Source organism: Chroococcidiopsis cubana SAG 39.79 (assembly GCF_003991895.1).
GTDB lineage: Bacteria > Cyanobacteriota > Cyanobacteriia > Cyanobacteriales > Chroococcidiopsidaceae > Chroococcidiopsis > Chroococcidiopsis thermalis.
The window spans coordinates 1-44,659 of sequence record NZ_RSCK01000053.1; the positions used below are offsets into that span (position 1 = coordinate 1).

General features: G+C 44.5%; 39 protein-coding genes, 1 tRNA gene and 4 pseudogenes. 18 read left to right on the top strand and 26 right to left on the bottom strand.

What is annotated here, in order from left to right; translation table 11 throughout:
* Nucleotides 1–57 precede the first annotated feature (57 nt).
* From DSM107010_RS24330 to DSM107010_RS24345, 4 genes are all read right to left on the bottom strand, one after another.
* Nucleotides 58–321 carry a hypothetical protein gene (locus tag DSM107010_RS24330; RefSeq protein WP_241994333.1) on the bottom strand — a complete coding sequence of 88 codons (264 nt, stop codon included), beginning with the start codon at nt 319–321 and terminating at the stop codon, nt 58–60.
* Between the two features lie 12 nt (nt 322–333).
* A complete protein-coding gene (locus DSM107010_RS24335) occupies nt 334–1,533 on the bottom strand; it encodes an FAD-dependent monooxygenase (protein WP_106169103.1) in 1,200 nt (399 codons plus the stop codon).
* Between the two features lie 21 nt (nt 1,534–1,554).
* Complete coding sequence (locus DSM107010_RS24340) at nt 1,555–1,926, bottom strand: oligopeptide/dipeptide ABC transporter ATP-binding protein (protein ID WP_106169102.1); 372 nt, start codon at nt 1,924–1,926, stop codon at nt 1,555–1,557.
* Between the two features lie 264 nt (nt 1,927–2,190).
* A complete protein-coding gene (locus DSM107010_RS24345; protein WP_015152494.1) occupies nt 2,191–2,784 on the bottom strand; it encodes a MarC family protein in 594 nt (197 codons plus the stop codon).
* A 456-nt stretch (nt 2,785–3,240) separates the two neighbouring features.
* On the opposite strand from DSM107010_RS24345, the gene DSM107010_RS24350 reads away from it, so the two are divergent.
* The 6 genes from DSM107010_RS24350 to DSM107010_RS24375 all read left to right on the top strand — a co-directional run bounded on the left by DSM107010_RS24350 (nt 3,241) and on the right by DSM107010_RS24375 (nt 12,482).
* Nucleotides 3,241–5,727 carry a phosphoketolase family protein gene (locus tag DSM107010_RS24350; protein ID WP_106169101.1) on the top strand — a complete coding sequence of 829 codons (2,487 nt, stop codon included), beginning with the start codon at nt 3,241–3,243 and terminating at the stop codon, nt 5,725–5,727.
* A 181-nt stretch (nt 5,728–5,908) separates the two neighbouring features.
* Complete coding sequence (locus DSM107010_RS24355; protein WP_127024123.1) at nt 5,909–8,458, top strand: glycogen/starch/alpha-glucan phosphorylase; 2,550 nt, start codon at nt 5,909–5,911, stop codon at nt 8,456–8,458.
* Nucleotides 8,459–8,516: 58 nt separating this feature from the next.
* Nucleotides 8,517–9,584, top strand: coding sequence for a type I glyceraldehyde-3-phosphate dehydrogenase (gene gap / locus DSM107010_RS24360; RefSeq protein ID WP_241994334.1), 1,068 nt, complete (start codon nt 8,517–8,519; stop codon nt 9,582–9,584).
* 68 nt (nt 9,585–9,652) lie between these two features.
* Nucleotides 9,653–10,291 carry a histidine phosphatase family protein gene (locus DSM107010_RS24365; RefSeq protein ID WP_015152498.1) on the top strand — a complete coding sequence of 213 codons (639 nt, stop codon included), beginning with the start codon at nt 9,653–9,655 and terminating at the stop codon, nt 10,289–10,291.
* Between the two features lie 157 nt (nt 10,292–10,448).
* On the top strand, nt 10,449–11,144 hold the full coding sequence (locus tag DSM107010_RS24370; protein ID WP_015152499.1) for a class I SAM-dependent methyltransferase: 696 nt from the start codon (nt 10,449–10,451) through the stop codon (nt 11,142–11,144).
* Nucleotides 11,145–11,261: 117 nt separating this feature from the next.
* A complete protein-coding gene (locus DSM107010_RS24375) occupies nt 11,262–12,482 on the top strand; it encodes an acetate kinase (protein WP_106169520.1) in 1,221 nt (406 codons plus the stop codon).
* Nucleotides 12,483–12,566: 84 nt separating this feature from the next.
* Here DSM107010_RS24375 and DSM107010_RS24380 read toward each other — a convergent pair whose 3' ends face one another.
* Together DSM107010_RS24380 and DSM107010_RS24385 are read right to left on the bottom strand one after the other, a co-directional pair.
* Entirely contained in the window at nt 12,567–12,851 is a 285-nt protein-coding gene (locus DSM107010_RS24380) for a tetratricopeptide repeat protein (protein WP_015152501.1), read from the bottom strand.
* Between the two features lie 326 nt (nt 12,852–13,177).
* The gene (locus DSM107010_RS24385) at nt 13,178–13,687 is read right to left on the bottom strand and encodes a hypothetical protein (RefSeq protein ID WP_015152502.1); all 510 of its coding nucleotides are present in this window, start codon (nt 13,685–13,687) and stop codon (nt 13,178–13,180) included.
* A 411-nt stretch (nt 13,688–14,098) separates the two neighbouring features.
* On the opposite strand from DSM107010_RS24385, the gene DSM107010_RS24390 reads away from it, so the two are divergent.
* Nucleotides 14,099–14,671 carry a DUF2808 domain-containing protein gene (locus tag DSM107010_RS24390; RefSeq protein ID WP_015152503.1) on the top strand — a complete coding sequence of 191 codons (573 nt, stop codon included), beginning with the start codon at nt 14,099–14,101 and terminating at the stop codon, nt 14,669–14,671.
* 121 nt (nt 14,672–14,792) lie between these two features.
* On the opposite strand, the gene DSM107010_RS24395 is transcribed toward DSM107010_RS24390, so the two are convergent.
* Nucleotides 14,793–15,602 (bottom strand): metal ABC transporter ATP-binding protein, encoded by an 810-nt coding sequence (locus DSM107010_RS24395; protein WP_015152504.1) that lies wholly within the window; start codon nt 15,600–15,602, stop codon nt 14,793–14,795.
* Nucleotides 15,603–15,608: 6 nt separating this feature from the next.
* Nucleotides 15,609–16,601, bottom strand: a complete 993-nt coding sequence (locus DSM107010_RS24400; RefSeq protein WP_106169412.1) for a metal ABC transporter substrate-binding protein — start codon at nt 16,599–16,601, stop codon at nt 15,609–15,611.
* Nucleotides 16,602–16,923: 322 nt separating this feature from the next.
* Here DSM107010_RS24400 and DSM107010_RS24405 point away from each other — a divergent pair, with 322 nt between their 5' ends.
* A complete protein-coding gene (locus DSM107010_RS24405) occupies nt 16,924–18,549 on the top strand; it encodes an iron uptake porin (protein ID WP_106169410.1) in 1,626 nt (541 codons plus the stop codon).
* Nucleotides 18,550–18,724: 175 nt separating this feature from the next.
* Here DSM107010_RS24405 and hemB read toward each other — a convergent pair whose 3' ends face one another.
* From hemB to DSM107010_RS24420, 3 genes are all read right to left on the bottom strand, one after another.
* Nucleotides 18,725–19,705 carry a porphobilinogen synthase gene (hemB, locus tag DSM107010_RS24410; protein ID WP_106169409.1) on the bottom strand — a complete coding sequence of 327 codons (981 nt, stop codon included), beginning with the start codon at nt 19,703–19,705 and terminating at the stop codon, nt 18,725–18,727.
* 123 nt (nt 19,706–19,828) lie between these two features.
* Nucleotides 19,829–20,797: a hypothetical protein gene (locus tag DSM107010_RS24415; RefSeq protein ID WP_127024126.1), complete on the bottom strand. Its 969-nt coding sequence runs from the start codon at nt 20,795–20,797 to the stop codon at nt 19,829–19,831.
* 100 nt (nt 20,798–20,897) lie between these two features.
* Nucleotides 20,898–21,239 (bottom strand): DUF4870 domain-containing protein, encoded by a 342-nt coding sequence (locus DSM107010_RS24420; RefSeq protein ID WP_127024129.1) that lies wholly within the window; start codon nt 21,237–21,239, stop codon nt 20,898–20,900.
* A 104-nt stretch (nt 21,240–21,343) separates the two neighbouring features.
* Between DSM107010_RS24420 and prfC the strand changes: the two genes are divergently transcribed.
* Both prfC and DSM107010_RS38710 read left to right on the top strand, forming a co-directional pair.
* Nucleotides 21,344–22,984: a peptide chain release factor 3 gene (gene prfC, locus DSM107010_RS24425; protein ID WP_015152511.1), complete on the top strand. Its 1,641-nt coding sequence runs from the start codon at nt 21,344–21,346 to the stop codon at nt 22,982–22,984.
* A gap of 96 nt (nt 22,985–23,080) precedes the next feature.
* Nucleotides 23,081–23,218 (top strand): hypothetical protein, encoded by a 138-nt coding sequence (locus DSM107010_RS38710; protein WP_015152512.1) that lies wholly within the window; start codon nt 23,081–23,083, stop codon nt 23,216–23,218.
* A gap of 59 nt (nt 23,219–23,277) precedes the next feature.
* On the opposite strand, the gene DSM107010_RS24430 is transcribed toward DSM107010_RS38710, so the two are convergent.
* Nucleotides 23,278–24,270, bottom strand: a complete 993-nt coding sequence (locus DSM107010_RS24430; protein ID WP_106167887.1) for an aldo/keto reductase — start codon at nt 24,268–24,270, stop codon at nt 23,278–23,280.
* Between the two features lie 114 nt (nt 24,271–24,384).
* Here DSM107010_RS24430 and mnmH point away from each other — a divergent pair, with 114 nt between their 5' ends.
* On the top strand, nt 24,385–25,446 hold the full coding sequence (gene mnmH, locus DSM107010_RS24435; RefSeq protein ID WP_106167888.1) for a tRNA 2-selenouridine(34) synthase MnmH: 1,062 nt from the start codon (nt 24,385–24,387) through the stop codon (nt 25,444–25,446).
* Nucleotides 25,447–25,612: 166 nt separating this feature from the next.
* Here mnmH and DSM107010_RS24440 read toward each other — a convergent pair whose 3' ends face one another.
* On the bottom strand, nt 25,613–28,765 hold the full coding sequence (locus DSM107010_RS24440) for a hypothetical protein (protein WP_106167889.1): 3,153 nt from the start codon (nt 28,763–28,765) through the stop codon (nt 25,613–25,615).
* 416 nt (nt 28,766–29,181) lie between these two features.
* On the opposite strand from DSM107010_RS24440, the gene DSM107010_RS41505 reads away from it, so the two are divergent.
* Entirely contained in the window at nt 29,182–29,394 is a 213-nt protein-coding gene (locus DSM107010_RS41505) for a chlorophyll a/b-binding protein (RefSeq protein ID WP_106167890.1), read from the top strand.
* Nucleotides 29,395–29,522: 128 nt separating this feature from the next.
* On the opposite strand, the gene DSM107010_RS24450 is transcribed toward DSM107010_RS41505, so the two are convergent.
* Genes DSM107010_RS24450 through DSM107010_RS24465 form a run of 4 tightly spaced genes read right to left on the bottom strand, consistent with a single transcriptional unit; the run spans nt 29,523 to nt 34,067 of the window.
* Nucleotides 29,523–30,623: a sensor histidine kinase gene (locus tag DSM107010_RS24450; protein WP_106167891.1), complete on the bottom strand. Its 1,101-nt coding sequence runs from the start codon at nt 30,621–30,623 to the stop codon at nt 29,523–29,525.
* The gene (locus tag DSM107010_RS24455; RefSeq protein ID WP_015152518.1) at nt 30,620–31,639 is read right to left on the bottom strand and encodes an adenylate/guanylate cyclase domain-containing protein; all 1,020 of its coding nucleotides are present in this window, start codon (nt 31,637–31,639) and stop codon (nt 30,620–30,622) included. Before DSM107010_RS24455 ends, DSM107010_RS24450 begins: the two co-directional genes overlap by 4 nt.
* Nucleotides 31,623–32,138, bottom strand: a complete 516-nt coding sequence (locus DSM107010_RS24460; protein WP_106167892.1) for a Rab family GTPase — start codon at nt 32,136–32,138, stop codon at nt 31,623–31,625. Before DSM107010_RS24460 ends, DSM107010_RS24455 begins: the two co-directional genes overlap by 17 nt.
* 21 nt (nt 32,139–32,159) lie before the next feature.
* Nucleotides 32,160–34,067: an OmpA family protein gene (locus DSM107010_RS24465; protein ID WP_127024132.1), complete on the bottom strand. Its 1,908-nt coding sequence runs from the start codon at nt 34,065–34,067 to the stop codon at nt 32,160–32,162.
* Between the two features lie 123 nt (nt 34,068–34,190).
* Here DSM107010_RS24465 and DSM107010_RS24470 point away from each other — a divergent pair, with 123 nt between their 5' ends.
* The gene (locus DSM107010_RS24470) at nt 34,191–34,517 is read left to right on the top strand and encodes a heavy metal-binding domain-containing protein (RefSeq protein ID WP_015152521.1); all 327 of its coding nucleotides are present in this window, start codon (nt 34,191–34,193) and stop codon (nt 34,515–34,517) included.
* 24 nt (nt 34,518–34,541) lie between these two features.
* On the opposite strand, the gene DSM107010_RS24475 is transcribed toward DSM107010_RS24470, so the two are convergent.
* From DSM107010_RS24475 to hisF, 3 genes are all read right to left on the bottom strand, one after another.
* Nucleotides 34,542–34,614 (bottom strand) — tRNA-Ala (locus DSM107010_RS24475).
* A gap of 73 nt (nt 34,615–34,687) precedes the next feature.
* Nucleotides 34,688–34,879, bottom strand: coding sequence for a hypothetical protein (locus tag DSM107010_RS24480; RefSeq protein WP_015152522.1), 192 nt, complete (start codon nt 34,877–34,879; stop codon nt 34,688–34,690).
* Nucleotides 34,880–35,000: 121 nt separating this feature from the next.
* The gene (gene hisF, locus DSM107010_RS24485) at nt 35,001–35,771 is read right to left on the bottom strand and encodes an imidazole glycerol phosphate synthase subunit HisF (RefSeq protein ID WP_106168149.1); all 771 of its coding nucleotides are present in this window, start codon (nt 35,769–35,771) and stop codon (nt 35,001–35,003) included.
* Nucleotides 35,772–36,021: 250 nt separating this feature from the next.
* Here hisF and ruvB point away from each other — a divergent pair, with 250 nt between their 5' ends.
* From ruvB to DSM107010_RS43090, 4 genes and pseudogenes are all read left to right on the top strand, one after another.
* On the top strand, nt 36,022–37,137 hold the full coding sequence (gene ruvB / locus DSM107010_RS24490; protein WP_015152524.1) for a Holliday junction branch migration DNA helicase RuvB: 1,116 nt from the start codon (nt 36,022–36,024) through the stop codon (nt 37,135–37,137).
* Nucleotides 37,134–38,006, top strand: coding sequence for a tetratricopeptide repeat protein (locus tag DSM107010_RS24495; protein WP_199755716.1), 873 nt, complete (start codon nt 37,134–37,136; stop codon nt 38,004–38,006). Before ruvB ends, DSM107010_RS24495 begins: the two co-directional genes overlap by 4 nt.
* Nucleotides 38,007–38,225: 219 nt before the next feature.
* Nucleotides 38,226–38,479 (top strand): annotated as a pseudogene (locus tag DSM107010_RS24500) (hypothetical protein).
* Nucleotides 38,480–38,557: 78 nt separating this feature from the next.
* Nucleotides 38,558–38,707: pseudogene (locus tag DSM107010_RS43090) on the top strand (type II toxin-antitoxin system RelE/ParE family toxin); the annotation flags it as partial.
* Between the two features lie 55 nt (nt 38,708–38,762).
* On the opposite strand, the gene DSM107010_RS24510 reads toward DSM107010_RS43090, so the two are convergent.
* Entirely contained in the window at nt 38,763–40,538 is a 1,776-nt protein-coding gene (locus tag DSM107010_RS24510; protein WP_106168150.1) for an ABC transporter permease, read from the bottom strand.
* Between the two features lie 66 nt (nt 40,539–40,604).
* A complete protein-coding gene (locus tag DSM107010_RS24515; RefSeq protein ID WP_106168154.1) occupies nt 40,605–41,555 on the bottom strand; it encodes an ABC transporter ATP-binding protein in 951 nt (316 codons plus the stop codon).
* Nucleotides 41,556–41,907: 352 nt separating this feature from the next.
* Between DSM107010_RS24515 and DSM107010_RS42415 the strand changes: the two genes are divergently transcribed.
* Nucleotides 41,908–42,042, top strand: a complete 135-nt coding sequence (locus DSM107010_RS42415; RefSeq protein WP_256498658.1) for a hypothetical protein — start codon at nt 41,908–41,910, stop codon at nt 42,040–42,042.
* A gap of 160 nt (nt 42,043–42,202) precedes the next feature.
* On the opposite strand, the pseudogene DSM107010_RS24520 reads toward DSM107010_RS42415, so the two are convergent.
* From DSM107010_RS24520 to DSM107010_RS24535, 4 genes and pseudogenes are all read right to left on the bottom strand, one after another.
* Nucleotides 42,203–42,610, bottom strand: a pseudogene (locus DSM107010_RS24520) (type II toxin-antitoxin system VapC family toxin).
* Complete coding sequence (locus DSM107010_RS24525; RefSeq protein ID WP_106168151.1) at nt 42,598–42,819, bottom strand: hypothetical protein; 222 nt, start codon at nt 42,817–42,819, stop codon at nt 42,598–42,600. Before DSM107010_RS24525 ends, DSM107010_RS24520 begins: the two are co-directional and overlap by 13 nt.
* Before the next feature lie 298 nt (nt 42,820–43,117).
* Entirely contained in the window at nt 43,118–44,104 is a 987-nt protein-coding gene (locus DSM107010_RS24530) for an ABC transporter substrate-binding protein (protein WP_106168152.1), read from the bottom strand.
* A 12-nt stretch (nt 44,105–44,116) separates the two neighbouring features.
* Nucleotides 44,117–44,584 (bottom strand): annotated as a pseudogene (locus DSM107010_RS24535) (TonB-dependent siderophore receptor); the annotation flags it as partial.
* Between the last annotated feature and the right edge of the window lie 75 nt (nt 44,585–44,659).

Here is a 44,659-nt window from a genome sequence, read left to right on the forward strand (position 1 = left end):
CAGCTATTTATGCTGTTATGACTCGAATTATGCTACGTCGCCTATCTGCTTAAAGGTTTACTTTATAAATAGGTTCTTAAGTGCTTTGTCAACAAGATAATTTGCGGCATCATCCCATTGTTCGCGTCGCACAAACGCTTCAATATTGGCAAAATTTACGCTGCATATGAGCAATTCAGCTGCATTCCAACCGCCACGCACTTGATTAATTCCAGCATTGATTAGGCGATAATATTCAGCTGTTGCCTGACTGCTCATTCCACCCAAGATACCAATCGTTTTCATCGGAATGACTGCGTGTGGCTGCTGTGCGTGACTCATGATTGCACCATCTTAAACAGTTAACTTTACTGGCGTTACCCCTTGGCGCAACTGGCGCTGTCGAGCAATCCAAGACTGACGAATAGGGTAGCGCAACAATGGAGCTAGCGAGCTAGCGCCCCATCGTATGAATGCGCTTTTCTCTAGTAAATCAGCCTGAGCCGCTTCTTGAGCTTGAAGTTGCTGCACGCGAATAATTTCCGGCTCCCGCTCGGCTTGAATTTTTGGCAATGCTGCATCAATTGCCGTATGTTCTGCTGCTTCTTGCAACAACCCAACTAAATGATTTGCCGCAACAATGATATCGCGCAAAGCCATATTAATGCCTTGAGCGCGGATTGGTGACATGGGATGAGCCGCATCGCCTAACAACAGCAAACCTGGTGTATACCAGTGCGAACAGCGACCAACTACAACAGATAATAGAACGGGGCGATCGATAGTTTTGGCGTTTTGGCGAAAATGCTCTGCCAACCAAGGCGGTGAAGCAGATGCAAGTATTTCAGACCAATCATCAACTTGCTTCCAGTTTACAGAATCGCGATCGCGCAGCGCCCAGCCTAACTGTAAATTTCCTTCTGAAGAACGAAACAAACCAAATGCATGATGACCTTGAAGGATCGAATAAAAGATATTTTCTGACTCAAAATGCGGACTATCTGCTAATTTAAACCAAAGAATATCGAAACTTTGAGACTTTTGCTCTAAAGACAAATTGGCTCGTTGCCGCACAATAGAATTGCGACCATCAGCAGCAACCACTAAATCGGCATAAATTTCGCCGCTTCCTAGCTTCACGCCAGAAACCCGTCCATCTCTCCACAATAAATCTTGCACGGGAGCATTTTGCACGAACTCAAAATTAGCATAAGTGCTTGCCTCATCGATTAGTGCTTCGAGTAGGGCTGGCTGTGAAACGAGAGTACAGGGCTTACCACCCGATTCTATTGGTTCGTCAACGCGAAACAGCGATCGCCCCTCAATTAAAAATTCCCAAGCATCTAACGTTTGATGCGGAATCCGCTCTAGCATAGGCGATAATCCCATCTGTGCCAAAGCATCTAACCCGCTAGGCATCAATCCTTCACCGCGAAAAGCGCGGCGGAAGTTACGAGATGCTTCAACCAGCTTGACCGTAATGCCGCGTTTTACAAGCAGTAGCGCCAGCGTTGCGCCAGTAGGTCCAGCCCCGACAATTACAACTTGGCTCATTTTATTAGTCAATTACAGCCTCTAAAGCGGATCTTCATCATGACATTGAGCGATCGCAAATTGACAGCGAGGTGCAAACGGACAGCCTTTGGGATAATTTATCAAATTGGGTGGCAATCCTTCAATTGCTTTCAGGCGCGTCTGACGTTGTGCGCCCAGTCGGAGAATACTTTGTAGTAACCCAATCGTGTAAGAATGGCGGGGATTTTGATAAACAATCCGAGTTGTCGTGGTGCGATGGGGATCGAGGGAATCAGCATCACCATACCGCGCCCAAATTAGAGTTCCTCCTGTTTTAGCTGCTGGAGTCGCAGTGGTTGAATCTGAATTTGCAGCATTCTGTGTCGATTGATTACTCGTACAAGCAGTCAATAATAGAAGAGTACAAATCAACTTAAATAACGAGCATTACGCCAGTTCTTTTACTTTGAAAAGAGCTTGCAATAGCATATTGCTCTGTCTTCACAAATCAAAAATAGCTAATCTCAGCCGTATATTATACGTGCAAGATTACGGCAAAAAATAAATGCAGACTATTCTAAATTGCGTCAAGATTGATTGAAATCTCTAGCTAGATGCTTGCGGAATTTCCCATATTTTGCATCTAGGCTATTTTTAGCAAAGAAATTAGCAACGAAAGTTGAGTTTTAAACGCTGTCAACTCAAAAACAACTCCTTAATCCCCGTACTACCAATCTCAATTGCCAAAGCTGCCAATAAAAATCCTAGAAGCTGAGTAATAATCACCTCACCTTCTGCACCAATCCATTTATCTACGAATGCTGACTGACGCACGATTAACCACGTCACGAACATTGCGGCAACAACTCCTATCACCACGCTAATATGAGCGTTGGGAGAATCAGACATTAATAACATCACAGTTGTAATCGTTCCTGGTCCCGCTAAAAGTGGTAAGGCAAGGGGGGTAATCGCTACATCCCTTTGCTGGTCTACCGTTGGCGTGTCTATGTCTCCATCGAGCATTTTCAACGCAATCAACAGCAGCAATAATCCGCCAGCTACCCGCAGGGAACCCAGACTAATCTCCAAATATCTTAAAATCCATTGACCACCAAAGGCAAACGCCAGCAATACCCCGGTTGCAACCAAACTCGCCCGATCTATCACGCTATTTCTTTGCTCTGGTTCCATCCCTTTAGTTAAGATCAGAAACACGGGTGCATTGCCCAAAGCATCCGCTAGCACGAATACAGCTACAAAAGTTTTAATAAATACAGAAATATCCACATCAGTTATCAGTTAACAGCTATCAGTTATCAGTGTACAGACTTTACTTGTGACTTATATACAACAACCAATTATCGAGGTGTCGATCGCATTCGTTGCCAGTACAACATTTTTTGAGTTTCGGCAGGAATTTTAACACTTTCATCGCCATTGAAGATAATTTTTCAGAACTCTTTTGAAAACGTTTGAAGTAGCGATCGCCAAATAATCACCAAATGCCGATCGCTGATAACTGATAACAGACGTTCCATGTAACGTCTCTACACTGATAACTGAATTAATAAAAGCTTAAGAAGGGTAACATCTTTTTGTTTGGCTCTATACTGAAAAAAATCAGAGCAATTCACTATTTTGAAAGTTAGAGCGATCGCGATCGTCCTTTAGAGAGAAAACAAACTATTCTGAAATTGAAAGAATTTAGTAGAAAACCTTGAAATAATAGGGTAACAATTCATCATGGTTCAAGCACCCGCTCCTACAGCACAAAAAGGTTCATTGACTGCTGACGAGCTGCAAAAGATGAATGCTTACTGGCGTGCAGCTAACTATCTTTCAGTCGGACAAATCTATCTTCTAGACAATCCACTCCTAAAAGAACCGCTGAAGCTAGAACACATTAAACCACGATTGTTGGGACATTGGGGAACGACACCAGGCTTAAACTTCATCTACGTTCACCTCAATCGCGTTATCAAAAAATATGACCTCAGCACGATTTATATTGCTGGTCCCGGTCATGGTGGACCTGGTTTGGTTGCCAACACTTATTTAGAAGGGACGTATAGCGAATATTACCCCAATGTCTCTCAAGATACTGAGGGAATGAAGCAACTCTTCAAACAATTTTCCTTCCCTTACGGTATTCCCAGCCACGTTGCACCTGAAACCCCTGGTTCGATCCATGAAGGGGGTGAATTAGGTTACGCTGTTTCCCATGCATACGGTGCTGCATTTGACAACCCCGATTTAATTGTGGCGTGTGTCGTGGGTGATGGCGAAGCGGAAACGGGTGCTTTAGCTACGAGTTGGCATAGTAATAAATTCCTCAATCCCGTCCGAGATGGTGCGGTGTTACCGATTTTGCACCTGAATGGATACAAAATCGCCAATCCTACAGTGTTGGCGCGGATGAGTCATCAAGAGTTGGAAAGCTTGTTCGTCGGCTACGGTTACAAACCCTATTTCGTCGAGGGTGACGATCCCGCTACCATGCACCAACTGATGGCGGCGACGATGGATCGGGTGGTAGAGGACATTAAAGCGATTCAACACGAAGCACGGACGAAAGGTTTTACGGATCGCCCCCAATATCCGATGATAATTTTGCGATCGCCCAAAGGATGGACGGGACCGAAAGAAGTGGATGGGAAGAAAACAGAAAATTCCTGGCGATCGCACCAAGTCCCATTTTCCGAAATGTCTAGCAAGCCAGAACACGTACAATTGCTAGAACAGTGGATGAAGAGTTATAAACCCGAAGAACTCTTCGATGCAGAAGGTAAGTTATTCCCAGAATTAGCCGCACTCGCACCCACCGGACAACAGCGCATGGGAGACAATCCCCACGCTAACGGCGGAATTTTATTGCGAGATCTGAAAATGCCAGATTTCCGCCACTATGCAGTGGAGGTAAAAAATCCAGGTACGACAACATCTGAAGCTACTCGCGTTTTGGGTAAGTTTCTGGCGGATATTCTGAGATTTAACGAAAAAAGCCAGAATTTCCGAATTTTTGGTCCCGACGAAACCGCATCTAACCGCTTGGGTGAAGTTTTTAAAACGACAGACCGGACGTGGACGGCAGATATTTTCCCGGAAGACGAACAACTATCGCCTGACGGTAGGGTAATGGAAATATTGAGCGAACATACCTGTCAGGGATGGTTAGAAGGATATTTGCTAACCGGACGGCATGGAATATTTTCCTGCTACGAAGCATTTATCCACATCATCGATTCGATGTTTAACCAACATGCCAAGTGGTTGAAAACAACCCGTCACATTACCTGGCGCAGACCTGTAGCCTCCCTCAATTACCTCTTGACTTCCCACGTCTGGCGACAAGATCACAACGGCTTTTCGCACCAAGACCCAGGTTTTATCGATCACGTCATGAATAAAAAGGCTGAGGTGATTCGGGTGTATTTACCCCCCGATGCTAATACTTTACTCTCAGTTGGCGATCACTGCCTGCGATCGCGTCATTACGTCAACGTCATCGTCGCTGGAAAACAGCCAGCCTTGCAATATCTCGACATGGATGCAGCAGTCAAGCACTGTACCAAAGGAATCGGCATTTGGGAATGGGCAAGTAACGACAAAGATAGCGAACCCGATGTAGTCATGGCGTGTGCGGGGGATATTCCAACTTTGGAAACTTTAGCAGCAGTAGACATGATGCGGCTGCACTTTCCCGATTTGAAAGTTAGGGTGGTGAATGTGGTGGATTTGATGACAATGCAACCTAACACCGAACACCCCCACGGTTTGACAGATAAAGACTTTGACAGCATCTTTACCACCGATAAGCCGATTATTTTTGCTTTCCACGGCTATCCCTGGCTGATCCACCGCCTCACATATCGCCGCACCAACCACCGCAACCTACACGTTCGCGGCTACAAGGAAGAGGGAACGACAACCACGCCATTTGATATGGTTGTCCTTAACGACTTAGACCGTTTCCATTTAGTCATGGATGCGATCGATCGCGTGCCTAAATTGGGATCTAAAGCAGCATATGTCAAGCAAATGCTCAAAGACAAACTGATCGAACACAGACATTACGTCTCCACATATGGCGAAGACATGGCGGAAATTCGCCAATGGGTATGGCAATATTACAGCGGTTCTCCTGCTGAGAAAGGGGCGATCGATACCCAACAAGATAATGCTAGTTCAACTCCGTCTTTAGAAGGAGAAGAAGGCGCGGCGAGGAAGTGAAGAGAGCTGGGGGAACTGGGGGAGCCCAGGAGGCTGAGGGAGAAAAATTACTTCTGACTCCTGGCTCCTAATTTTTGACTTTTAAATTTTGACTTTTGACTTCCCTTGTAATCATTTTGACTTTTGTAGTAGTAAAAATCGGGCAAGGTTAATAGCAGGAGACAGTTAACAGGAATTGAATATGCAAATCCAAGAACCCCAACTGCAAGGTCAAGACACGGGGATGCAATGCGAAGACGATCGCACGGGGATTGGGGTTGAAACCCTGAAGCGAGCGTTTTTAGACAACTTATTCTACGTCCAAGGCAAGTTTCCTGCCCTTGCCACGAAACACGACTACTACATGGCACTTGCCTATACAGTACGCGATCGCCTCCTGCAACGTTGGGTAAATACAGCCGCAATCTACACCCAGCAAGGATCGCGTACTGTTGCCTACCTCTCGGCTGAGTTCTTGATGGGTCCGCATTTGGGTAATAACCTAATCAATTTGGGCATTTACAACCAAGTGCAGCAAGCCATGACCGAGTTAAAACTCGATCTCAAAGAATTACTGGCAAAAGAAGAGGAACCAGGGTTAGGCAATGGGGGTTTGGGTCGGTTAGCTGCTTGTTACCTCGATTCCTTGGCAAGCTTGGAAATTCCTACCCTTGGCTATGGTATCCGCTACGAATTTGGCATTTTCGACCAACTGATCCGTAACGGCTGGCAAGTTGAGAAAACTGATAAATGGCTGCGCTATGGCAACCCTTGGGAAATTGCTCGTCCAGAATGGGCTGTTTCGGTGAAATTTGGCGGACGCACCGAAGCACATAAAAATGCGCAAGGACGCTATCGGGTACGCTGGATTCCCCACAAAGTTGTCCTGGGCATACCCTACGATACGCCGATTTTGGGTTACAAGGTCAACACGGCTAATACCTTGCGGTTGTGGAAAGCCGAAGCACCAGAATCTTTTGATTTTGAAGCCTTTAATCGCGGGAATTATTACGGTGCGGTGGATCAAAAAGTTACCTCGGAAAACTTAACCAAGGTACTTTATCCCAACGATGAAACTTACGAAGGTAAGCAACTACGTTTAGAACAGCAGTATTTCTTTGTTTCCTGCGCCTTGCAAGATATGCTGCGAATCATGTTACGGCAGAAATTGCCCTTAGAACAGTTCCACGAAAAATTCGCCGTTCAACTCAACGATACCCATCCCGCGATCGCAGTTGCCGAATTGATGCGATTGTTGTTGGACGAACACGACATGGACTGGGAACCCGCTTGGGAAATTACCCAAAAAACTTTTGGTTACACCAACCATACTTTACTGCCAGAAGCTTTAGAAAAGTGGTCGCTGAAGTTATTTAGCAGCCTTCTTCCCCGTCATTTAGAAATCATTTATGAAATTAATTGGCGCTTTTTAGAACAGGTACGGCATAAATTTGGTACGGATGAAGGACGGATCGGACGCTTATCTTTAATTGACGAAAACGATGGTAAATTCGTGCGGATGGCACACCTCGCCTGCGTTGGTAGCCACAAAATTAACGGAGTCGCAGCACTCCACAGCGAATTGCTACAAAAAACCACGCTGTTAGACTTTTACGAGTTTTTCCCTGAAAAATTCACCAACATCACAAATGGCGTAACTCCCCGTCGTTGGATTGTCTTGAGTAACCCCAAACTGACAAATCTGATTACCAGTTGTATCGGAGATAATTGGATCAAACATTTAGAAGACGTACAACGAATAGAAACCTACGCTGAAGATCCAGGGTTTCAGCAAGAATGGCAGCAGATCAAGCGGGAAAATAAAGTTAACGTCGCTGAAATTTTACTCGATCGCACGGGTGTTAAAGTCGATCCCGACTCGCTATTTGACATTCAAGTCAAGCGCATTCACCAATACAAGCGCCAACACCTGAATATATTGCACGCAATTACGCTTTACAACCAAATCAAACAAAATCCCAATCTAGACATTACCCCCCGTACCTTAATTTTTGCTGGCAAAGCCGCTCCTGGTTATTACATCGCCAAGTTGATAATTAAACTGATCAACTCCGTGGCTGAAGTGGTCAACAAAGATCCAGATATTGGCGATCGCTTGAAAGTTGTTTTTTTACCAGATTACAACGTCAAAAACAGCCAACCCATCTATCCCGCCGCCGACCTTTCCGAACAAATTTCCACCGCAGGTAAAGAAGCATCCGGCACGGGTAACATGAAGTTTGCCATGAATGGGGCATTGACAATCGGCACTCTCGACGGCACGAACATCGAGATCCGCAATGCTGTGGGGGCAGAAAATTTCTTTTTGTTTGGCTTGACAACAGAGGACGTTGGTGCTTTAAGATTAACCGGATATCGTCCTAGAGAGTATTACAAAGAAAACCCGCAATTGAAACAAGCAATCGACCAAATCGCCTCTGGATACTTTTCTCACGGCGATCGCAGCTTATTCAAACCGCTAGTAGACTTGTTACTTGACAAAGACCCCTTCATGTTAATGGCAGATTACCAACCGTACATCGATTGCCAACAGCAAGTATCTCAGACATACCGCGATCGCGATCGGTGGTTGCAAATGTCAATTTTAAATACAGCCCGCATGGGTAAATTCTCCTCAGACCGTGCCATCCGCGAGTACTGCCAGCAGATCTGGAAAGTGCAACCCGTTCCGGTACAATTGGCAGCAGAAAAAACTGGCGATGGTTGGTTTGGGACAGTGACTAGTGACTAGTGGCTAGTGACAAGAATTGAGTCCAGCCTCTAGCCACTAGCCACCAGCCACTCTACAAATGACAAATGACAAACTTATGTTAAAAATTGGCATTAATGGTTTTGGTCGAATTGGACGTTTAGTAGCGCGGGTAGCAGCCCATAATCCGCAAGTGGAGATTGTCGGGATTAACGATCTCGTTCCCCCCGATAATCTTGCCTATTTGTTTAAATACGACTCCACTCATGGCACTTACAGCGGTCGGGTGGAGGCGAAGGAAGATGGAATCGCGATCGACGGCAAGTTCGTCCCTTGTATGGCAATCAAAAATCCGGCTGAGTTACCTTGGGGCAGTTTGGGTGCAGATTATGTTGTGGAATCTACAGGCTTGTTTACCACCTATGACGGGGCAGCCAATCACCTCAAAGCAGGGGCAAAACGGGTAGTCATTTCTGCTCCTACTAAAGACCCAGATAAGGTTCCAACGCTGTTGGTGGGTGTGAATCACGACAAATTCGATCCCCAAAAAGATGCGATCGTTTCTAATGCTAGCTGTACCACTAACTGTCTGGCTCCAATTGCCAAAGTCATCGACGATAAATTCGGCTTGACAGAAGGCTTAATGACCACCGTACACGCTATGACCGCTACCCAACCTACTGTAGATGGTCCTAGTAAGAAAGACTGGCGCGGCGGACGCGGGGCAGCTCAAAATATCATTCCTTCCTCGACTGGGGCGGCGAAAGCTGTAGCGTTAGTTTTACCTCAACTCAAGGGTAAGCTTACCGGAATGGCATTTCGCGTCCCTACCCCCGATGTTTCCGTTGTCGATTTGACCTTTAAGACAGAAAAAGCCACCAGCTACAAAGAAATCTGTGCGGCAATGAAGGAAGCTTCCCAAAATGGCTTAGCAGGCATTCTCGGCTACACCGAAGATGAAGTTGTCTCAATGGATTTCCGTAGCGATGCTCGTTCTAGCATTTTTGACGCTGGCGCGGGTATCGAGTTGAATTCCAACTTTTTCAAAGTCGTTTCCTGGTATGACAACGAGTGGGGTTACTCCTGTCGCGTCCTCGATCTGATGCTTTATATGGCACAGAAAGAAGGCATATTAACAGGCGATCGCCCCTTGGTTGCTGTTTCTTAACGGTAGTTGGTAGTTGGTAGTTGTCATTACCAACTACCCATTACCAATTACCCATTACCAATCAAAACATGAGTCTCAAACTCTACTTGCTGCGACACGGAGAAACAGAATACAGCCGCACGGGAGGTTTTTGTGGCGAGCTTGACCCAGAACTGACCCCAGAAGGGATGTTGATGGCAAAGGCGTTTGCCGAAACTTATCGTTCTCTGCCTTGGACGGCGGTTTATGTCAGTCCGATGAAACGCACGATCGCAACTGCAAAACCTCTATGTGATGCGATCGCGATGGATATGCAATTGCGCGACGGATTGAAGGAGATTCGCTACGGCAAATGGGAAGGACAAACGCTGGAATTTGTCAAGCAACATTACGAAGAAGATTACGTCCGATGGTTGACGGAACCAGCTTGGAATCCGCCGACTGAAGGTGAAACTGGTGTTCAAATTGCCAGCCGCGCTATGCCTGTTATTTCTGAAATTGAAGCTAAATGTCCTACAGGCAATGTTTTGATCGTCTCTCACAAAGCCACGATTAGGATTATTCTTTGCAGTTTATTGGGGATCGATGTCGGACGTTATCGCGATCGCATTACTGCTTTAGCTGCTTCTGTTAGTATTGTCAAATTTGACGTACACGGTCCTTTATTGGAAGTGTTGGGCGATCGCTATCATCTAGATGCAGAATTACGTAATTTACCAGGAACGTAATAATCGACAAATATATCTATAAATATTTCATTTTTGCTCTGGGTATTTTCCCTAAACTAAGATTTGAAACATTCGCGATCGCTCTTTCTCTTCAATTTTGCGCGCTTGAGTAAGTCCGAGGTCAAAATTCACTCACAATTAAATCTAAATAGAGCTTATGCAAACTATTTATGTCGATGGAACTTACCTTGAAAATAATCCATCTTATGGTGTTGAAGATTCCCCTTGGAAAGCCCAGCAAATTCTGAGTATAATTCAGAAAAATCAGTTAAATCCTCGTTCTATTTGTGAAATTGGCTGCGGTGCTGGAGAGATTTTAAGACAACTACAGTTATCCTTACCAGATCATGTCAGATTTCAAGGATATGATATCTCACCTCAAGCAATCCAACTCTCTCGACAGCGCCAAAATCAAAATTTATCTTTTGCCTGTGAGGATATAACTAAAATAGAGATCGATCCTTTCGATATTTTACTCTGTATCGACGTGTTCGAGCATGTAGAAGACTATTTAAATTTTTTAAGACAGTTAAAACCCAAATCTAAATATAAAATTTTTCATATTCCTCTCGACATGTCAGCTCAATTTGTTCTGCGAGCCGAACCGATTTTGTGGATGCGAGAAAACGTCGGTCATATACACTACTTTATGAAAGATACAGCTCTTTTGGCTTTGAAAGACGCTGGCTACAAAATTTTAGATTATTGCTACACCGCCGAGCATGTCGATCGCCCGAAATCCTTTAAAGCGCGATCTCTAAGTCTACCGCGAAAAATTTTACATGCGATCGCCCCAGATGTTACAGTACGGCTACTAGGAGGATACTCGCTATTAGTCCTAGCAGAATCTTAGAGCTATATACATCTTTAGACACTCAACAAATTGCTGCCGAAAATCTAGAATCCGAGTGAAATTTAAGTCGGAAGACCGATCGCTGTTAACTGATAACTGTTAACTGATAACTGACTGATGAAAATCCTTGTACTCAACGCCGGATCGAGCAGCCAAAAAAGTTGTCTCTACGAAATTACGGGAGATGGGATTCTAGAGCAACCAGTTGAGCCATTGTGGGAAGCCACCATAGACTGGACGGGAAAATCGGCAGTCGGCTTACTCAAGGTAAAAACCTCTCATGGAGCATCGATAAAAACAGAAATTCCTGTCAAAGAACGACAGCAGGCGATCGCCCAAATGCTCGATACTTTAATGCAAGGCGAGACACAGGTGATTTTCGATTTAGCTGAAATCCAACTCGTCGGACACCGTGTCGTTCACGGCGGACAGCATTACTCTCAGCCAACTCGCATCACTCCCGAGGTGAAAGCAGCAATAAAAGAACTAGCAAACCTTGCACCCGCACACAATCCCGTCAATTTAGAGGGGATTGAGGCGATCGAGCAGACTTTACCACAAGTACCGCAAGTAGCAGTATTCGATACTGCTTTTCACAGTTCCATTCCCCCTGGTGCAGTCGTTTACCCCATCCCTTACGAGTTGTCCGAACAAGGAATTCGCCGTTACGGTTTCCACGGAATCAGTCATGAATACGTATCTCGTCGCGCCGCATATTTGTTAGACAGAGATCTTAGTTCCCTCAAACTGATTACCTGTCATTTAGGTAACGGTTGTTCTTTAGCAGCAATCCGCGATGGGAGCTGCATCAATACGACAATGGGATTTACACCCTTAGAGGGATTGATGATGGGGACGCGATCGGGTTCTATCGATCCCAGCATTCTCCTCTATCTATTGCGACAGGGTTACAGTACCGAGCAGTTAGACGAGATGCTCAATAAACAATCGGGACTGAAAGGCGTTTCTGGTATTAGTGGGGATATGCGCCAAATCAGCCAAGCGATCGCCGAGGGAAACGATCGCGCCAAATTAGCATTTGACATTTATATTCATCGCCTGCGATCGCACATCGGTTCGATGCTAGCTTCCTTGTCAGGAACGGATGCACTTGTCTTCACTGCTGGGGTGGGAGAAAATCACCCTCTAACTCGTACAGCCACCTGTGAAGCTTTTGAATTTCTGGGATTGAAACTCGATCCCAGTAAAAATCAAGCTTCCCCCAAGGATGCAGACATCGCCACCTCTGATTCAAAGATCCGCGTTTTAGTCGTCCAAACCCAAGAAGATTGGGCGATCGCTCAATCTTGCTGGAATCTGTTGAATCGAGAGTCGTAGGGGCGCACTGCTGTGCGCCCCTACAGGAGTCGCCAGTCGCAAATATTCCACGCACCACGCACCACTTTCTTACCAACTACCTATCTACTGCATCTTCTCGATATAGTCCAACACCATCTCATAATTAGCCATTCTGCCTTGGGAGAGGAAGAGTTCTGCGGCAGCACGAAAATCTGACAACGCACCCATGCGATCGCCTAAATTTAGCCTCATAAAGCCGCGATTGCCAAAAGCTCTAGCATTCTCAGGATTTATCGATACCGCTTCGTCGTAGCTTTGAATTGCTCCTACATAATCTCCACCATCAGCCCTAGCTGCTGCTTGCTTCATGAAGTCTTCAGCAGTCATCGCTTCTTCAACAACTTTCATGTTTATTCCTCGCAGGTTTGCAGCTAAAAAATTTCTTTGCTATGTTGAAGAATTTACAACAAGGTGACGCAAAAAATTAAGTAGCTAGAAACAAAAATCTACCATTCTAACTCAAAGAAAGTTTGTTCTTCTCGATACAATTTTTTTAAATTTGAACGGAAAGTGACTTATTCTCAGCGATCGCCAAGCTCAATCGAAGACGATCGCTTCATTTCTTTGCCATCAAAAGCCAAATAACATAATGTTAGTTAATTAATAGTAATAAATCTTAAATAAAAAGTAGGGTGAGCATTGCCCACCCTACTAGGAAAATCTGCTAAGTCAAATTAGTTAACTTCAGCTTTTTGGCGGAAGCACCAAACTAACAACGTACCACCAACTGAAAGTTTCACAGCTTCTAGCAGCCAGTAACCAGCGTGCAATTGATTCATCACAGAAGGAATTTCCTGAACGGACTCAAATACATTCAGCGGCATTCCTACAGCACACATATTGGGAGTGAGAAAATAAGTATTAATCAGGGCGATCGCTAGCAACAGCGAAGATAAAATTGCGGCTTTCCAAGCCAAATTAGCATGATATAATTGCGATTTGCCGAGTGCTAAAACCCCTGTCAATACTAAGGCAGCAGAAAGTAATTCAATCCGATTAAAATTCCAAAACATGAAATAGCCTGCTGATGTAAATCCAGGTTGAGTCATCATCCCAGATACATATAAACTAGGCATAATTACCCAGTCTAAAAGCAAGCTACCACCAAGCCAAAGCCCCAAAGTCAAGATGACAACAGTATGCCAAATGGGTCGCTTCAATTGAGTGGTTGATGCAACAGTCATATCAAATCCCCTAATTGAATGATTTATCGGTGTAGAGACGTTACATGTAACGTCTCTACAAAGTTATCAGTGACTAGCAACCAGCTACCAATTACCAATTACCAATTACCAATTGCCGATTACCTTTAGCTTAACTAATTGATAGGTACTCAAATATAAATTATGTTTGAATTCTAAGTTGAGAATTAATAAGAAGAAATTGTTTTTCATTTTTAAAATAAGAAATATTACAATAAAGTTGATAGTTGGTAATGGGTGATGGGTAATGGGTAACGAGTAATTGGTTGTTCACCCTCAGCTCTCTTCTCGCGACTTCTGTACGAGCGGGTTTTGAACGTGGATTTATTGCCATAACTCGTAAATCTGTTGCTAAACCCGCCCCTACGACTCCCCGATCTACAGGTAGATAGTATGGTGAGACAAATTATCAGATTGTTGGGAACCGCGATCGCGGTAGGTTTGGGTTTAGGTGGAGTAATTCCCTCAACCGTACAAGCCGTGCAGCTAGGAGACGGTTCAGTTGCTTTCGTACAACCGCCAGATCTATTAGAAGCAACAACCACTTTTGATAGCGTCAGCGTCTGGGGCGCAACTTACTACTTCACGATCGCCATTCCCAAAGCAGCAAGCGAACCCTTACAACGGGTAACGATTCATCAAAAGGAAGGCGCAGACAATATTCGCTATAGGCTCGATGATACCCGCGCATTTGTTGGCACGCGCCGCGATCGCGGTGACAAAATTAAATTAGGCGAAGTCACCCACGATCGAGAAACGCGAACGGTGACAGTCAATTTCGATCCGCCAATTCCCCCAGGTAGAGCCATTACAATCGGGCTCAGACCGAGAGCGAATCCCACAACTTCTGGAGTTTATCTATTTGGTGTCACCGCTTTTCCGCCAGGGGAAAAAGTCCGCAGTCAATTCATGGGCTTCGGTCGGTTACATTTCTACAACAACGGTGGGAGTAGAGACATTTTTTGAATCAGTTATCAGTTATCAGCGAAGAGTGGTAGTTGGTAATTGGTAATTGGTAGTTGTTTTCTCTCTCAGCTCAAGAGTAACTCCCTCCATTTTGACTTCTGACTTTTGACTTTTGACTTTTCTAATGCCGATGATGGTAGCGGCTGAAGTTGGGACCGTAAGTTGCTAGTAAGTTTTGTGGAGATAGGGCAATTTCGGGCGTACCCGTGCAAATTAGGCTTTGGTTGAGACACAAAACACGATCGCAGTGATGGTTGACCATATCTAAATCGTGAGAGATCTGCAATACCGTCCAATTTTCCTGTTGTTTGAGTTCGTTTAATAAGTTGTAAAAATCGGCTGCACCTTGCGCGTCTACACCTGCAAAAGCTTCATCCAAGATTAATAGCTGCCGTGGCATTACTAAACAATACGCTAGCAGCACCCGTTTTAATTCACCTCCACTGAGGCTACCAATTGCCTGTCGGCGCAGATGGTAGCCGTTAACTCGTTTTAATGCTCGGTCGATCGCCTCTTTTTTTCTCTCCGGTCGAGGATGCATTGAATTTATTATAGGGACGCATAGCTGTGCGCCCCTACCCTGTTGTCTCTCCACGTATCCCAACCCAACTAATTCGCTGACAGAAATCGGAAAACTGCGATCGAAGATAAAATTTTGCGGCATGTAGCCGATCTGATGGCACAATCTCCCCAAGCGTCCTATGGGGCGATCGAAAATTTCAATTTTGCCCGCAGCATAGGGAATTATTCCCAATAATGCTTGTACGAGGGTGCTTTTCCCCGCGCCGTTGGGACCGACAATCGCTGTATCCGTCCCTGAAATCAGTTCAAAGGAAACATCGCGGACGGCGAGATAGTTTCCTTGGTAAACTGTTAAGTCTTCTACCTTCAGAATCGGATATTTGTTACTAGTTATTGCTGAATGATTCACAATTGGTTACTGACAACCCGCTTCCAACGATTTGAGGTTGGCTTTCATTGCCGTGAAATAATATTGGGGATTCGTCTCTCCTGTCTCCAGAGGATCGAGAGGTCTGAAAGTCAGGTTTAAATCTTGCGAAAGATTTTTTAGCAACCTGTTATCTGTCCCTGGTTCGCCAAACACCGCTTTGACGTTGTATTTTTTCACCGCCGCGATCGCCCTTTGAATATCCTGGGGCGATAATTGGTCTTCGGGAATTTCTACTACTGCTACTTGTTTGAGTTTGTAACGTTGTGCCAAATAAGGATAGGCATCGTGGAAGGTGACAAACGTGCAGTTAGGATATTTTTGTAACCTTTGCCTAAACTCGCGATCGAGTGCCTGCAACTGTTGGATGTAGTTGGCGGCGTTAGTGGTGTAAGTCGCTTTATTTTGCGGATCGGCAGCAATTAAGCCATCTCGAATGTTATTGACTTGTTTTTGCGCCAAGACGGGATCGAGCCAGACATGGGGATTACCCTCAGCGTGTTCGTGTCCGTGTCCGTGTTCTTCTTCTGAAGTGGTTTCTTCCACTGGGGAGATTTCTGTTACAGGTTTTATTCCTTGACTTGCTTCGACTTGTTTCAACTTGGAGTTACCCGCATTTTTTACCGTATCTTCCAGAAATTCCTCCAAGCCCAAACCGTTTTTGACTAAAACATCAGCCGTGGCGATCGCCTGCACGTTAGCTGGTGTTGCTTGGTATTCGTGGACTTCCGTACCAGGCGGGACTAAAATTTCTACTTGCGCCTCCTCTCCCGCTACTGCTTTGGTAAACCAGTACATCGGTAAAAATGTCGTCACTACCTTTGACCGATCCGACGGCGAGGCAACTGTCTCCACTTGAGGCGCAGGTGGCGGCGAACTTGCTTGGTTATTGCAGCCTGTAACAATTGATGACAGTAGGAGTGACATCAAGGGTAGGCTGAGTTGCCATCCACCCCGATATCTCAAGTAGCAGCGGCTCACAATTTTTCTCCTGGCATTGGCTAAAGGGTTGAGTTTGAACCAGAAGTCTATTTTACAACTACAATGAGAATCAATATCACCTTCTTATGTACCGATCTCAGTAGCGAGTCGCTGTTGAGTATAAATTGTGGTTTACCAGCAATTACGAACAGTGTTGGCATCCCCCCTAAGATAGAAAATTTAAATAAAAAATTGTTGAAAAAATGCAGCCAAAGTAGCTGGTTTTCTGTCAAACTATTGAGAAAAAGTTGCAGACTTTCGTTTTCAGCGGTTGTCATGACTGCAATGAGAGAGCAACATCTTGGTGTGAGGAAAGTAAATCATGAATAAAAGCTTGTGGCGATCGCTTTTGGCTAGTCCGGTAGTTTTTGCAACTATATTAGCTTGCAGCCCGTGGTTCCCTGCCGCAGCGAATCCAAAGACTAGCAATACTATGGCGCAGGTGACTTCAGTTTCCCAGTTATCAGACGTGCAACCAACTGACTGGGCTTTTCAGGCATTGCAATCTTTGGTTGAGCGTTACGGTTGTATCGCAGGTTATCCTGATGGTACGTATCGCGGTAATCGAGCCTTAACAAGATATGAGTTCGCGGCGGGATTAAATGCTTGTTTGGATCGAGTCAACGAGTTGATTGCTACGGCAACAACAGACTTAGTGACAAAAGAAGACTTGGCTACCCTACAAAAGTTACAAGAAGAGTTTGGCACAGAACTTGCTACCTTGCGCGGTCGAGTTGATAGCTTAGAAGCAGCAACCGCTGAATTAGAAGCAAATCAGTTTTCTACCACCACGAAACTAAGTGGAGTTGTTGTTGCCGCAGTCTCGGATGTTTTCGGTGGTGACAATGCCGAAACTGGTGAGGAAGTGGAAGACAATACTATCTTTACAGACAGAGCCAGACTAGAATTCAGTACTAGTTTTACCGGAAAAGATTTACTGTACACGCTCATCTCGGCGGGCAACTTTAGGGGATACGCTGGGATTACAGGCACGGCAGAAGGAGATTTAGCTTTCACCCGCGCCCAAGATGAAGAAGAACCGGATAACGATGTTGGTCTAGAAACTCTAGAATACACTTTCCCCCTTGGTGAGAGTACAGAAGTTACCCTAGCTGCGGCTGGTGCGGCGTTCTATGATTTTACTGATACAGTAACGCTATTCGATGGAGATGGTGATTCAGGGGCATTGTCTCTGTATGGCACGCGCAACCCCATCTACAACTTAGGTGATGGTGCGGGCTTAGGCATTAAACATCAATTAGGCGATCTCTTCGAGATCAGTTTAGGATACTTGGCAGCCGAAGGAAACGATCCAGCTGATAGTAGTGGCTTATTTAATGGTCCTTATGCGGCGATCGGACAAGTCTTATTTAAGCCAAGCGATCGCTTAAAGTTAGGTTTGACTTACGTTCATTCCTACCGTGCTGACGATACAGGTACGGGTAGCAGAAATGCCACCTTTAATCAGTTCGATGCCGATTACTTTGCTAGCAGACAAATCATCGGACAAGGCGACGACGCACCAGATGTGCCGACTTCTAGCAATGCCTACGGCGTACAGCTATCTTGGCAATTAAGCGATGGCATTGTCGTTGGTGGTTGGGCTGGCTACACGAGAACGACTTTGCTTTCTACAGTGAATGGCGCATTCGATCGCGGCGATTTAGAAATCTGGAACTACGCCGTTACTTTAGGCTTTCCAGATTTCGGTAAAGAGGGCAGTCTCCTTGGTTTTGTCTTTGGTATGGAACCAAAAGTGGAAGATTCTACTGTTGCTGAAGTTACGGAGGACGAAGATACTTCCTTCCATATTGAAGGATTCTATCAATATCAACTCACGGATAACATTGCCATTACTCCAGGCGTAATTTGGATTACTGCACCTGGATTTAATAACGACAACGATGATGCCATCATCGGCGCGCTGCGGACGACATTTAGTTTTTAGGTAAGGTAGGGGCGGGTTCACCAATAATCTCTGTAAACGCACGAAGAACTAAATAAACCTGCCCTGAAAAGATTGACGGTAGTAGGGGCGCACAGCTGTGCGCCCCTACAAATGTGTTGCAAACGTTCGATCGCAAAATGTAGAGACGTTACATGTCACTCCTCTACATTTTTATTTAATCTAGCCAACGCACAGCATCTTTCGCGTGATATGTCAATATCATATCCGACCCCGCCCGTTTCAAGCTCGTCAGAGTCTCCATAACTACCCGCTGTTCGTCGATCCAGCCATTGAGGGCAGCGGCTTTCACCATCGAATACTCGCCAGAGACATTGTAGGCGGCTACAGGTAAATTGGTCGCTTCCTTCACCCGCCAGATAATGTCCATGTATGCCAAAGCAGGCTTCACCATCAGCATGTCTGCCCCTTCAGCAATATCGAGTTCGACTTCTTTAATCGCTTCGCGGGCGTTTCCTGGGTCCATTTGATACGTGCGGCGATCGCCAAATTGGGGTGTAGAATCGGCAGCATCGCGGAAGGGTCCGTAATAAGCTGAAGCGTACTTCGCCGCATAAGATAAAATCGGCGTATCTTGGAATCCTGCTGCATCTAAACCTTCGCGGATCGCTTGCACAAATCCGTCCATCATTCCCGAAGGTGCGATAATATCAGCTCCAGCTTTAGCTTGAGAGACTGCTGTTTTCTTGAGTAATTCCAAGGTAGGATCGTTCAAAACCTGTCCCATCAGATCGCCTGTTTGCAAATAGCCACAGTGACCGTGACTGGTATACTCGCACAAGCAGGTGTCGGCAATCACAATTAAATCTGGTACTGCTTCTTTGACAGCAGTTGCAGCTTTCTGGACGATTCCGCAATCGTGCCAAGCTCCAGTTGCATCGGTATCTTTATCTTCAGGAATGCCAAATAGAATAATCGACGGGATACCCAGATCGTAAACTTCTTTGGCTTCCTCCACAATTTTGTCTACAGATAACTGGTAGACTCCTGGCATCGATTTGACTTCTTTGGCAAATGCTTCACCAGGAACGGCAAAAAGAGGATAAATTAAATCGTTTTTAGATAAAACCGTTTCCCGCACCATCCGGCGCAGTTGGGGATGAGTTCTTAAGCGGCGAGGGCGATGAATTGGAAACATGACGTTGTATTATGACAGCTTGAGAAGATGTAGCGCTCAGATCTTGAAGTATATTACGCGGCGATCGCCCTACTGACAGAATGAGTAACTGTTGTTAAAAATATTAAGGATATTAAATGAACTCTATGCGATCGCAGGTTGTTTCAATCTATTAGAAGCGATCGCGCTACTCATTTTTTGCACCACATCTCGACAGCGCCAATAACTAGCATGAGCATCGCCACCATTAATTAACAAAGATACAGGAGTTTGGCGAAAAGGCAGCATCAGCAAATCGGTAAGATCGGTATCTCTGGTAATGACATCTTCAATTTCAACTAAACCGCTACCTACCACATCCTGCATCACCTCTTTCAGCGTCCAAGCAAACGGATCGCTGGGGTGAATGAAATTGTACCAAGGTAAAGGCTGCTGTCTGCGCTCTCGATACAAGGTTTGCAGTAGCTCTTGTAAATTCTTGGCAATATCGTAAGTATCACCGAGTCCTGTCGTCGCATCAGGGACGAGATCGATCAGATTGAATAAAGCAATGGGAGAACCCAGCGTGTGAATGCTAGCAAGGCGGATACCCCGTTCGCGTTCCGGTGCTACACCAAAAATTCGCTGGCGGATCGTGCGGACGCGATCGCCACCTGGTACATTAGGAAGATCCCAACGTCCTGCAAACAGAATATCGAATAAAATTACCGTCCCCCAACTATGACCCACTATATGCAAGCGATCGTCTAGCTGGGGTTGTGAAGGTAAATTCGCTTCTATTTGCCGTGCCAATTCCTCAACAACTTTAGCACCAACATGACGGTTGATATATAATGTTGCATCCCCAATAAACTGCATCAGTTGTGTGGAGCGGAAATTGCGAAACCACAGACGCTTCCACTGGCTAGAGGCGCGGAACTTATCCAGACGTTTTTGTTGTTCGTCAAATAGAGTGTCGCCCCAGTAAAGCGGAATATATTTAGGATTGAGCGTCGGTGCATGGGACGCGATCGCCCGATCGAGCAATTTAATCAAATCGTTGGCATAGCTTGGCTGTGCCTGCTGTTCGCGAGTATTAACGCCATGAATGAACAGAATATAGTCAGTAGCCATTGACGCACCTATGACTTAAAGCTCTCTGACTATTGCTTCAGGTGCTATGCGGCAAATTTAGGAAAAGAAAGATTTTTGGCAATTCATCTTTGTCAGAAATTTATAACAACCGCACGATAAAAGGGTAGCGGAAAGACTCGTCAGGATGACTCAAGACTTTGACGATCGCCAGAATAGTTAATCCCCAATGAATTAAAAATCCCAGTCCAGCTAAAGGAAATAATAAACCAAAGCTGATCGTCACCAGCACGCCAATAACTAATGCCCAAAACCAGACATTTAAGTGAAAATTAATCGCTTCTTTGGCGTTTTCCTTGACGATTGGATCGTCGGAGACAAATAAAATCGCGATGGGGATACCAACAGATACCAGAGTGGTACTGAAAAAGATTGCTCCGTGGCTAATCGCCGATAGCAGTTTCCGCTTGTCAGGGTCGTACATACAAACACATTCCTCAGTTGCAGATTGTTATCCTAAATAAAGGTAAATTAGATTCTGCTAGACTCTGGTTTTTACTTCCTGTTACATCCTACAGCTAAGCTTCAATGATCTCCAACGACCTACAAGCAGATTTACAAACAGAGGTGGAGCGGCGACGCAATTTCGCCATCATCTCCCACCCAGACGCAGGTAAAACTACACTAACAGAAAAGTTATTGCTGTACGGGGGAGCAATTCACGAAGCAGGAGCCGTCAAAGCGCGACGAGCGCAGCGCAAGGCAACTTCTGACTGGATGGCAATGGAGCAGCAGCGGGGAATTTCTATCACCTCAACAGTCTTGCAGTTTGAATATCACAACGCTCAGATCAACTTGCTAGATACGCCAGGACACCAAGACTTTAGCGAAGACACCTATCGTACCCTGGCAGCAGCAGATAATGCGGTGATGTTGATCGACGCTGCGAAAGGTTTGGAACCGCAGACGCGCAAATTATTTGAAGTCTGTAAACTGCGATCGCTACCCATTTTTACATTTGTGAATAAACTCGACCGTCCTGGGAGAGAACCACTATCGCTGTTGGATGAAATTGAGAAAGAATTAGGGTTGCAGACTTATGCGGTAAACTATCCTATTGGTATGGGCGATCGCTTTAAGGGTGTATACGACCGTCGCACGCAGCAGATCCACTTATTTGAACGGACGGCTCACGGTAGCAAAGCGGCGGCGGATACGATCGTTAATTTGGGCGATCCGCGCATCGAGCAGTTGTTGGAACAAGACCTTTACTACCAACTGAAAGAGGATATAGAACTTTTAGAAGAAGCGGGATCGGAACTAGATTTAGATCTCGTCCACCAAGGCAAAATGACTCCGGTATTCTTTGGTAGCGCCATGACAAATTTTGGCGTGGAGTTGTTTTTAAATGCCTTCTTGGACTACGCCCTCAAACCCTATGCCCGTGTTAGCAGTATGGGTGAAATCGCTCCTTCCTATCCAGAATTTTCGGGTTTCGTGTTCAAACTTCAGGCAAATATGGACCCGAAACACCGCGATCGCGTGGCGTTTATTCGCGTCTGTACGGGTAAATTTGAAAAAGATATGACGGTAAACCATGCCCGCACTGGTAAAACGATCCGTTTGTCAAGACCCCAAAAATTATTTGCTCAAGACCGCGAATCGATTGATGTAGCCTATCCCGGTGATGTGATTGGTTTGAATAATCCAGGCATGTTTGCGATCGGCGACACGATTTATACAGGACAAAAGCTAGAGTACGAAGGTATTCCTTCTTTCTCTCCCGAACTGTATGCCGTGATGAGAAACCCCAACCCTTCTAAATTTAAGCAATTTCAAAAAGGCGTGTCCGAGTTGCGAGAAGAAGGCGCAGTCCAGATTATGTATTCAGTGGATGAATCCAAGCGCGACCCAATTTTAGCAGCAGTAGGACAATTACAATTTGAAGTGGTACAGTTCCGCTTGCAAAACGAATATGGAGTTGAGACGCTACTAGACTTATTGCCTTACACTGTCACTCGTTGGGTAGTTGATGGTTGGGAAGCTTTAGAAAAAGTAGGGCGGATCTTTAACACCATGACGGTGAAAGATTCCCTCAATCGTCCCGTGTTGTTATTTCGTAACGAGTGGAATTGCCAGCAACTCGAAGCAGACCACCCAGATTTGAAATTAAGTAAAATTGCGCCCTTAACTTCTGTGAGTGCAAGCGATCGCAACGGAGAATTGTAGAGACGTTACATGTAACGTCTCGACTGCATAGCGATCGCCTCTTCTCCGTATAGAAAGATTGTTATCCAATTCAATCTTTCTAACAGGAGTTTATTTATGAAAGCGATCGCAACTTCCCAAACCGCAGTTCAACCAACCCAACGACAATTCAATCCTACTCAACAAAAAGGTAAATTAGTCGCTCAATGGTTTCCCATCGATGGCAAATTAGTTTGTAAATGGTGCAAAATTTAACAATTACAACTTTCTGCTTAATTCCGAATTCCGAATTCCGAACTCCGAATTCCGAATTCTTACGTCCATGCTCGAAAGAAGGTATTATCCTCCCAAATAGCAGCAGTGCGTTGCTCGATCGCCGCTAATTCCTGTTTAGATAAAGGTTGAAAAGCTTGAGCCACACGAACATTATTTTCTAATTGAGCGATCGTTTCTGCTGCCACAACACAACAATGCACTCCTGGTTGAGACATAGCATATCCTAATGCTTGATTCATCCCATCTAACCCACCAGGTTTGAATAAGCGACCGTAAGCCGGAACTTTCATGGCAATTACACCAACATTTTTCTCCCTTGCAACTGGTAGAACCACAGGAAGAAAGGGACGTGGATGGTGTTTATCTGCTGCGTTGACGGGAATTAGAGTCGCGTCAAATGAATAGCGGCGCAAACCTTCAGCAATAATATTAGGATCGTGGTGCCCGGTAATTCCCGCAAAGCGAATGAGTTTTTGGGCTTTTGCTTCTTCGACAGCTTGAATTGCTCCATTTTTGCCGAAAATAGTCTCTAAATCTTCAGTAAAAGAGACATGATGCATTTGCCATAAATCTAATCGATCTGTATTGAGACGTTTGAGCGATCGCTCCAATTCACGCCATGCACCATCTCGATCTCTAGCATCTGTTTTACTAGCAAGAAATATATTTTTTCGGTGAGATGGCAAGACTTTACCAAAATAATCTTCACTCGGACCGTAATTTGCCGCAGTATCAAAATAACGAATACCTAATGCGATCGCTTTTTCAATTATTGCGACTGCATCCCCTTCTTTTCCCTGCCAAGATAGAGGCGTTTGTCCTGCTCCGCCTAAGCCGAAAATTGGAACTTTAATCTCTGTGCGTCCCAGTACCCTTTCTAGCATCTTTCCCGTCGATTTAGCCGCTGTATTTTGTGCCGTAGACTGAGCGCTATCAGTTTGATTTTGTTGTAGCGCCGTGCTACCAATAATTCCACCTGCTACAGCCGCACCAGTAAGCAAAAAATTGCGCCGAGTGGTCTTATCTGTCATTATTAGCTCCTTAAATTTTCAGCAAGACACTGAGGGCAACGAATATCTCTTCGTATGGTAGCAAAGTAAAACTTCTAAAAATGGCACAATCAAAATAGATAAAATTTGACTGGAATGCCACCTTCTCCGATTTATACCCAGCAACCCTGGACAGAAACTTACAGCGAAATTATTGATGTTCGTTCCCCGAGCGAATATGCAGAAGATCGCATCCCTGGTGCTATTAATCTTCCAGTACTAGATGATACCGAACGTGCTGAAGTGGGGACGATTTATAAACAAATCAATCCTTTCAAGGCGCGTAAAATTGGTGCAGCACTAGTAGCTAAAAATATTTCTCAGCATCTCCAACAGCATTTTGCAGATAAAGGCAAAGATTACCGTCCGTTAGTCTATTGCTGGCGCGGCGGACAACGTTCTAATAGTATGGCTGCGGTACTAGCACAAATTGGTTGGCGAGTTACCGTCTTGGAAGGTGGGTATAAAACTTATCGCGCCTACGTGCGGCAACAGTTAGAGCAACTCCCAACTCAATTTACCTATAAAGTTTTATGCGGTTTTACAGGTAGCGGTAAAACGCTGATTTTACGTAGGTTACAACAGCGCGGCATCCAGGTTTTAGATTTAGAGGCGATCGCCAACCATCGCGGTTCTTTACTCGGTGAAGAATGGCAACTACAACCGACTCCTCAACCCTCACAGAAGTACTTTGAATCATTGCTCTTACAGCAATTACATAAATTCAATCGCGATCGAGTTGTATGGATAGAATCAGAAAGTAACAAAATTGGAAAAATTTATTTACCTCTACCTCTATGGCAAAAAATGAAGCAATCTCAGTGTATAGAAATTCAGCTACCTATAGATAGTAGAGTTGCATTTCTTTTAAGAGAATACTCATATTTAGAAACTCACTCTGAGTTTTTAAAAACTAAACTAGCAAAATTAAAGTCTAGATATGGAAAACAAAAATTAAACTATTGGTTTCAGCTAATCGATGCTAGAAAAGGAGAAGATATCGTTAAAGAGCTACTCCTTTTTCACTACGATCCAACCTATTCTTGCTCTATACAAAGAGACTATGCCAATGTAGAAAAGTCTTTGTTTATGTCAGATGTATCCGATATCAATATTGAGCATGTTCTAAATAAGTTGCTCTCACTGTCTGAAGACTAATCTTTTTACTCCATTTCATAGCAATTCTCGATTGCGTGCGTGACATTTGTAGGGGCGCTTTCTCTGTGCGCCCCTACAGATCTGTGGTTTACTCAAGACTAGTGCCTTCAGCACTGATAAAAAAACCCCTCACCGGAGTGAGAGGCTCAACCATAACCTAAGCTATTTAAATCGCCACAGCGATCGCACCCGCTAAAGCAGCAAAGAATGCCGAAACTGTTGCCGTACCAAACAACCACCAAGCAGCTGAAGCCGCCGCCTTGCGCGTCTCTTCCGCTTGCTTTTCTGCCTGTTCTTTTACTTGCTCCAATCGCTTCTGTGCTTCGTGCTGAATGCGTTCTGCTCTTTGCAGCACGTTGTTACGCGCCGACTCAATTCGATCGATAATTCGATTCGCATCCGCCTCCGAAATATCCTCGCGAGAACTCAAAATCGCTACATAAGTATCTCGATTAAACGAAGATAGCCGTCCGCGCAAAGCATCAAACCCAGCTTGCGGGTCGTCAAATAACTTGCGCATATCCCGCTGAATGCTGTCGTAATTCAACTCTGGGCGATCGAGCGAATTGAGATAGCTGCGAATGCGCTCGAATACGCTGTCGATCGCATCTTGAATCCGCCGTTGAATGGCTCGTACCTGATCGACAAAATTATCGCGTACAGCTAATACCTGATCGACAGTTCTAGCTGCTTCCGCATCGGACATATCACCCCGCATCTTCAACAAGTCAATTAACGTCTCGCGATCGAAGTGAGACAAGCGATCGCTCAAACTCTCAATTCCTACTTTCGGATCGCGTAACAACAAAGACAAATCCCGCTTAATGCCTTCTGGATTGAGTTCGTCTTTACCTGTATGACGTAAATACTCTTCCAAATAAGTTTGGAAACTCTGAACTCTTTGTTGCGTGCGAGTTGCCAGACGACGGGGCGCTTTGATAATATCCCGAATCGAAGTTTGCATTTGATCGACAATTTGGTTGACTTGCTCCTCGCTCAAATCGCGCCGCTGGCTCAATAACTTCACCAGGGTTTCTCGATCTACGTGAGACAAGCGCCTTCTGAGGGCTGCCGATCCCTCTTTCGGATTGGCAAACAAGCGCTGAAAGTCGCGCTGAATTCCTTCTGGATTCAACTCTTCTCTACCAGTGTTGCGCAGGTAATCGGCGATCGCATTCGTCACCGAGTCGTATTGTTCCTTCGCTTTACCCACCAAAACTTGCGGTGCAACCCGCACGTTGTGCCAAGACCCCTCAACTTGGTTAATAACTTGGTTGATCTGTTCTTCGCTCAAGTCTTGGCGCTGATTTAACAGTTGTACCAGGGTTTCGCGATCGAAGCGAGACAACCGCGCCCTTAGTGCTGCCATCCCCGCTTGCGGATCTTCCAGTAAAGTCTTCAGTTCAGCCTCAATTGCATAGGGATTCAATTCATCTCTGCCAGTGTTGCGCAGGTAAGATTCCAAGTTCAGCCACAGGGTTTCAGCTTGATATTTTGCCTGGTCTGCCAGTCCTTTAGACTCAACTAAGACTTTTTCGCGCTGTGCCTCCAACCGATCTAAAATTGGCTCTATCTCTTCTGGGGTAATATCGTTACGTTGCAATAGGACTTGTCGCAACGAGTCCCGATCCCACCTAGCTAGACGCAAACCAAGAGTTTCGTAATCGACATCCGAGTCTTCTAATAACGGTTTGAAGTTACGCTCAATTCCTTCTGGAGTTAAGTCTGCTTTACTCGTTGTCAGTAGATAACTCTCTACACGGTGCTGGAGTTCTTGGACGGCTTCCCTTTCTTCAATACCTCTTACTGTGGTCAAGACATCTTGACGAATCAGTTCCAAGCGATCGGCTATAGTTTGAATTTGAGCTTGGGTCAGCATTCCCTTTTGTTGCAACAATCGGGCAAAATCGTTGCGAGAAAGTTGCTCGATCTGTTGCCGGACTGCTCGTGGATCGGCTGCTGGATCGTAGAGAACGTCGCGGAATTCCCGATCCATCCTGTCTTGACTTAATTGCCAAGTATAAGTGTTGAGCAGGTAGTTTTCTACATCCGCCCTAATGGTCGTGTAGGGAACTTCAGCAGATTTCATTCCTGTTTGAGTGGCAACCTTGTCTACTCCCTCGGTGACTTTATCTCTAGCCGTGAGGAGCGATCGCAAGATCTTCTCCACATCTAAATCTGATAGATCGGCACGTCCCATCACCATTCCCATCAGGGTGTTGATTCCCGTTTGCAGCGTTTGCTGTACTGGACCTGCGGTGGCTTTGTCGGCTTGGTCTGCTTGTCTTTGGTCGGCTTGCTTAGACGATCGCATTTCTTCTGTGAGTCGATCGATCTTGGCGTTCAACTCGTCCGTCCTAGTTTGTCCCGGCTGCACGGACTTGAGGTATTCGATCAACTCATCCATGCGATCGCGTTTGGGTTGTTGGTTCGCCACCACCTCCCGCCAGACGCTTTCTAACTGATCGGCAATTTTATTGACTTCACGTTTTGATAAATCGGTACGGCTGCTGACGAGATCGATAAACTTTTGGCGATCGATATTCCGCAAGTCATCGGTTCCGGCAAGATCTGCCAGTTGCGGATCGCGTAAAATTGTCTCAAATTCTCTTCTAATCTTTGTCGTGTCCATCTCTGGCGGACGCAGCATGTCTATATAATCTTCCAGGTTCTCGCGAATTGTCGTCGGGTCGATCGCGCTACCTAGTTCTCGCCGCACCGCCGCAGCTGCCGCTTCTGCTGTCTGTACGACTTGCTGATTGACAGCTTTTGCTCCCATAGCAGCGGTAGCCGTTCCCATAATTGCTTGAAAACCCGAGGTTGCCGTATTCACGACAGAACCAACCAAGGAACCGACTGTGGTGGAACTAACCCACACCAGCAGTAAAAAGTAAGCTCCCCAAATCACTAGACCGAGAACTGCTCCCAGTCCTACATCTACGCTCAGCAGGCTTAAACTAACGGCAAGAAAGCTAGCGATGAATAGAGCAATGCTGACAGTTATTAACGTCCAAATACCTACTGCCGTACCAATTTTACGGATCGTTCCCCCCACACTCCCAGATTCGCTGCTACCTGAATCTGAGTCTGATTGCCGTCCTAAATAGGAAATCCCAGCAGCCACAGAGAGGTTTGTTAATACAAGTTGTACGGCAAAGGCAAGAATCACTCCTGATATTAAAGCAACAAAAAATCTCGGACCCGAAAATACAAACGCTGCCTCTGCTGGTGTCGTCACACCCCCATCTGGTGGAGTTAACTGTGCCAGCCAGGAGAAAGGTTTATATAGTCCCAGTAAAATTTCTGGATTCTGAAACATGGTTTTTCCTTCTTTTGTGCTGTGCTGAGCGTCTAAATACAATGTGAGGAGGAAATATAGGAGCTAAAAATACTATTTAACCCCGTAGCTTAAAAATGCTGCATTTAACAGCGTCAAACATCCACCCCAAGTCTGAAAGCTCTGCCTGTAGTGGGATGAATTCAGATTTACTTCTGAGGCGAGTAAATGTATTCAGTAGCGTTTATGTACGTCAAGATACTAATTACAAGTTGTTAACAATACCAAGCGATCGCTTCATCGCGATTTACACCGTCTATTGATAGAATTCCTCCTGAAAAATTCACTTTATATTAGTCCTAGAGAAGTGCTGCTAGTTTGTACCTCTAGACAGAAAGCAAGAATTAAATTCCCCTTTAAATTAAAGATATGTGAAGCGGCTTTATTAGGAGCAAAAAATGGAAACTCGTGAAACTCGTCCAGCTACAGATGTACCACCAGTTGCTAAAGCGTACAATGGCGTAGACAGAAACGCATTCATCTTTGGGTTGAATCCTCAAGCCGAGCTATGGAACGGACGTTTGGCAATGATTGGATTTCTCGCCTATTTGACTTGGGACTTAGCAGGCTTTAGCGTTCTGCGCGACGTACTACATCTCATCGGTTACTAGATTTCTCAAACCTCCCTTTTTCAGGGGGGTTTCGCTCTACAAACCTTGCCTTTTTTCAAAGATTCAATCTAACAGTCTCTCTTGAAACGTATTTGGGAGAGACTGTTATGCTTTTTACAAAACTTGTTTTACAACACTTTCGGTAAGCGAAACCAGAACTGCGCTCCCCCTTGAGAATTGGTTTTATAGCCGATACTTCCACCCCATTGCTCTACTGTAATTCTACAGAAATATAGCCCTAAGCCAATTCTTCCCGGTCTATTTTTGCCTTGGGAAAACTTTTGAAATAAAGTTGTAGCGATTTCTGGTTCTATGCCAGAACCCATATCGTCAACTGCGATCGTCATGAAATCTCCCTCTTCTGCGATCCCAATTGTCACCGCAGAGTTTGGTGGACTGTGCCTGTAGGCGTTTTCTACCAAGTTCGTTATCGTTCGCTCCAGACGTGACTTTTCTCCTACAACTTTCCATTCTTTGGTTTTATCAACATCGATTTGTAGCCGTAAATCGATCTGATTGAGAAAGAAAACTGGTGATAAAGCATTCACAACTTCTAAAACGCAAGCTAGCGCATCTGGTGCTTGTTGTGGATCGTTCCCCACCCCTTCCAAAATCTCAATTTCAGCTGCAAAAGCATCTAAAATTTCTCGAATTAATGTCTCTTGTTTTTGACACTGCTTTTTACCAATATTTAAGTATTCTTGCGCTTTAGAATTAAGGTTTTGGAGTGAGAGTAGCTCGAAACAATACTTGATTCCCGTTAACTGTCCGGCTAGATCGTGAACGATACAATGAATTAATACTTCTTTTTTTTGAATTTCTTTTAACAAATTGTAGTAATTTAAACTGTTTTCTCTGGCTTTTTGGAGTAAAAACTGATGCTCTTTATAATTAGAAGCAATTAATAATATTTTTTTCTCATTTAGACAAACTGCTGAAGCCTCTAAATAAAATTCTTGTCCTGATAAGTCCGTTTCCGTCCACAGTCCAGATTTAATTCTTCCCGATTGATGTTTCTGCCAAAAGGCTTCTGCGTCGATCAAAAAATTATCGAGTACGGGAAATTTATGTCCCGGCATCAACTGTTGTTGTAAGTCAGTGTCTCCATAAAATTGTACGAACCAGATAGGTGCAGTACCGATGAGCTTGAATGAATCATACTCCAATCGTTCTAGAACAACGACATTTAGTGCCGCAAATAGCTCATCTATGATGCTTTCCTCGCTCATGCTACTAAAAACGTAAAGATAGGGATTGGTTCGCTAGCAATGTCTTTAGATATAGTATGACTTCTCCTGAAGCGAGTTTGCATCTCACCGATGCGATCGTATGTGTTGCGATCGATCGCGATCGCGTTAGGAGTTGCTTGAAATCCTAGCTGTTCTACAATTGCCATGCGATCGCCAACAGCAATCAAAGTTTTTTGATTCTGACTACCAGTAATACCCACAATCAGGGAACCAGAAACAATACTGATGCCGACACTAAATGCAATGCATTTATCGACTTGCCGCACCTGACTCATCTCTCGTACTATTTCTACAACTCGGATCGCTGCTTCAATCGCACGCACCGCAGGCGAACCAGTCACTGGAAGTATGCCAAACAAACTTGTCACAGCATCCCCAAAACCTTTACTTACTATCCCACCTCGATCTAGTAACGGCTGCACGATCGTGGAAATATATGAGTTGAGAGTGGCGATCGCTTCTGCTGGTGGGTAATCTTCAATCGAGGAGTTGAGGCTGCAAATCTTAGCTAATAAAACAGTCACATCTCGGCGATCGCCTTTCTCTAATACCGCTACTAATTCCTCAGATAAGTTGGCTGCAACGCGATCGTGTAGGCTTTGTTCTAACAAGCGAGAGTGATGTTGGCGAATTAAACTCAAATCGTTGCCTTGTTGCTGAAGGATGCTGTATTGATGTTCGTATCGACTTGCATCCAGTAATAGTATCCAGTCACCTTCATCTGTAGAGAAAATGTGAACCTCGGCAGCAACTCCCGACTCCATTTTTATGCAAGGTAAGATAATTGGCAAGTTCCGAAAGGGTAGCAATCCCGCTAAAAATAAAATCTTTTTTTCAACAATTTCTCCTCGTTCGAGATGATGCAATCCATACAATGATAATTGACCTCCCCAGCTCACTAAACAGCCATCCTGCACTAAAAAGTAAGCCGGACAACGACTTTCAAAAATTGACTCTTGAAAGTACTTGGCTATGGATCTAGGGAGGTGAGACATCCATTGCCTCCAGCATTTGTTGTGTGAGTTTGGCGAAGGCTTCTTCTACACCTGTAGCCGTTTTAGCACTAGTCTCGATCGCCGTCCAGTTTTTCTGTATAAGACTATCCACTACTGAATCCTCTATTTCCCAATCACCTGTTAAATCTGATTTATTCAATACCAATATAAAAGGAATTTTACCAATAGTTTCTTCTACCCTTTGTTGTAAAGATAAGGCTTTATCTAAAGTATAACGACGGGTTCCATCCACGACTAAAAAATAACCAGATGCACCTCTTAAATAAGACATTTGCAATTTCTGAAACTCGTCTTCGCCGTGGATATCCCACAAAATTAGATTGACTTCTCTATCGCCAATTTTAACTAGTTTCTTATCAATTTTCACTCCTACGGTAGAATGGTATACTTCTGAGTAAATACTTTTAACGAATTGCGCTACTAAACTCGTTTTTCCCGTAGCAAACGCACCGACCATACATATTTTTTTTTGAATCATATCTCAAACAGCAAATTTTTTCTAGGGTGCATCCGTTAAAAATACCTTAAAAGAAACGCGACGATTCATTTCTCGATTGTTTTGGCTAGCTTTTTGTTGCCAAGGTTCTTGCGCTCCCACGCCAATTGTCGTTAAATCAGAAGCTCTGATTCCTTGCGAAACTAAGGTTGATAAAATTTGCTTTGCTCTAGCTTGACTGAGAGACATATTATGCTCGGTCGAACCATCGCTATCTGCGTGTCCTTTAATTTCAATGCGTACATCCTTATTCACAATTGGAGCTATCTTTGTGAGTTTTTGAATAGCTGCAACGACCTTTTCAAATTTCTGTTGCTGATTTGGTAAAAGCTGCGGGCGATCGTTAACAAATAAGAGAATTTCTCGTTCTAATTCAGTTTTAGTTTTGAGCAATTCTTGAAGTTCAGTTTCAGTCAGATGCTCTGTCTGTAACTGCGTCACTCCAGGGAGATTAGGCGCAACTTTTTTTGCTTGCGCAATCCACTGTCGCGGTGCAATACCAGTCATATAAAGAACGCCATTGCGATCGACTTTCAAACTCGTGGTTTTTGGTGGCTGTAATAATTTTTCCGCTCTTTTCGTAACAAATTGCGGCTCTAGAGAGATGTAAGGTTGCCAACGACTGACAACATTTTTAGGATCGATCTCTGCATCTGAGATTAATTGAATGGGGTCAGCAGCCAACGGATCGCGCAATCCCGATATATAGTATTTGCCAAAATGACTATCAGCACTGACGACAACTATTCCTGCTTGCAAGTTTAATGTATTTAAATATGCCTGCCACTTTTGTCGGGCTTGAAAAGACATAAAACTCCACCATCCCAGCGTACACAAGAGTCCGCCGATCAATAATAATAAAAGCGGTGAAGGTTTATCTGAAGTTGTTTGATACTGGGATTGAAGGCAATTTTCTAAATAAGATTTACTGGCTTCAAATGGAGTATCGTCGCCGCGAAAATTCAAAAGTGGCTGGTAAAATTTCTTATGAATTGTTTCTAGGGTGGCTTGAAAGTTTTCTCTTAATTCTTTGGGTGCATTACCGCGAATTATGCCTGCTAAAATTGCTTGGGGACCTTGCTCGATCCAAATCGTCAATTCACCAAATTCTAGTGCGTCTAACCGATCTTGTTGCTTAACCTTAAACGAGTCTTGCACGAAATCTTGAATTGCTTTTAACATAGCTGCAACCAGATCTGCATCTTGTGTAGCAGTCGGATCTACTGCCAAGCTATGTAACAACAGTCCAGTCTGACGATGAATCAAAAAAACTTCTTCTACCCGATAAACTAGCGTTCGCAGCAAGACAACTTCGGCAAAAGACTTACCAGTTTGCATTGCTTCTAAGCGCCAGCGAAAACTCCTTGGGGTTAAGCTATGATCGAGTGCTTGATTAAAGGTGGCAACAAAAGTTTTCAGTGCTGCCATTGCAGCTTTGCGGCTAGCAGGTCCGATGATGGGAAACAAAGCATCGGACAGCGTATTCAAGTCTCTTCTAACAGAGGTTTGAATTGCTTGTTCTACAGTTGGGACGGCGGCTTGAGTCAGTTGGTCGTCCTGTAATGACCTGAGAATAATCGCCTCTGGCAAAACCCGACTCACATCTTCGACTCGGAGTTGCGATTTATCGAGTTTTGCTTGGAGTTCGGGACCGAAAAGTAAATCCCGTAATTCGGCGATCGCTTCCTCTTCGGTAGTAAAATTCTTGTGGGGCGGTGGTTGCGATCGCGCTGTTGGTGTCTGTGGCTGTTGCTCCAATACTATCTGACGCAGTTGAGCTAAGACTTCTACTTCAGCAGCAGTGAGATGGGTGTCTTGCGATCGATCCAACAGACTCTCTAGCTCAGTCAGTGCCTCAGCTTCAGAGCTTGAAGTTCTGTCAGTAGATTGGCGACGAGAAGAGTCAGTCATTTGCCGAGCGTTTCCTAATATCCCCCATACTCACATTGAATTGTATAGCCACCTGTAGTCAAGAGGACATGAAACACCGACAAATCTTATACAACTATTTAAAGCAAGTATTAAAGGAGTCATATGATTTTAACCACAGCCAGCTTAGTTGGCGACAAGCGCGTCGTCCAGCATCTCGGTATTGTCAGTGGCGAAGCGATTCTAGGGGCAAATATTTTTCGCGATTTCTTTGCCGGCATTCGGGATATTGTCGGTGGTCGCTCGGCAGGTTACGAGCGATCGCTCAGAGAAGCGAAAGATACTGCTATGCGCGAGATGATTCAGCAGGCTGAAGCTCTCGGTGCTAATGCGGTAATTGGCATCGATATCGATTACGAAACCATTGGTGTTGGCAATGGCGGTAGTATGTTGATGGTAGCAGTCAGCGGTACTGCTGTCGTGTGCCAGTAATCATGTCGATCCCTCTACTTCAAATGGAGCTAAGCGGATTCGAACCGCTGACCCCCTCAATGCCATTGAGGTGCTCTACCAACTGAGCTATAACCCCGCACAAATGCGTTTTTTATTATGCCTTAAATCTCTCTTTGCTGTCAATGCGCACTATTCAATCATTTTAAGCATTAATATCCGCGTGCTAAGTAGCTCATGCAGTTTCCCATCAAAAAGTAGACAACTAACATGGCTGCGGCACTAGCTGCCACTAACACCCCTGCCAGCATCATCGAAAATTCCTTCTTCGCAAACGCCTCTTCCATCAGGTGGAGCGACCAAGCTACTAAAGCTACGTCAAAAATGAGAATAACTGTCAGCATTTTTTAAGATATTTTAAAACATATTTCATATATCTTAACTAATTCTCAGGAACCTGGTCTTAATTAGAGGTTAAGTTTTTCTTGCTACAGAAATTTGGCAAATTTATAATACCAATTAGATCTAATTAAGACGTATGGGGCAGTTGCGATCGCTCAAATAAGATTTGATTTGTCCTACACTCAGTTGACCGTAATGCAGCAACGAAGCTAACAAAGCAGCTTCAGCTCTCCCCTGAGTCAAAGCAGTGTAGATATGCTCGCAGTTCCCCGCACCACCAGAGGCGATAACTGGGATTTCTACAGATGAGGCGATCGCGCCAGTTAATTCTATGTCATACCCTGCTTGAGTGCCATCGGCATCCATACTCGTTACCAACAACTCCCCAGCACCCCGTTGGGCGACTTCCTGCGCCCATTGCAGAGCATCTATGCCAGTGTTCTCCCGCCCACCACGAACGTAAACGTCCCAGCCAGGATTATTGACATCCTGCCGTCGCCGTGCATCAATAGCCACTACTATACACTGATTGCCAAAGCGATCGCTGGCACGATTAATTAGGTCTGGGTCTTTAACTGCGGCGGAGTTGATGCTAACCTTATCTGCTCCCGCTCTTAACAAATTTTTAATTTGTTCTAAGGATTGGATGCCCCCGCCAACCGTGAGAGGAATAAACACTTGCTCGGCAGTGCGATAAACTACATCAAAAATAATGTCACGGTCTTCGTGGGTCGCAGTAATATCCAGAAATACCAACTCATCCGCCCCAGCTTCGTTATAAACTTTAGCCAACTCCACCGGATCGCCTGCATCTTGGAGATTGACAAAGTTTACCCCCTTCACAACCCGCCCCGCCTTCACATCCAAGCAAGGCAAAATTCTTTTAGCTAACATAGTTCGCCTTTCCAATGACTCCAGAGATTATACATATATAAATGGTGATGGGTAATTGGTCATTGGTAATTAGTGGTTGTTGGTTGATAGTAGACGTTACACTGACCAATGACTAGTTATCAGTTATCAGTGAAGAAAGGAGTCAGGAGTTGATTAATCTCCTCAGCTCCCTCAGCAACCTTGCGCTTCCTCAGCTCCCTCAGCTCTCTTCTTCCCCTAGCCTCTAGCCCCTAGCCTCTAGCTCCTAGTTATGGCAATTATCTCCTCTAAACAACCGTCAGAACCTTCTAAGCCTGCAAAAAAGCAACAGAAGAAACCTCAACCTCAGCCTGTCATAGAGGATTTGTTGCAACCGCAGGCAACTGTGGAGGAACAAGGCAAACAAGAACAAAGCTTGCGCCCCCATACCTTTGCCGATTACATCGGGCAGAAAGACTTGAAGGAGGTACTATCAATTGCGATTCAAGCCGCTAAAGCAAGAGGAGAAACTCTAGATCATTTATTGTTATATGGTCCGCCTGGATTGGGTAAAACTACGATGGCGCTAATTTTGGCGGGAGAAATGGGAGTAGACTGCAAGATTACTAGCGCCCCAGCTTTAGAAAGACCTAGAGATATTATGGGTCTGCTGGTGAGTCTCAAACCAGGAGATATTCTATTTATTGATGAGATTCATCGCCTGTCGCGGATGGCAGAGGAAATTTTGTATCCGGCGATGGAAGATTATCGTCTGGATATTACGATCGGTAAAGGAGCAAGTGCCAAGACTCGCAGTATCACGCTACCTAAATATACTTTGGTAGGAGCGACAACCCGCGCTGGGGCGCTATCTTCGCCATTACGCGATCGCTTCGGTTCGGTGCAGCGGTTGCGGTTCTACGAACCAGAGGAGTTACGTAAAATTGTCTTGCGGACGGCTGAGTTATTGCAAACACCAATTAGCGATGACGGGGCGTTGGAACTTGCCAAGCGATCGCGAGGTACGCCCCGTATTGCCAACCGCCTGCTAAAACGAGTGCGAGACTATGCCGAAGTCAAGGCAGCAGGTACAATTACGCAAAATGTAGCCGCAACAGCTCTAGAATTATATCAGGTAGACCCTTGCGGTCTAGATTGGACAGACCGAAAAATGCTGAGCGTGACGATCGAACAATTTAATGGTGGACCCGTGGGTATTGAAACCCTAGCAGCGGCGACGGGTGAAGATATCCAGACAATTGAGGAAGTCTACGAACCTTATCTGATGCAAATTGGTTACTTACAACGGACTCCTAGAGGTCGCGTCGCCACTCCTGCGGCATACAAGCATTTAGGTTTGAAACTACCCAACGAACAACTCTCGTTACTATCGCGGTCAGATTTATGATTTACAACCCCAGTTGGACGCGCTTCAATACGGACAAGATTGAGTTTGTCAGTGCCAATCTGCGCGTCTGCGTGCTGACACTTTTACTCAGTGCGCTATTCATAGTAGGGTGGGTAGAACCAGCTGTTGCCCAATCACCACCGCCAAATCTGAGTGCAGAACAGTTACAAAATCTAGAGAAATTGGCGAACGAGGCTTTTACTCTGACTGAAAAAGGTAACTTTCCCCAAGCTGAAACTTATTGGACGCAAATTATCGAAGAATTTCCCACCAATGCGGCAGCTTGGAGTAACAGAGGCAATTCTAGAGTTAGTCAAAATAAATTAAATGAAGCGATCGCCGATTATAACAAAGCAATCGAACTTGCCCCAGGCGTGACCGATCCTTTCTTAAATCGCGGTGCGGCTTTGGAGGGTTTAGGAAAATGGGAAGATGCGATCGTCGATTATAATCATATTTTAGAAATCGATCCTAACGATGCAATGGCATATAACAATCGCGGGAATGCTGAAGCAGGTTTGGGACAATGGGAAAAGGCGATCGTCGATTACAAAAAATCTGCCGATACTGCCCCTAATTTTGCTTTTGCCCGTGCCAATTATGCCCTAGCTTTATATCAAGATGGTCAAAAAGATAAAGCCCTGCGCGAACTGCGAAATATAATTCGCAAATATCCTCAATTTGCCGATGTTCGTGCTGCTTTGACTGCTGTACTTTGGGAACAGGGAAATAAGGGAGAAGCAGAAAGTAACTGGGTTGCTGCTGTAGGCTTAGACCCTCGTTATAAAGACATTAACTGGGTCACAAAGATTCGCCGTTGGCCCCCCACTATGGTTGCAGCTTTAGAAAAGTTTCAACAGCTTAAGTAATAATATAGGTTGTCTTTTTCTTGAACTGCTTTTTGTTTATGTCTAAAAGCTTTAGAGACTATATACTTCTTGAAGTGTGCAACAAAAACTAAAGCTTTACCTGAGTTTGCACGATAGCAGCCTTTAGCACGTAAATAATGACATGACTCTAATTGCTCGAAAACTTAGCTAATTTGTTAAAATCACACGTAGAGGCTCGATTTTCAAAAAACAGAGTTTATGTCAATTGTCATTTCTCTGAGTCCAGAAGTAGAAGCGCAACTGCGGGAAAAAGCAGCACAACAAGGACAAGATGTAAGTATTGTTGCGGCTGAATTGATAACTGACATTTTAAAGTGGGAGTTGCAAGACTCTGAGGAAGCTATTGCAGGTATTCAGCGTGGATTAGATGATTTTGAAGCGGGACGTTCCCGTTCGTTTCAAGAATTTGCTGAGAACAGCGCCTTAAATACAACCTGTCAACTGATTTGTGAGTTATCGTATCGAAATTTCTAGTGTGGCAGAGGGATAAGTAGATAGTGCATTTCTACGAATATCTCAAATAGCATCATTATTTTAGTCAAGAAATTCGTCAACTTATCTACGGTAAAGGTCGTAATTCGTACCGTATTCTTTTCACTATTATTGAGAATAATGAAGTGGCTACAGTTCGCATTCTCCACATCAGACATGCTGCACAACAGACTTTAGGAGAAGGTTAAAAATATATAAGGGCGCACAGATGTACGCCCCTACGAATGTATTGTAGATCGATGCTTATCCTACAGGTAAAGAAGGGCGATCGCTCATTAAAGTTTTAGTACTCGATTCACCCGCACGTTGAATCTGGCGCGTCATGCGAATCGTACAGAGAGTGACTGCACTCCACTGTCCTAATAGCGCCAAAAAGATGGTTGTATTGCTGGCTTTTTCTAACGCAAACCAAGCAAAAGGAGTAAACAACCATAACCCAGGAATTTGTTGTGGTGCGATTGATAACACGGTGAGAATCGCTGTGGGTAATAAAATGACCGCACCCAAAGCCCCAGCAATCCACAAACCTTGCTTTTGCGCCCGCATAAATGTTAAAAGTTGGGCGATCGCAGCACAGATCAGTAACAAATTACCACCAATAACCATACTCAAGAAAGCAGGCTGTTTGTCAATCGGTTGTAAGACAAAGGTAATCCAAAGAGTTAAAGTCGTAGCAGCAATAGCTAAGTTTAGTGCGATCGCGACTATAGCTGGGCTTTTTTCTCCCCACGTCAAATCTTTGACTAGCAAAGAACTCAAGAACTTTTGACGATTGCTAACTCTTTCCCGTCGATATCTTGCCCAATCTTGCAAGGTTTGACGCTGCGGCGTGAGAGTTACAATCAAACAGATAAACAATACCAAGTTGTAGACAAGCAATTCTTGAAAGTTATGCCCGAGATTGGTTGAATATCGGTATTTAGGTGTTGTAGCAGCAAATGCAACTAAGATCGTCTCCAAACTTGCTACCATCAAGTAACTTTGACTCTTACTAAAAATGGTTTTACTAGGATTATGGAACCGACGCTGCAAAGCTTGCCAAATCCAGTACGTCCCAACCCCAAAGTTGAGAACTGCCAAACCCAATGTTGCCCACAACGCATCGCCTATAGGCAGATAGAATAGTTCTAAATCTGCCGTGCTAAGCAGCGACAAACTATAGTTTTCTAGTTCAGTTGCCTTAGCGATTTGCTCAAAAATCAAAAATGGTGAAAACAAATTTAGCCAGTCTGACGGTGTATGAAGTACAGGTTTGGCAGTGGCAATAAATAGACACACAAATGCTGCACCGCTACCTAACCAAGCTTGAAATCCACCTAGCCAAGCACTCACTAAACCAAATAGTAAAGCAGCACTGAAAAAGAAAATACAGCTAGCAATTACTAGTCCGTAAAAGCTGAAAATTAAACTTAGAGGAACGTGCGCCCCAATGCCGGCGATTAAATGCAGTGGTACAGCCAGACCCACCACAATATACAGCAAACTTGGTACACCCAATAGTTTGCCAATTAAAATACTTTTAGCTGATTGAGGGCTGAGGCGAATAAAATTGAGCGTGTCTCGACGTTCTTCATTAGCTAAGTCACTAATCAGCGTGTAAGTGCCTGCTAAAATGAGGGCAAAAACACCAAACTTACTGACAGTGTAAAATACATCCCACCACCACATCTGCCAATTAATCAAAAGATTTCCCGCAGCATCTGTGAGACATTCAGGTATGGAATATTCCCACTGGTCGCCAGTACATAAAGGATGACGAGTTGGCATTGACCAACCTTGACTAGCAGATGGTAATTTTGCTTGAAATATGCGAAATAAGAAAAATTGTCCCAGTAAAGAAATAACTATCGAAATAACTAAATTACGCGGTTTAAATCTCCCTTTAATCTCCCGCAACAACTGAGGGTTTTTATCCCCCAATTTTTCTATCCAACTTAATCTCATAAGAATAAATCTCCCGTTCTGGTAATTGGTAATTGGTAATTGGTAGTTGGTAGTTAGTCCTTTATTAGCTGTCACTTCTGAGTTTTAGCTTTTGACTTTTGACTTACCCCTAACCCCTAACCCCTAACTCCTAACCCATAGTTAAGACGCTTGCTGGTGTCCTAGTTTGAGGAAAATTGTTTCTAAGTCTTCCTGAGTACAATGAAATTCAGATAAAGGAACGCCAGCTGCAATTAGCGATCGCAATAAATCCGCACAGTCTTCCTGATTTCCAGTAAAATCTATCTGCACCCGCTGTCCTCCCGGTAACACCTCCCATCCCGCTACGAGGGCGTGATTATTCAATTCTGCTGTTAATCTTTCGATTTCTCCCAAGGTTGTTAAGAAAATTTGCTGGCGGGCGAGTCGCTGATATAACTGACTCAAGGTCGTACTTTCGACCAAAAAGCCCAACTCCATAATGCCCACAGAAGTGCATAACTCTGCTAAGTCGCTTAAAACGTGGGATGAAATCAAAATCGTCATTCCCGCTTCTTGCAATACCTTAATAATTTCCCGAAATTGCCTTCGGGCGATTGGGTCAAGTCCCGAAACGGGTTCGTCTAATAGTAATACAATCGGTTCGTGGATGATTGTTCTTGCCAAGCTCAGGCGTTGCTTCATCCCCCGCGACAGGGTAGCAATTAAGCTGCGACGTTTTTGACTCAATTGGACGAGTTCTAAGACTTCTCGCAAGCGTTGACTGCGGCGCGGTTCTTTCAACTTGTACAGCCGCGCAAAATAGTCTAGGTAGTCCCAAACGGTGAGATCGTCGTAGAGGGGAAAATCGTCGGGTAAATAACCCAGGCGTTGTTTGAGAGTAGAATTGTCGCGATCGCCTACCAAGCGATCGCCATTGATGTATATTTCTCCCTTAGTTGGTTCCTCGGCTGCTGCTAACATCCGAATTAGCGTTGTTTTACCTGCACCGTTCGGTCCAATTAAGCCGTAGACTTCCCCAGCCTGAACTTGTAAATCGACGTCGTTCACCGCAATGTGGCGATCGAATTGTTTCGTCAGCCCACAAGTGCGAATTGCCAGTTCGTTGAGCATGGGTGCTAAGTTTGGGAGACAAGGGTAAGTCAGCGTCATGAACGCAACTTCACTATCGGATAGCTTAGCTTGCTTGGATCTATTTTGTCAGTAGGGTTAAATGCCGATTGTGACAAAAAAAGTCGGAAGTCGTAAGGGCGGTTTTTTTTGCAGATCCCTGAAACAACAAATAATTATTCTGATAAACCCGCCCGTATAAAAGTCGAAAGTCGGAGGGTGCTGGAATTTTACATATCTAGTACAACTGCTGTATCGGATTTATCGCTGATTGTAAGAAATAGATTAACTCAGAATTTTTCATGCGGCGAGATTCGATATTCAACAAACTTTTTCAACAATCTCCTACTTTGCTATGGCATTTTACTACGACCATCGAGAAGAAATCGATCTGCGGATCGCTGAAGCAGAAGCTATAGCAAAAGCAGAACGAAGAAAAAATCCTTCGCTGTTGCAAGCAAAGCTTGATGCGGCGAGAAATTATGTCTGAGTGCATTTGGTTCCATCTGGATGAAAATGTCGCTTGATTTACTACCAACCGATCGAGCCAATAATTGTAAAAAGTTCACCCCTTTGAAGTCTTAATCTTCCATCGTCGCATCAACTTCATGCTATTGAGATTGGGATGCTATTTGTGCTCAGGTCAATCTTTAAGTCGATCTCATCAATTGTGTATCGAGTTCTGAATACTGAGAAAACAAGCTGTCAATACTGGCTAGCTTCGCTGTATAAACTAGTGCTGTAGCAATAATTAAACGATCGAAGGGGTCTTTGTGAACAGGCGATCAGCTAACAGCTTGGTAAGCGATTTTGGCAGTCAGTGGAAACAAGGTAATACCTGTTGGTTCCAAAGCATCCTCAAGCCAGCGATCGACGCTACAAGGCAATTCTAGTCGCCTCCTTTGCTGTGCTAAAGCGACCTCATAGCAGGATACAGGTGAAACACCTACTTGGTCAGCAGTTTCGATCGCCTCTCGCCAGTGAGATGGAAATAGCTCGAATTCCTGGGTGACAAACCAAATCCAAATATGAGTATCTAGAACAATTACTTGAGACATTCCCAGTCTTGTTCTTCAATCACAGGACTAATCAAATCAGCCAAGGTTTTACCTTTACCTGCGATTGAAGCAGGAGGAGTCCGACGCTTTACTGATGGCGTGGTATCTTCTAAAATCGTCACAATTACACGGGCAGATGATGGTTTCGGCTCGTCTGTTAACCATTTTAGTTGACCATTTTCAATCATCGCTACGTAACTTTTAAGCATTGTTATGTCAATATCTTACAAAAATTATTTTATGACCTTACGATTGAGTCTACTGACTTTATGAACTATGCTTAATATGCAAACTATCTGTTAGTTTTTCTGGTAGCGATCGCCAACGAAAAGTCAAAAGTTAAAAGTCAAAACGTCTTCGATTCGCAATGGCGATCGCTGTTTGAGCGAAGCAGAAGCGGAACGGCAACGGGCAGAACACTAGCCCAACGACTGCGGCAGCTAGGAGAGGAGTTGTAGGGGCGATCGGCTAGATCGAGCTAGTTGAATTTGTTGTTTAGGTGTGAAGTTAAGGTTTCTTAACTAAGTACTTCTCGATATCATCCAATACGGCATGAGATGCAAAAAAATCAAAGCCGTACCAAGTATGGAAATCAACAAGATACACTCGATCGCGTTGAACAGCCTTAATCTTTGACCATAGAGGTTTGCGTTGAAAATACTCAAGGGTAGAGCGATCGTTTTCTCTGTATGTTCCAATAAAAAGAACATCGCTATCAATTTCGGCTAAACTTTCCTCAGAAATTGGTAATGCTAGCTGATTAGACAATTTAGGCAACAATAACCCAATATCGTTCAATATTGTGCCAGAAAAGGAATCTTTAAGATTAAGATATAATCCATTACTAACATGGACAAATGATGCATGAAATGGCTGACTGTAGTTTTTTTGTGGAGCGTCGTGCAAAGTAACTAATGCCTGTTTCAGTTTTTCCACTCTTTGGTAGTATCCATTTAAAAGTTGCTCGGCTAGTTCTGTTTTTCCAAAAACCTTTGCAGTTTCTTTCAAGTGTTGTTTCCAATCTCGTGAAATTTCTGCCCAGGGAACTAATACAGTAGGAGCAATTTGTGACAGTTGCTTGTAGATTCCTCGCATTGAAGGATCGGAAACACTAATAATAAAGTCGGGCTTAATCAGCAGAATTTTCTCTAAATTGGGCTGACTAGAAAAACTATGTAAAGCAATGCCTTCGATTTTCTCTGCTAAGTGCGGAGTAGGTTCTAAGATACCCTCTCTAGGAGACCATATTCCTGCGGCGATCGGCTTGATACCCAAAGCAACGGTGTCAGCAAGACTCAGAACATCTAAAGCAAAAATTCGTTGAGGATTGAGCGGAACGCAGGTTTCTCCCATCGGATGTTGTATAATGCGACAATCTGCTGAAGCTGGAGATGTGGCATCTTGGTAGCTACTCTGGCTACAGGCACAAACCAGCACAAATGTGATAATTCCCAGACAGAGCAGATAGGTGAGATGATGTAAAAACCTCTTCATGAAAACCCTAATTCAAAACTCCCAGGAAATTGTTCCTTGCACGGTGAATGGCGTACCAGGATGAACGCGCAACCGATTGAAAGCACTTTCAAAATAATCAATGTCGAAGAGGTTGTTGAAATTGAGAGCAGCACGGAATGCGTCTCGCTTGTAGAAGATGGCAGCATTTGTTATTAGGTAGCTGGGGACTTCAAATGTATTTGCTCTATCTCCGGCGCGATCGCCTACATAGAAAAGTCCTAAACCAAAACCCAAACCTTGCAAGTCTCCTTGTTGAATTTCATAAGTTGTCCACAAGCTAGCAGCATGAGGAGTTGAAAGTTCTACACGGTTGCCTACTGGAATGACGTTATCTTCTGTGACTTCGGCATCGTTGTAAGCATAACTAGCAAAAATATTCCACCCTGGTAAGATTTCACCTGCAAGATTAAGTTCGATGCCTCGGCTGCGCTGTTCCCCTGTTTGAACCTCGAAGCCTAATGGGACTTTGTAAAGAAAGAGCGTGAAATCAGGGTAGAATACAAACCAAGACTCAGATTTACGTCAGTCTCGACA

Excerpts from the sequence above, each read along its gene's own strand:
- DSM107010_RS24330 (WP_241994333.1), bottom strand. The coding sequence starts at position 321 with ATGAGTCACGCACAGCAGCCACACGCAGTCATTCCGATGAAAACGATT.
- DSM107010_RS24335 (WP_106169103.1), bottom strand. The coding sequence starts at position 1,533 with ATGAGCCAAGTTGTAATTGTCGGGGCTGGACCTACTGGCGCAACGCTG.
- DSM107010_RS24350 (WP_106169101.1), top strand. The coding sequence starts at position 3,241 with ATGGTTCAAGCACCCGCTCCTACAGCACAAAAAGGTTCATTGACTGCT.
- DSM107010_RS24355 (WP_127024123.1), top strand. The coding sequence starts at position 5,909 with ATGCAAATCCAAGAACCCCAACTGCAAGGTCAAGACACGGGGATGCAA.
- gap (WP_241994334.1), top strand. The coding sequence starts at position 8,517 with ATGACAAATGACAAACTTATGTTAAAAATTGGCATTAATGGTTTTGGT.
- DSM107010_RS24365 (WP_015152498.1), top strand. The coding sequence starts at position 9,653 with ATGAGTCTCAAACTCTACTTGCTGCGACACGGAGAAACAGAATACAGC.
- DSM107010_RS24370 (WP_015152499.1), top strand. The coding sequence starts at position 10,449 with ATGCAAACTATTTATGTCGATGGAACTTACCTTGAAAATAATCCATCT.
- DSM107010_RS24375 (WP_106169520.1), top strand. The coding sequence starts at position 11,262 with ATGAAAATCCTTGTACTCAACGCCGGATCGAGCAGCCAAAAAAGTTGT.
- DSM107010_RS24380 (WP_015152501.1), bottom strand. The coding sequence starts at position 12,851 with ATGAAAGTTGTTGAAGAAGCGATGACTGCTGAAGACTTCATGAAGCAA.
- DSM107010_RS24385 (WP_015152502.1), bottom strand. The coding sequence starts at position 13,687 with ATGACTGTTGCATCAACCACTCAATTGAAGCGACCCATTTGGCATACT.
- DSM107010_RS24390 (WP_015152503.1), top strand. The coding sequence starts at position 14,099 with ATGGTGAGACAAATTATCAGATTGTTGGGAACCGCGATCGCGGTAGGT.
- DSM107010_RS24405 (WP_106169410.1), top strand. The coding sequence starts at position 16,924 with ATGAATAAAAGCTTGTGGCGATCGCTTTTGGCTAGTCCGGTAGTTTTT.
- hemB (WP_106169409.1), bottom strand. The coding sequence starts at position 19,705 with ATGTTTCCAATTCATCGCCCTCGCCGCTTAAGAACTCATCCCCAACTG.
- DSM107010_RS24415 (WP_127024126.1), bottom strand. The coding sequence starts at position 20,797 with ATGGCTACTGACTATATTCTGTTCATTCATGGCGTTAATACTCGCGAA.
- DSM107010_RS24420 (WP_127024129.1), bottom strand. The coding sequence starts at position 21,239 with ATGTACGACCCTGACAAGCGGAAACTGCTATCGGCGATTAGCCACGGA.
- prfC (WP_015152511.1), top strand. The coding sequence starts at position 21,344 with ATGATCTCCAACGACCTACAAGCAGATTTACAAACAGAGGTGGAGCGG.
- DSM107010_RS38710 (WP_015152512.1), top strand. The coding sequence starts at position 23,081 with ATGAAAGCGATCGCAACTTCCCAAACCGCAGTTCAACCAACCCAACGA.
- DSM107010_RS24430 (WP_106167887.1), bottom strand. The coding sequence starts at position 24,270 with ATGACAGATAAGACCACTCGGCGCAATTTTTTGCTTACTGGTGCGGCT.
- mnmH (WP_106167888.1), top strand. The coding sequence starts at position 24,385 with ATGCCACCTTCTCCGATTTATACCCAGCAACCCTGGACAGAAACTTAC.
- DSM107010_RS24440 (WP_106167889.1), bottom strand. The coding sequence starts at position 28,765 with ATGTTTCAGAATCCAGAAATTTTACTGGGACTATATAAACCTTTCTCC.
- DSM107010_RS41505 (WP_106167890.1), top strand. The coding sequence starts at position 29,182 with ATGGAAACTCGTGAAACTCGTCCAGCTACAGATGTACCACCAGTTGCT.
- DSM107010_RS24450 (WP_106167891.1), bottom strand. The coding sequence starts at position 30,623 with ATGAGCGAGGAAAGCATCATAGATGAGCTATTTGCGGCACTAAATGTC.
- DSM107010_RS24455 (WP_015152518.1), bottom strand. The coding sequence starts at position 31,639 with ATGTCTCACCTCCCTAGATCCATAGCCAAGTACTTTCAAGAGTCAATT.
- DSM107010_RS24460 (WP_106167892.1), bottom strand. The coding sequence starts at position 32,138 with ATGATTCAAAAAAAAATATGTATGGTCGGTGCGTTTGCTACGGGAAAA.
- DSM107010_RS24465 (WP_127024132.1), bottom strand. The coding sequence starts at position 34,067 with ATGACTGACTCTTCTCGTCGCCAATCTACTGACAGAACTTCAAGCTCT.
- DSM107010_RS24470 (WP_015152521.1), top strand. The coding sequence starts at position 34,191 with ATGATTTTAACCACAGCCAGCTTAGTTGGCGACAAGCGCGTCGTCCAG.
- DSM107010_RS24480 (WP_015152522.1), bottom strand. The coding sequence starts at position 34,879 with ATGCTGACAGTTATTCTCATTTTTGACGTAGCTTTAGTAGCTTGGTCG.
- hisF (WP_106168149.1), bottom strand. The coding sequence starts at position 35,771 with ATGTTAGCTAAAAGAATTTTGCCTTGCTTGGATGTGAAGGCGGGGCGG.
- ruvB (WP_015152524.1), top strand. The coding sequence starts at position 36,022 with ATGGCAATTATCTCCTCTAAACAACCGTCAGAACCTTCTAAGCCTGCA.
- DSM107010_RS24495 (WP_199755716.1), top strand. The coding sequence starts at position 37,134 with ATGATTTACAACCCCAGTTGGACGCGCTTCAATACGGACAAGATTGAG.
- DSM107010_RS24515 (WP_106168154.1), bottom strand. The coding sequence starts at position 41,555 with ATGCTCAACGAACTGGCAATTCGCACTTGTGGGCTGACGAAACAATTC.
- DSM107010_RS42415 (WP_256498658.1), top strand. The coding sequence starts at position 41,908 with ATGGCATTTTACTACGACCATCGAGAAGAAATCGATCTGCGGATCGCT.
- DSM107010_RS24525 (WP_106168151.1), bottom strand. The coding sequence starts at position 42,819 with ATGCTTAAAAGTTACGTAGCGATGATTGAAAATGGTCAACTAAAATGG.
- DSM107010_RS24530 (WP_106168152.1), bottom strand. The coding sequence starts at position 44,104 with ATGAAGAGGTTTTTACATCATCTCACCTATCTGCTCTGTCTGGGAATT.